We start from the raw sequence: 57,671 nt of genomic DNA, 5'->3' as shown, positions 1-57,671 counted from the left end.
CCATTGACTGCGAAAAAACGCGTGGAACTCTGTTGCACGTTGACCAAACGGCCCCATACCTGCGGCAATTCCATTGAACTCAATAACTTTTGCACCGTGCTGACGATCATCCATAAAATCGGTACGCATCAATAATAGTGGTTTTCGTGCTGGCGTGAATCGATGCTCTGTATCGCCATGAGCTTGTTGGTGCAACGATAATAAACGACCAAAAAACGGGTCCGCTTTTGCCACATCATCCAGAGCCGATTGGAGGAAGTCGTGATCCTCGGAAACATTGTTTATCAACTTGCTAATGAGTGGCGTCACTTTACGTAAATGTTGAAATACTGCGCGCTCCATTGACATTGGTGCAATACTAAATGGGCAGTGCCTTGCAGTGTTGTCGGCTTGGCGGAAGGCGACACCATGCATAATAGCCCACTCGGTCGCTTCTTCGATGATTTGCGGTGAAACGTAAGGGCGTGTTGTGTTGTTCATTGTTACTCCAAAAATATCTTTTCTTTACCGCGTAACAGGTTTACATACCCAGTTACGCGCGAGATAGCAGGTTACCTATATCGAAAATATTATGTTTGCTAATTGTGTGCGACTAACAATTTCTCTGTCTGGTTGGGTCTTTTGGTGAGTAGTCGGTTATACCATCTTGACCGACTTCAAAATCACAACAGGCCATCATCTGTTCTCGAAATTTCACACGACTTCGTTGTACTCGGCTCTTTGCGCCTGATAGTGACAAACCAAGCTGATCAGCAATACCTTGTTGTGAAACGCCTTCTAGCTCTGCCAATCGGAGTGGTGTGCCATATTTTTCTGGCAGTTCATCAATTAAGGGGCGTAAGCATTCTGCCAATTCCTCACGTGCTTGTTTGCCGGTATCCTCGTCCTCAGCAATCAGGTCTTCTGGCAACGCTTCATATGGCTGGCGATCTCGATAAAAGTCCATGATCGTATTGTGGGCGATACGAAATAGCCAACTTTTGAGGCTGCCTTTTGACTTCAATTGATGCAGGTTGCCACTGGCTTTGATGTAGACATCTTGCAGGATGTCATCCACGGCATCAGTGTCATCAATACGTTTGCTGACGTAATGACGAAGTTGTGCCTTGTGATTTTGCCATTCAGATATCATACAAACCGGATCTCAACTTAAATAACTATTTTCGATACTCTGACTAAGACGGAACTATCCGTGAAAAGACGCAAAATTTCGTCATTATTTTTTGAATATCGTTACTGGGTTAGTGTGTTTTGTGTTGCTGTCTCATTACGATATAACATTAGCATAAGAGATAGAATATCTGTTTTTTATGGCTATATGTACTACCAAGATTCCTGTGAAAACGAGAATTTTCTACATGTTATCTATTAACCAAGTTAAAACTGACTAGAATTAGATCCCCACCTATATGAACAGCGGTTCGGTAATTCGTCATTTTGATGATAATATCAGCAAGATTCCTGCTTTCACGCAATGCCGTTCGGTCAACGTTATCGAATTTCGTCGTCCTCACGAAAACCAGCGTCATCCCCATGAAAATGGGGATCTAATACCACCAAGATTCCCGTTTTCACGGGAATGACGAAGTATTTAGTACTAACCGAACCGCTTTACGTTTTTATGGGGGCAAGCCCCCAAGGCTCCTTATTTTATAACGCTATCGAGTAATGCATCATCGGCAACCGTTGGGATGGTTACCGTTAACCTAGGTTCGGCGGCCATTGCTCTTTTAATCGCAAAAATAGCGCCATCATTTCTCGCCCAGCTTCTTCGCGATATGCCGTTATTCACATCCCAATGGAGCATCGATTTTACTCTTCGGTCGCAATCTTCTGAGCCGTCAAGCATCATACCAAAGCCACCATTGGTTACTTCGCCCCAGCCAACACCGCCGCCGTTGTGAATACTTACCCAGGTAGCGCCACGGAATGAATCACCAATCACGTTGTGAATTGCCATGTCTGCGGTAAATTGTGAGCCGTCATAGATGTTCGACGTTTCTCTATAAGGTGAATCGGTACCGGATACATCGTGGTGGTCGCGCCCAAGAATGACGGGAGCCGAGATTATCCCTTGCTTAACGGCGTCATTAAACGCCTCTGCAATCCGCATTCGCCCTTCGGCATCCGCGTATAAAATGCGCGCCTGTGAGCCAACAACGAGTTTGTTCTGCTTCGCCTCTCTGATCCAAAGTAGGTTATCGGCTATCTGTTGTTTGATTTCAGAGGGTGCTTCGTTGTACATCGCTTCAAGCACATCACCGGCTATCCTGTCCGTCATATCGAGATCTTTTGGATCGGAAGAAGAACAGACCCATCTAAATGGCCCAAAGCCATAATCAAAACAGAGAGGGCCCATGATGTCCTGAACATAAGAAGGGTACCTAAAGGTTCCATCTTCTTTCATGATATCGGCACCCGCTCGGCCAGATTCAAGTAGAAATGCGTTGCCGTAATCAAAGAAGTACATCCCTTTGGCTGTTAGCTTATTGATCGCATCGACGTGCCTTTTAAGTGAGACCTGCACAGCCTTCTTAAACTCCTCGGGCTTGCTTGCCATCATTTCATTGGACTGTTCAAAGCTATACCCAACCGGGTAATAGCCACCCGCCCAAGGGTTATGCAGCGATGTCTGATCAGAGCCAAGGTCGATGGTAATATCTTCGATAACGAACCGCTCCCAGAGGTCGACGATATTGCCAAGATAGGCCAAAGAAACCGGCGTTTTTTCTTCCACCGCTCGCTTCACTCTGGCGATCATTTTGTCCATTTCTTCATACACTTCGTCAACCCAACCTTGCTCCAACCTTTTATACGCTGCTTTCGGGTTCACTTCCGCCACGATACCAATGGTTTTGGCGATAACCGCCGCTTTTGGTTGCGCGCCGCTCATTCCACCTAAGCCAGAGGTCACAAAAATAGGGAGCTTGGATTGGTCACGATCCTCTATCATTCGGGCCGCATTCAAAACGGTAATCGTCGTGCCATGCACAATGCCTTGCGGGCCAATATACATAAACGAACCGGCGGTCATCTGCCCATATTGGGTCACCCCTAAGGCGTTAAACTTTTCCCAGTCATCGGGTTTGGAATAGTTCGGCACCATCATACCGTTTGTGACCACGACCCTTGGTGCGTCTTTATGGGAAGGAAACAGCCCCATAGGATGACCAGAATATAAAACCAATGTTTGCTCGTCGGTCATCTCGGCGAGGTATTTCATGGTAAGCCGATACTGGATCCAGTTTGAGAATACGGACCCATTTCCACCATAGGTAATCAGCTCTTCAGGGTGTTGTGCAATCGCGTTATCAAGGTTGTTGCTTAGCATGAGCATAATCGCAGCCGCTTGCTTACATCGGTGTGGAAACTCGTCGATCGATCTAGCAGAGATCACGTAAGACGGCATAAACCGATACATATAGATTCGACCAAAGGTCTCTAGCTCTTGGTAAAACTCTTCCGCGAGTACAGCATGATGTTCAGCTTCAAAATATCTGAGCGCATTCTTGACGGCCAATTTTTTCTCACTTTTCGTCAGAATGTCTTTTCTTTTCGGAGGATGGCTTAGGCTTTCATCCCTCTCTCTTTTTGGGGGAAGAATCTTAGGGATACCCTCTAAAACCATCTCCTGAAAACTCATTTCACTCATCATAGGCCTCGTTTCTGTTCTTTTTCTCTAGGGAATACAATTGTGCCGCTGCCTCTAATAACGCGTTAATCATCTGCTTTAAGAGTGGGCTGATTTGTTGTTTCTTTGCGCTATCTAACCGATAGCCTTCGACACTATCTTGTAGGTAGGTCGCTTGAGATAGCTCCAGTTGTATAGCGTGAATATCTTGGTCTGGTCGACCAAAAAAGCGCGTGATATGTCCGCCCTTAAAGCGACCATTGCAGACATGGCTATAGCCGCTGGTCGCAATGACGTTATTGACGCTTGCTAACAAATGGTCTGAGCAAGCATCGCCAGCATTGGTACCAAAGTTAAAGTCGGGCAACCGGCCATCAAACAACATCGGTACTTCTGCCGCGATACTGTGGGCATCAAATAAGATGGCATAACCAAACTTGGCCTTAATACGGGCCAGTTCAGAAGTGATTTTTTGATGATAAGGCTGCCAAACCTCGGTTTTTATCTGGTCTTTTCTCGACTCACTATGCTGCCTATCACCTATAAATACGGGCTGATCAGAGAATGAAATTTCAGGGAAAAGCCCGGTTGTTTTACTGCTGTATAAGGGTTTGTCATCGACCGGACGATTCAAGTCGATCACGTAACGCGAATAGTTAGCGCTGATCACACCGACATTGAGATCGGACAAAAAATCGTACAGTTCGGTCACGTACCAATCGGTATCCGGCAGCGTTTTCGCTTCTTTACTCAGTACCTTGTTCATCTCTGGTAACAGGGACAGACCGGCATGAGGAATACTCACCAAAATAGGGCTGTCGCCTTGAACAAAGTGATAAGAATTTTCGATTCTAGACATGGCATACCTCTCCGGATTTGACACGAGTTTTAACCAGATTGCCACCAAGCCAATAACTGAGTTCGCCGGGGCTTTCAACGTCCCAACAGATAAAATCAGCCACTTTCCCTATCCCGAGTTCGCCATGGGTACTGGATAAACCAAGCGCTTTAGCCGCGTGAACGGTGGTTCCAGCCAAGGCTTCTTCAGGGGTTAGGTCAAAAAGGGTACAGGCCATATTCATCATCAGTCGCAGTGACAGGACAGGTGACGTGCCGGGGTTGGCATCCGTTGCAATGGCTATCGGAACTTGGTATCGACGCAGCAAGTCGATAGGGGGTTTTTGCGTCTCTTTTAGCGTGAAAAAAGCACCGGGTAATAACACGGCGACCGTGCCATGTTTTGCCATTGCGGCCACATCTTGCTCGGTGATGTATTCTAAATGGTCAGCGGAAAGCGCCTGATAGCGAGCCGCGAGCGACGCACCACCAAGAGAAGAGAGTTGTTCTGCGTGAAGCTTAACGGGCATGCCAAGCGACTGCGCGGCAGAAAAATAACGCTCGACCTGAGCCGGGCTAAATCCTATACCTTCACAAAATGCATCGATGGCGTCGGCAAGCCCCAGTCTGTGTATCTCTGGCAATAGTTCATCGCACAGGTAATCAATATAGTCATCTGGGCGGTTGATATATTCTGGTGGCAGAGCATGGGCGGCTAAGCAGGTGGTTCTGATATCAACGGCGTGTTCAGCGCCCAATGACCGAGCCACCTGTAGCATCTTGCTTTCATGCTCTAGGGATAAACCATAGCCGGATTTTATCTCCACCGTGGTCACGCCGTCTTTCATTAGCGCAAGCAGTCGACGTTTTGCAGAGTCGAACAATTGCTGATGGCTTTCTTCACGGGTTGATCTGACCGAAGAAGCAATACCCCCTCCGTTTTCAGACAGGGTTTTGTAGCTGACGCCATTTAATCTCTGTTCAAACTCATTGGCACGGTTGCCACCAAAAACCAAATGGGTGTGGCAATCGATTAGACCCGGCGTTACCCAACCGCCACCAAGATCATGCTCGGACTGGGCTTGATAGGCGGGCAGTTCCGCTTGTTTGCCGATCCAGCTAATACATTGGTTTGTTACCCCTATGGCGGCGTTTTCGATCACCTGATATTGGCCATCAACCATGGTGGCGACATGAAAACCATGCCAGATTGAATCAAATGTTAGCGTGTTGTTCATAGTCACCTCTGGCATTAGCTACTCGGTAATAAACCGGCAGGCATAAGGTCGTTGTGGACCGCCTGTATCAACAGGTCATTGGCTTTTTCAATATCAGCCGCAAAGTAACGGTCTTTGTCATAAAACGGCACACGAGCGCGAAGCTCTGCTCGCACTTGTTCAAGCCGTTCTGTCGATTTAAGCGGGGCACGAAAATCCAAACCTTGAACCGCAGAGAGTATCTCTACTGCCAAGATACCCCGCGTGTTCTCGGACATGTCTTTCAGTCGGCGGGCGGCGAAGGTCGCCATAGAAACATGGTCCTCTTGATTTGCCGAGGTGGGTAGGCTGTCCACAGAAGCTGGATGTGCGAAGGTTTTATTTTCACTCGCCAAGGCGGCGGCGGTGACCTGTGCGATCATAAAGCCAGAGTTAACCCCGCCATTGTTGACAAGGAACGGCGGTAACTTACTAAGGTTGCTATCGATGAGTAACGCCATACGACGCTCGGATAGGCTGCCAATTTCAGCAATCGCGAGCGCAAGGTTATCCGCTGCAAACGCAACAGGCTCGGCATGGAAGTTACCACCGGACAGGATGTCACCCTCTGCGGCAAAGACTAATGGATTGTCGGATACGGCGTTGGCCTCGACTAATAGGGTCTTTGCCGAGTTACGGATCTGGTCTAAGCAGGCACCCATTACCTGTGGTTGACAGCGCAGCGAGTAGGGGTCTTGAACCTTCTCGCAATCGACATGTGATTCGCTTAAGTCGCTGCTTTCCGTGAGTAAGTGACGATAGGCCTCGGCGACATCAATCTGGGTTTGGTGCCCACGGACTTGATGGATACGGTCATCAAAAGGACGGCGGCTACCGAGTGCCGCTTCAACCGACAATGAACCACAGACAACGGCGGAGGCAAAAAGGTCTTCAGCATGGAACAGACCTTCTAGAGCAAAAGCGGTAGAGGCTTGGGTACCATTCAGCAGTGCTAAGCCTTCTTTCGGTGCTAACGTAATCGGCTCTAAACCCGCAATAGCTAAGGCCGCTTGCCCTGAAATGATTTCACCTTTATAGCGCGCCTGACCTTCGCCCAACAATACGGCGCTCATGTGCGCTAAAGGAGCCAAGTCGCCAGAAGCACCGACCGATCCTTTTTGTGGGATGCAGGGGTACACTTCTTTGTTAATCAGCGTGATAAGTGCCTCGATAACCGATAAACGGATACCAGAAAAACCGCGCGCCAGGCTATTCACCTTAAGCACCATTACCATTTTGACCGTTGCGTCGTTCATTAACTTACCAATGCCGGCCGCATGAGATAAAACAATGCTGCGTTGCAAGGTGTCGAGGTCTTCTTCGGCTATCCGAGTATTCGCGAGTAAGCCAAAACCGGTATTGATGCCATAAACCGTGCGGTTCTCTTTAATCACGTCATTTACGATCTGCGTGCTGGCGTGAATCCCTTCAATCGCGTTTTGATCCAGCGACAATTTTACCGAATTACGGCTAATTTCGCGTAGCTCTGGCAAGGTGATTTTTCCAGGATTTATTGTCAATTCGAACATCAGGCACGTCTCCATTACATCTATTGTTTCGTTTTTTTGCTGCATTCATGAGTAACTCCAATTTAGGAATAACAAGATGATGCTACATGTATATACAAGTTGCTATAAACAATAAAAGTAAATCTTAAATAGTGCAAGTTTTTTAGGCAAAGGTAGCGAGTTTCGATCAAAAAAAGCAAGGTGGGTGAACGTTAGGCGTAAACAAACCATTGTTTATTGCCACTATCGCCCACCAATAATGCCTTTCCGTCACACCCGTGAAAACCTAATGTTGTTCGGTTAGTGCTAAATACTTCGTCATTCCCGTGAAAACGGGAATCTTGGTGATATTAGATCCCCATTTTCATGGGGATGACGTTGGTTGTCGTGAAAACAGGTCAGTCTTCGTCGGGATGACAAAATTCGATTCCGTTGGCCGAACATAATTGCGTGCAAACGGAAGTCTGGTGGGAAATAGATTCCTACTTTCGTGTAATGCTGTTCGGTTAGTGCTAAATACTTCGTCATTCCCGTGCAAACGGGAATCTTGGTGATATTAGATCCCCATTTTCATGGGGATGACGTTGGCTGGCATGAATGACGAAGGGGGCATGAATGACGAAGGGTGGCATGGATTACGAAGGGTGGCATGGATGACGAAGGGGGGCATGGATGACGTAGGGTGGTAGGAATGACGGGTACTGGCAGTGATGACGAAAACTAACAGAACTGACGAAAACTAACAGAACTGACGAAGCAGACTGTTTATTAAACGAGTTTACTGTCCAAAATGACCGAATAATTGAAAGCGAGAGCCGGGGGATAAAAGCCGCGCTGTGGTGACCAGTTGATCGTTAGACCAGGTACGGCGTTTGATCTGCAAACAGGGTTCACTTATGTCTATCTGCAATAGCTGGCACTCTTCGGGTGTGGCTATTACTGCTTCTACAAGGTGTTCGCCTTCGGTCATAGGGGCTACCTTCATTAGGTAGTCATACGTGGCGTTATGTTGAAATTCCTGCTTATCGTAGTCGGGTGCGAGGGTGGCGTTGACCACACGCTCTTCGATCTGAATCGGCGACTCGTTTTCTAGGTGCAAAATGCGAGCACGAAAAATGGGGTGATTGGTTCGAACCCCAAGGTTCATCGCCTCTTCCATGTTGGCCTTAGACTGCGTCAGCTCTATTAACTCGGCCTTGTGCTGGTGGCCTCTTGCCGCGATTTCTTCGGCAATGTTGTGGACTTCGAACAGACCAGAATGCGCTTTTTTCTTTGGGAGGCTCTTCGCAACGAAGGTTCCGACGCCTTGTTGACGTGCCAATATGCCTTCGCCAGTCAGCTCTCGTAGGGCTCGATTTACCGTCATGCGGCTAACACCCAAGGCCTTCACCATCTCAGATTCTGACGGTACTCTCTGATCGGTTTTCCATTCCCCGCTATCAATTTTCGCACAGATGGCCTGTTTTACTCTGGCATAGATAGGCGCTGGAGAATCCTCGATCGATTCCGATAGGCTGTACATCATGCTGCTGGTGGTTTCGACCATAGTTGTGCCTTGTTTGACCTGTGCGTATTGAAGAATAGCGGTGGTTATCGTTTGATTAAATGGAATTATAACCACTATTTCGGATGCATAACAGGTTTTGTATAGCAAATTACACAACTTGTATAGACAAGATGAGTTCTGATACACTAAATTCATCAAGACGTTAAGTAAAAGGGTCCTCATGACAAGCCAAGTGTATTTTGCAGAGCAAGCTTTCCTAGCGGAAGGGTGGGCGAACAACGTTCGTATTGAGGTGCTTGATGGCGTGATACAGGCAATCACCCAAGATACGAAAGCAGATAAGGCGATTCGATTAACCGGACCCACGTTACCCACCATGGCGAACCTTCATTCCCACGCCTTTCAACGTGCGATGGCCGGAATGGCCGAGGTGAGCCTAAATCCAAACGACAGCTTTTGGAGCTGGCGTGACCTCATGTATAGGATGGTGCAAAAACTGACACCGGACGACGTTGGTATTATTGCGACCCAGCTGTATATCGACCTAGTAAAGGCAGGCTATAGTCAGGTGGCGGAGTTTAATTATCTGCATCATCAGAACACTGGCCAACCTTATCGCCAAAAAGAAGAAATGGCGCAGCGGCTTATTCAATCGGCCAATACTGCTGGGCTAGGGTTAACCTTGTTGCCCGTACTCTACAGCCATTCAGGCTTTGGTGGGCAATCGGCCAGTGCAGGACAGGCTCGATTTATCAATACGACCGACCAATATCTGTCTATTCATCAAGGCTGCCAAAAGATAGTGGCGGACCATGACCTACACCAAATCGGTGTCTGCTTTCACTCTTTACGAGCCGTAACACAGGACCAAATCCATGATGTATTGGCAGAAGCACCTGATAACATGCCGATACATATCCACATTGCTGAGCAGCAAAAAGAAGTACAAGACTGTTTAAGCTGGAGCGGTCAGCGGCCCGTGCAGTGGTTAGCGAACGAAATTGGCCTAGATGAAAGATGGTGCTTGGTGCATGCCACGCATCTAAGCAACGACGAGATGATGTCGATTGTCCAGCATCGCGCGGTTGCAGGGTTATGCCCTACAACGGAAGCGAACTTAGGTGACGGGTTGTTTCCCGCCGTTGAATTTATGCGCGAGAAAGGGCGTTGGGGGATAGGCTCGGATAGCCATGTGAGCTTATCGGTCGCCGATGAATTACGCACATTAGAATATGGCCAGCGCCTACGAGATCAGCAACGCAACAGGCTGTATAACCCGCAACAAAATCATGTTGGCGATTTTCTATTTCAGCAGGCACAACAAGGTGGCAATCAGGCGTCGAATGTAAAACTGGGATTGACTGTCGGCCACCGAGCCGACTTTATGGTGCTTGATCATCAGCATCCTTTTATCGCCGCCAGTAAAAATGAAGACATCATTAATCGTTGGATTTTTGCGTGTAACGAGAATCTTATCCGCCATGTTTATGTGGCAGGAAAACCGGTGATTAGTGATTTCAAGCACGCCCAAGAAGACCAAGCCAACCAAGATTTTACGGCCTTGCTGAAACGTTTATTTTAGTCATCGTGTGGGTGATGATGTTTGAGGCTGACAATGAATCAACGGCGATAATGGCTAGGGTTCAATTTCCTCGCCATCCCATGCGAAGCATTTGCCACTATCGGTTGGGGTTAGGTTTGCGACGACGTTGAGCAATGACGCGGCCGAGAACGCAGGCGTGAATAGCTTGTCTTCTGGTACGTTATGCTTAAATGGCTCAGACAAATGGCTGTTCACCGTTCCGGGATGCAGGGTAACAACGATCGCTTGTTTGTTGCTTCTGCCAATCTCGATTGAGGCGCTTTTGATAAGCATATTCAATGCGGCTTTAGACGCCCGATAAGCATACCAACCACCAAGCCGATTATCAGAAATACTACCCACACGCGCCGAAAGAACCGCAAAAATCGTACGATGTTTACGTTTTAGTTTGGGTAAGAAATACTTGGCGATAAGCGCAGGCTGAATGGTATTCACTTGAAATAAGCGCTGGAAGTTGTGCTCTGATAGATCCATAAGGCACTTTTCTGGCTTGAGCTCTCCATCGTGCAAAATACCCGTGGCAACAATGACTATATCAAGAGGAGCGTCTTTCGATGCCAGAAGAGCGGCCTGTTGAATGGAACCTTCACTCTCATAATCTATGTCGTGACAGCGTAGATTATCTGTCTCTTCTGCCGAGTGATGTCTGGAGAAAGCGTGGATAACCGCATTCGGGTGCAAACTCGATAACTGCTGCACTAGCGCACTTCCAATGGCACCTGAACTGCCAATAATTGCAATGTTGTTGACCATCGTATTCCTTAAAGATGCGTTTCCCTAAGTATCACTACGAGTGCTTCCTAACAATCGATCACTTGCTTTGTGTTTTATCGCGGCGTGCGGCATTAGATAATGCCGACTTAATTATGGTGACGTACTTAGACGTCTGTTTTTACTGGTATCAACAACCTTTGCATAGATCAACTCTGCGTCATTTGGTTCTTCAAACATGTCGTTTGCTATCTCAAACATTTGTGGAGACACCGGGAAACTGAAGGTATCACCGGCTTCCGTATTTCGCGTTATCACTCGAGATTGCCGTGTGGCGAGATCGGTCGTTAAGAAATAAAAGTGTTTTTCAACATTCAGGGCTTCGCACAGTGTGTTGATTCTTTCTCGGTCGGCTATTTTTAGTAGCCCTAGGTCAAAAATCACATTGTATCCTAAGCTTATAGACTGCTTAGCGACCAACCATATCTGATTCTCACACCTCGTCACTCGCTCAAATGTCCAATTCAGCTCTGGCATGCCATTCAGGTCATCGAGATAAAGCGTTTTAAACCATTCATCGATGGAAAAAATCATGGCGTTATGTTGCTTCGCTAACTGTTGAGCGAAGGTACTTTTACCCGCTCCAATCGGACCAAATATAATGTGTATGTTACTTTTATTCATATTAGATTTACCTTACCAATACCATTTTAAAGCGAACGAGCTTTAGTTATATTCACTTTATTTTGTTGTTAAGTTCGCTGAGCAGTTGCAGCTCTTTCTTCGAAAACAGAGAGAATGCAGATTGAGCGGTGTGTTCAACCGCGACGGAGGCGTCTTGGAATAGCTGCTCGCCAGCCGCAGAAAGGCGGACCAAGCTTTGCCGTGCATCCCTTGGGTTACTCTCTTTTACCACTATGTGAATTTTTTCCATTGGCGCCAAAAGGCGAGTAATGCCGGACGCGGTTAAACCAATGTTGTTTGCCAAGTGAATTCTGCTCATGGCCATCCCTTCAGCACTGTGCAGGTGGTACATAATGGTATACTCGGTAAAGCTAATACCATGCGGGCTTAAGCAAGAATCCACCTTTTTGTTTAGCACCGAACTAATAAACGAATGCTCGATTAAAAGATTGGATTGTGGCAGTAAAGACATAATAATTACCTTGTGTAGTCGTTGACTTATAATTGAATAGTAGTTGATTAGTCAAGTATATATCAAGGTAATAAAACGTCAACAATTGATTGTGTAGGTATCATTTCGGCCAATTTCTTGCCCGGTGATGACTGGATTTGGTCATGTCGAGTCATACGCGATTATAAATAACCGGCATTTTCCCCTTCCACTGGTGCCATAAAACCTCATCACTGATCAGATTAAACATGAAATTAGCGACGTTAATACGGCTGGTTTTGCCGGCGTTAAAAATGACATTTCTAAGCGGTGAGTGATGCAGCTCGTATTGGCTGATAAAGGGTTCGTCTGTCAGGCTGTCTGGACGAACCACAACCCATTCAATCTGTTTATGCTGTTGGCCTATTTGAAGGCGAAGAAAGTCGGCTGCTTTTTCATTATCGAGGTGCGGAGGCAGTACCCAACGTAGTGCGGAAATAATCATCCTTTGTGAAACCGGGGGTTTCTCGGGGATATCGTCATTGCTGTTGCCCGTTGTATTCATAAGGATGAACTTTACTTCCTGTTCAAGGCTCATTGATTCTAGTGTGTGGGCTACTTTTTCGACGGCATCGGTGACGAGCTTTCTCGGCTGGCCAAACATCCCCTTGGCGGTGAGATTGTGGCCTAAACAAGAGATAACAGCGTCGCACGGCTTAAGGTAACGTGCTAGATCTTCGGTTGGCAGCTCAGAGATATTGGTTTTTATGACCTGTAAGTGCGCTTGTGAACGCACTTGTAAAGGGGGTTGCTCGCTAAACCACTCAGGCAGTGCGCTGTTGGCGCGAACAATGGCTATCACGTTGATACCTTTCTCAAGGCACTGTTGAACCACTAACTGACCCGTCGCGCCACTGGCCCCTAACACTAGTACTGTTTTCATTACATCTTCCTGATGGTTGTGGGTTCTTTACTATTTCAGATGGCGATCGTAACACTCGGCATGTAGGATAGGTATGTCGATATAAACACAACAGGTATGCATTTACGTATGGATTGGCAATCGGTTAATTTTGACTGGAATCGAGCTCGCGCCTTTTTAGTCACTGCGGAAGAGGGGTCTTTCTCTGCTGCTGCAAGGGCTTTAAAGATGACGCAGCCAACACTTGGCCGCCAAGTGGCCGCGCTAGAGCAGGAGCTGGGCATTGTGTTGTTTGAACGTGTCGGGCAGGGGCTCATTCTTACCCCAGGGGGCCTAGAGCTTCTCGATCATATTAGAGCAATGGGAAACGCCGCTAACCTCGCATCGCTTACTGCCTGTGGCATTTCACAAAATATTGAAGGGACCATCTGTATTAGCGCCAGCGAGGTTCACGCGGCATTTTGGCTGCCCAAGATCATTGCGAAGCTGCGCAAGCAACACCCGCAGATTCGCATAGAGATTGTCTCTACCAACAAAACCAGCGATCTAATGCGCCGAGAGGCAGACATTGCCATTCGAAACTTTCGACCTACGCAGCCTGAGTTGATTGCGAGAAAGATAAAGGAAGTGGCGGCTCGTTTTTACGCTACACCCGCTTACCTTAATGAGATGGGCAGCCCACGCTGTATTGATGATCTTAATAAGGCCAGTTACATCAGCTTCGACCGCAGCGGAATGTTGATCAAAGAGCTTAATAGCCGGGGCCTACATCTTACGCATGATAATTTCCCTATCATCAGTGAAAACTACATTACGCACTGGGAGCTGGTAAAACAGGGCTTAGGCATTGGCATCATGCCCGAGAATATCGGTGACTCGGAACCGTTGGTAGAACGAGTACCAACCGAACTTGACCCGTTTGTCTTTCCTATATGGTTGACGACACACCGTGAGCTTAATACCAGCCGCCGAGTGAGAGTGGTGTTTGATTTTATTGCCGCTGAGCTGTTGGATTTGTTGGAGTAGTATTTACGTTGATTTTGGACGTCTAATCTTGTTTTATCGAACATCAGAAAAATGCGAATTCACGAGCAAAATCAAACGTTCTGTAGTGGTATTCTACTTCATGTAATAACGATATCTTGTATTAACAGGTTGAGGAAGTAGCCGTATGTATAAACACATTCTAGTTGCCGTAGAGCTTTCAGACGAAAGTGACTCACTCATAGACAAGGCGGCGGTTTACGCCAAAAAGTTTAACGCCGATGTCTCACTGATTTATATTGATAGCACCCACGGGGAAATTTACACTGAATTTTTCGACATGAATTTGTCGGAGAGTAAGTCAAACGTTTCGGAAAAAACCAACCGTTACTTTGAACGTTTCATTAGCCGTTCGGAAGTGCCGATTAAGGTGGCGTTAGTTGGGACAGGCAATATAAGTAACAAACTCCCTGACGTGATAGAAAAACACGAAATTGACCTGCTGATCTGCGGTCATCACCACGATTTTTGGAGCCACTTTATTTCGACCTCTCGCCAATTAATTAACACCAGTTTAGTGGATATTTTGGTGCACCCAATTGTGGAGAAGAAAGGCGAGTAGGGGATTTCTCACTCTCACGCTATGAACTGACCCCCAATAGTTAAACAGCCAATTATTGGGGGGCATTTCACTCCAGCGTGGGAATGCATACAATACACGCTACCGCTTATGTTAAAACTGCAATGAGTCCCCTTGTTCTGGGAAGATAAAATTGACACCTAATTTGTTTTTGTCGGCTAATTGTTTTTGAATGATAACTTTAGGGTCTTCACCATTTTTTAAGCTGTATTTAATGTGGCTTATAACCACATTTAACCCTTCTAATGAACCTGTACCATTCATTTCTTCTAATACCGTTAATTCTTTTATCAACCAGTTTGGTGTTAAATGACCAAATAAAAATTTATCCGGTGTTTTATTAGTGAAAGAAACCTCAATGACAATGCCTTTTAATTTACCTTGTTCAATAAAAGGTGCTAATGCTGACCAAGCACTATGCAATGCCGAGCTTTTTTCAACTTCATCTGGACCCGTATCACCGAAATAAGCAAACACATCATCTTTATTATTTTTTAAAATAAATACAGTAGACTGACCACCAGAATGAGAAAGAGGCATTGCCATAACACGCATTGTTGTATTCGAAATCGTACTCCATTGAGTAGGATTTAGGTCAACATAATTGTATTTATTAAGCTTAAAACCACGTCCTTTGTTGGCAAAATTAGGCCATGCTGACCAGTTGAAGTAGTTATTCATCAGATCTTGATTGGTTGCTTCTAACGCGTAAATAGGTTTTTTACTGTCATCTGGTGAGGAGATAATCAAACCTGCTACATGATCTAAATGCGCATGACTAATTAAATAACCTTTGATTTTTTCATTTAAAATATAGCCGACTTTGGTATAAGCTGAATTATCTGGCAAAGTGATGTGATTAAATGCGCCTTGTTTCTCCGCAACAATCAATCCATTGACAACTGTTCCTGAATCGAGCATGACATAATTAGGATCTTGTTCACTTTTAATTAAAAAAGCGGTTAAGTTACCATCTTGTATTCCCCCTTTATTACCTAAAACAACAGTATCAAAACTGGCGGATTGAGCAATAAAAGAAAAAACACATAAGCAAGCGGTAAGTAACACCGTTAATTGATTTTTAAACATATAGAACTCCATTCATTGAGCATTCCTTGTGCGAAAATAATATGATACCGCGAGTGAGTGAATAATATATTACCTATTTGTGTCAAAAAATGCTCTTTTGATTCGATAGGCCGTTTATCTAGGGAAAACAAGTAGAGCATGATCTACAATAAGTTACCCTATAGGTAAGAAAATGTAGACCTAATCAGGTTAATAAGCTATTGCAAGAGAACGAGGTTCGTAAAGACATTAACATAGAGATGAGTCGCTTTGTTCCTAAGCACACTAAAGAAAGAACGCTCAATGACCCAGAATATCTCTTGTTCCCACGCTCCCGCCTTTCTCGTTCCCGCGTGGGAATGCACGTAACTTAAAGACGAGAAGCATTCCGCAGGTCGTGGCGGGCGTATAGGGAGTGTGGTGTTGTTTAGGTTAGGTGCATGTCCTTTTTGATGCAGATTATCTATCTTCAAAAAACAAGCCAAACGGATTGCCAAATTTTTGGCGACGTTGATACAAAACAGTAATGGTCAGTAACAATGCTAAAAACTCTGAACTCGGACCCGCTAGCCAAATACCTGGTTCTGCAAATAGCATTGGCATTATAAAAATTAAAGGTAAAGTAAATAAGTATACCTTTGCCAATCTTAATATAGCGGCTCTTTTCGCATCCCCCATGGATTGGAATACAACACCAATCATCATTAGCGGGCCGAGTAAAAGTAAAGCGGATGACATAATGGGTATAATGCGCGCTACTTCTGCATTCACATTTTCGTCATTCAAAAATACGCTACCTAATTGATCTTTAAACAGTAAAATAAACAACTGACAACAAAAACAATAGATAAAGGCAATGACGATGGAGATTTTAATTGCACTGTTTGACCTAAGCCATTCTTTCGCACCAATGTTATTCCCTAATATGGTTTGAAACGCCATGCTCAGTCCTAATAAAGGCAGGAAGATAAATGTCATGATCCGCGTAATAATGCCATAAGCTGCAACGGTCATGCTGTAGTCCGCGTTACTCCAAATTTGTAAGTTATATAAAATAAACGCAGAAGATAGCGCCACCCCGACATAAGACAAACTTGTCGGTGCGCCTAAAGCTAAAAAGTCAGACCAACAATGACGACTTGCAGTAAAGCGAAGAATAGAAACCTTTAATACCGTTTTGTGGTAACGGCGAAAAAAGTACACCGCTAATAGTGATAATGTTTGTGCCAGTAAAGTGCCATAAACAGACCCCACCACTCCCCAATTAAGTACCGCAATAAAAAGATAGTTAAATACTACGTTCAACAATACAGATAACAAAGGCACTAAGGCCATAAAAGCCATTTGCCCTTCACAACGTAAACTATCGCTATTAATGGTAAGAACAAATAATAAAGGCGAGAAAAATACCATAAGTGATAAGTAGTCATAGCTTATGGCCGATAAGCTCTCAGAACCATTGTTAACAAACCATACCAAGTCTTTGCCACCAACTAAAAATAATAAAATTAGCATCAAGCAAACAAACATAGATAACGTCATGGCTTGTGCGTAAGCTTCAATCGCTTGTGTTTTTTTATTTGCACCTAGTAATCTTGCCATGACACTAGAAAAGCCAGCAGACACCCAACTCGACAAGGCGACAAGTAACATAAATGCAGGGAATACAGAGGTAACAGCGGTAAGAGCTTGAGTGCCCACATACTCACCTAAAAAATAGGCGTCAACCAGTGAGAACGAACCATTTACTAACATCATTAAAATAATAGGTGCTGCGGTTTTCATAAATACTAAAGGTAACGACCCTGTAAGAAAAATATTGTTAGAAGAAGCCAGCATATTTAAAACATTCCTAATTTGTAAAACTTATAAATAAAAGAACCAAGAGAAAGAAGCTATTTAATGGGTAAATAGATATCGGTTATTAATTCATGTTCGTTTACATCATGTATGAAATTAACATAATGAAAGAATACGGGGAAATCGCGACACTGTGCATCGTGTTTTGGTAACCACTCTTTATATAAATAGTACACATTGGCCGCTAAGTCATCGCGGCTGCCTATGTCTCGAATAACGGCGCAACGTCCAGCGGGAATAATTTTAGTAGTAATATTATCGTCATTTTCAGGTACATCTTCTGTCACCGACCCACACAAATCGAACCGAAAATCCGCCGCCTTAACGACATTAGGATCAGCATAAGGAATACCGTAAGTGTTACTGCTTTTAATTGGTGACAAGCCAGTTTCTTTACGCCACGTCATAAATTTCAGAGCGGTTTCATAATGTAACTCGGGTGCACCGTGGTGTTCTAATGTTGCGACTTTTTGCGCTTTAAAATTAACTACTTTTACTTCCATTTTGCCACCAACCTTTTTATCTGCTTGTATTATTGGCGCGTGTTTTTTGTTATGCCACTGTTGCCATTTAGGCGATTTTCTAAACTCAGAAGGGCTTTGATCAAACTCTCGTTTAAATGCACGAGAAAATGCCTCTGCGCTTTCAAACCCAGCTTCAAAAGCAATGTCTATAATCTTCATATCAGCTTTGAACACCAACCTAAAAGATGCGCGTTTCAGCCGAGACATCTGAATGAATTTAATTAAATTAAGCCCCGCATAAGCCGAAAAAACACGATGAAAATGATATTTAGAAAAGCCCGACACCGCACTTAACCTATCCAAGGTTAACTCATCATCAAGGTGCTGATTAATGTAATCACAAACCCTAATAATATTTTGTTCGTAGTTATTCATTTAATATGACTTACCTTGCTGTTTTATTCGAGCGCTATTCGTTATCTAAAGCACTCTGTTTTATATGTGGTTCAGACGTTAATTTCAGATGAATTTTTACATGTTGCGGTAAGAAGTTCTTGATTAAAATTGCTACCTATTTAATTATTTTAGTTAATTAAATAGTATGTGTACGTTTATTGTTTAAGTTAATAATCATCTTGTCTCATATATACGTTCAATAATGCCACCAGATTTATAGCAAGAGATGAGGTGCGTATACGCCAGTAAATCAATAGCTTGAGAGTTCGTCTCTTCTTAAGCCAAGCACGCTCTTGCTTTCAACTGCTTCCGTTATCACAACGATAATTTCTGTTCTGTCTAATTGCCTCTCTTGCACTTGGTGCATAGAGAAGACAAAATTGCTCGCATTTCAATATGGTTATTACTGTGTGGGGTAGTGGTGATGAATTGGTCACATTTATGAAGATATGTTTCATTTGCTATGAAAATAATTTTCAATACAGATCACACATTTTCTCCATTTTATTTGAAGAAAATCTTCATACGTCTACTATCAAGGCGATCCAATGAATATTTTTACTCATCAAAAGAAATGAAATTTCTTTTAAAACAATTAATTAATGGAGAAGATATGAACAATATTTTTTCAGTGCTTCAACAAATCGGTAGGGCATTCATGCTGCCTATTGCCGTTCTCCCCATCGCGGGAATTTTGCTCGGTGTTGGTGGTGCTTTTACCAGTGGGCCACTCATCGAGACTTATAATCTAACCTTTTTAGCCCCAGGAACCGTGGCTAACCAGTTCCTAGTGTTGTGTTTTAAATCGGGTTTATTTGTATTTGCAAACTTACCGCTTTTGTTTGCGGTTGGTGTGGCTATTGGTATGGCGAACAAAAATAAGGAAACCGCTGCGTTATCGGCTGTATTAGGTTTTCTTCTATTCCATACCGTCATCGGTACGTTATTGGGCTTTCAGGGTCTTACACCTGAAACAACAACCGTTGACGCACTTATTGCTGCAGGCGCAACCCCAGACGGCGCGGTTGGTTTAACATCGCTGTACACGAAAGAACTAGGTATTTTTACACTTCAAACGGGTGTGTTTGGTGGTATCGTATGTGGTTTACTGTCGGCTTTTATTACCAATCGCTTCTCGAATGTCGCTCTGCCTGATTACTTAGCTTTCTTCAGTGGTAATCGTTTTGTGCCAGTGATGACCATGCTGCTCTTTATTCCTCTCGCCTTCTTTTTCCCCTTTATTTGGCCACCTATTTTTAAATCTATTATATTCGCAGGTGAAGCATTCTCTGCTATGGGATATATAGGTACTTTCTTCTATGGTTCATTAATGAGATTGCTGAATGTATTTGGACTGCACCACGCGATATACCCATTGTTCTGGTATACCGAGCTTGGCGGTGTTCAAGAAGTCGCGGGTGAATTCGTCTCTGGTGGGCAGAAAATTTTCTTCGCTCAACTCGCTGATCCAACCACTGTTCATTTTAGTTCAGAAGCGACGCGCACAATGACCGGCGGCTTCTTGCCAATGATGTTTGGTCTTCCTGCCGCCGCTTTAGCTATGTATCGCTGTGCGGATGATAAGAACAAAGCGAAAGTAAAAGGCATTTTGATTTCAGCCGCGCTTACTTCATTCTTAACGGGTATTACTGAGCCTTTAGAGTTTACTTTTCTGTTTGTTGCACCAGCACTTTACGCCATTCATGCGGTACTTGAAGGTGTGGCATATATGCTCATGCATATGCTCGATGTGGCGGTTGGTATAACGTTCTCTCGCGGTATTATCGACTTTACGTTCTTCGGCCTATTGCAAGGCACTGCGAAAACATCGTACCAATGGATTCTGATCTTGGGTCCGGTCTACGCTGTGGTTTATTATTATGTATTTAGCTTTATGATCCGTAAGTTTAACTATTCAACACCTGGTCGTAATGACTCGGACAACAAGCTTTACACTCGCAAAGATTATAATGGTAAAGACTCCGGTTTAATCGACGATATAGTAACAAACCTAGGCGGTGTAGAGAATATTGCTACGTTAGATGCTTGTATTACACGCTTGCGTGTAAGAGTAATAGACAGCGCATTAGTAACGGATGATGATGTTTGGAAATCATTGAATGCAAAAGGAGTGATTCGTTCTGGTGACGGCGTTCAAATAATATACGGGACCCAAGCTGAAACCTATAAGAATCAGATCATAGAAAAGTATAATCTATAGCAACTTATGAATAAATGAACCCAACGCCCGTTGGGTTCTTGTTTTTTTCGTAGCGACTTGAGTTATACTCGTAGCGAAAGAAAATAGAATGAAACTCATCATGAACACGCCTATTCAAACTAACATGCTCACTCGACTGCGTTATAACATTGACGACTACAGTCCCAAGCTCAAGAATGTTGCCAACTTTATTTTGTCAAACTCTGATAGTGTTCAGTATTTTACGATTACTGTACTTGCGAGAGAAACGGCAACGAGTGAAGCAACGGTTATTCGTCTTTGTAGAGATCTAGGGTTTAAAGGGTATTCTGATTTTCGCATGGCGTTGGCGATTGAGATTAATCAGCCACAAGCTCGTCAAAAAAAGACAAAACGCAGTGAGAATAGTGATTTGATTCATGTTGCCACTAAAAATGCGATGACTAGCTTGCAGGACACCAGTGATTTAATTGATAGAACGCAGGTTCAGCGCATCTGTAAATTAATCCATGAATCTAATAATATTTATTGTATGGGTGTCGGCGCGTCTAATGTAGTAGGTCACTACCTTTCTTACCGTTTAACACGTATTGGTAAATGCTCGATAATATTTGAAGACACACACATTGCTGCCATGCGCTCGGTTACATCTAAGCAAGGCGATATGTGGTTTGTAATATCAAGCTCAGGTTCTACTAAAGATGTTGTGTATACCGCCAAGAAAGCGCAAGGCCAACAGGTTCCCGTGGTTAGCTTAACGAACATTCGTCACAGCCCGCTTTCAGAAAATTCAGACGAGGTTTTAGTGGCGGCTTGTCCTGAAGGGCCGTTAACTGGCGGATCATTTGCCTCAAAAGTAAGCGCGTTGCTTCTGATAGATATTCTAATTAACCAGTTGGTGGATGAGTACGAGCAGTATTCAAAGGCGGTTACCGAAACTGCCGAAGTGACAATGCAATTTATGGTTTAACCAGCTATTGGGGGTCAGTTCACTCTGGCGTGAGAATGCATAAGTAACTTAAAGGCGAGAAGCACCTCGCAGCTCATCTTTTGTAATCATCTCATTCAAATAGTTAGTCATCGTTTTATTCTCTAACTCGTTTTTATCCGTGCAAGTAGCGTAAAGCGTCGACAGATAGTCGCGAGCGAGTAGGGGGGAGTTTGGTGTTGTTCAGGTTTGGCATTAGCAACTCAAACCTCTAAGCTCACCGTAATGTCTCTAGAGATACCTTAAAGTCTTCAAATTCTTGCTTTAATTTAGCGATATCACGTTTTGCCGTAGTGGCATAAGATAAACCAGCCACCCCAAAAATAAATCCTATAATACTCATAGCTTCCATAATGCTCTCCTAGTGAAGTAGTTATAACGCCGCATTATGCGGACAAAAATAGTGGGTTAAAATGTGTAGTAAATCGGAGCGTAATGTACTTTTTCTGTCATTGCTTTAAGCACTTTTTTCACATGGATATGATATCCATATCTTTGTTCATACAGGGATATACACTTTAAAGCCTCTTGTGCTGATGGTGCTATCAAAAATAATTTTTTACCCCCTCAACTACAAAAAACATTCACATTTTTACAAATAATATTCGATGGATCTGATCCATCGGAAGAGATTAAGAGTCGTCTAGTTTTCATCGTATTATATTTGCAATTAAGAAGACAACAGTAGTGGCATTTTCTGCACACTGCTTAGATCACATTTATATATCAACAGGACAAACATGATGAAAAAATTAATCGCTTTATCAATAACAACAGCTCTATCTGCAGGAGCTGTGTTTGCTAATGACATCGTAAATGACTCAGTAACGAATAAAGATGTTTACAATACTCATGAATTTTTCTTGCAAAAAAGCAACCGAGTTAAACTGCAATTTCCAATTGAGCAATCGAAATTTGCTTGGCAAAACCTAAGCCGTTTTTACCCTACTGCTCAAGTTGAGCGCGATGGCCCTGTTTATCAATTTCCATATAAGATCGATAATAAAATTGGTCAGATTGAAGCAACGGTACATGGGAAAACTAAAACATTAAACGACCATTTAGATTCTTATCCCGTTGATGCATTTCTCGTTGTGAAGAACGGAGAGATTGTCTTTGAACGTTACAACACGATGCGCAAAACTGACAAGCACAATTGGTTTTCAAACTCTAAAATCACAGCAGGTGTAGAGCTAGCTAAATTGGTAAACGAGGGCAAAGTTAACCCTAATGACCCAGTATCTCAATACATCCCAGAATTAAAAGGCTCTGATTGGGATACAGTATCAGTCATCGATACAGCAAACATGGCGACTGGTTTGAACGCAACTGAGCACGATGAACCAGAGGCGGACTCACGCACGAACCCCGACCAACCTTGGTTTAAATGGGCGGTATCCATTGGTGTATTTGACGGTGATGTTGACCAAACACCACTAGAAGTTTTAGCTGAAATGAAACGAAAGGCCCCGGCTGGTGAAACGTTCGAATATAACTCTATCAATACATTCGTAATATCTCGACTTGTTGAAAATGTACGTGGCCTACCGATGAATCAGATAATTAGTCGAGATATGTGGCAGAAAATGGGCGCAAACAATGACGCATACACGGTTGTTTCTCCACAGGGAGGATATCCATTGATGTTCTTCTCAATGAATACAACGATTGAAGATATGACAAAATTCGGCATGTTGTTCACTCCTTCAGCGGAAAAATTAGGCGATGGTGGCATAAGTACCGAAGTTATAAAGTTAATCCAAAATTCTGGTAACCCAGAAGCTTATGGTGGAGGTTATGTAGGTAAGATGATGGAAAACTCTTTTTACAACGACACTAACATCAAGAATGGGTATCAATTTGATGCAATCTTTGAAGATGGGGATCTATTCAAGGCCGGTGTTGGTGGACAAGGTGTTTACATTTCGCCAAATAAAGACTTAGTGATTTCTTTTTTCTCGACCAGCACTGGCAAAAACCAAGAAGAGACTTATGCCCGTGAGATTGCGAAATATTTTAATAATTAGCAATGTAAGATAACCGTTGTTACTCGACGGCCCGACCACTGAATGATTTAGTGGTTGAACATAACATGTTTTAAACTCTAAAAACGTCAGTCAATAGACTGGCGTTTTTTTTATGGTTAGTAAATTATGGGTAGGAAATAATGCCTACTCGTATCTACGACGTTCAATTTACTAATCGAAATGGTACGTTACGTCGTTACTCCCTGCCTCTAGCTATCTTGCCTCATTAACTGTTTATGCTAATTAACAGCACACTCGTCACGCCAAGCCCTGTCAAAAAACATGTACGCATAGACACTGAATAAATTACTTTGCGTCACCCCAACACAATAAATTGCCTAGGTCAGGAGTTATAAGCCACTGACTGTTTTCAAAACATATCTATCATTGTTTAAGCTTTAACAAAGACCAACTGAGAGGGAATTATTGCTGTAATTAGATCTACTGGTTGTGGTAATAGCGAATATAGAGGGGCGGAGCTACCATTCATTGTTAAGAAAGAAGGCAAACTCGAAACTAACGATACTACTAAGACTAGAACATGAATAGATTCGCTTTCACGCGGATGGTTTGTTTCTGAGCCATCAACAATGTGAAAACTACCGTATCGTAATGGTGATGACCTAGGCGCAGCTATAGCGAATGAAGAAGATTGAGATAAATACTAACATAAAGAATGTAGACAACATGGCATTCGGATTTATTTAAAAGCCTTAAAAACTAAATGGGTCAAACGTCTGTGCAATAGACGAGCGCATTCAGGCAAGGAAATCAAATCGTATAAATAATAAAAGGGGAGCCTGAAATAGCAAAAAGGTGAATGTCGCCATTCACCTTTTCAAACACATTATTAGCACAACCTAAATATTTTAGAAGAATACTTTGTATTGAAACCAAGCCACTGTATCGTCGATATCAATGCTTTGATTCGCTGACTTCATGCTTCCATAAGTGTTTTCCACCTTAAACTGGCCCCAACGCGTTTTGTCTGCGGAAAAAGGCGTTGCCGCAAGCAGCGTTGTTTTAACTGTGCTTGTTTCAATATCTCCGTTCATATAAGTAAATTCTGGATATGCAGCAAAATAGGTACCATCTGCACCCGGCTTCCATACTGCATAAGCTGCCGCCATACCACCAATAATACGGTTATCTTGCACACCAAAAGCGGATGTTGTGTCATCTGAGTACTCCCCCCCAAGTACAGCGGCACGCCCAAAAAAGGTCAGTGAATCAACCGGAGTTCTAAAAATAGCGACACCACCTGCCGCAGCCGTAGTAAAGCTAGTATTATCGATGATGTCCAATGATGCCGCTACCCGAGGTGTAACAGCATTATTCAAACTAAATACATGGAAATACTGAGCACGGCTATCCTTATACTTACCATCATTACCCATAGATCCTTCTAAAGTAACCATCGACATTTGACCGTTATCATAAGCGTATGATAATGCGCCAGATAACTTAATATCACCGTGGTTATTGGTTGCAACGTACATATTGGAACTAGCACGAGTCATGTCGGATGGATCGACTTCTTTTGCACCATCGCCAGCAAAAGCAGAAAGAGAAAGAGTAGCAAGTAAAGCGGTCGATAAAGCAGTCATTTTTGCGGTTGTCATGATGTTTATTCCTAATTGATTTAAGTTAAGTTGCCGTAGCAATGACGTAACTTTAACTAGGAAACTGATATCCACTAACTCTCTAACGAAGGGCTTAATCCATCATTAACACCAATACATAGTCGATTAGGGCTGAACTGGGAAGTATTTGTATAACAACGAAAATTTAAGTAAATAAAATTATCAAAAGACAGTCTTTAAATCTGGAGTGGCAATAAAAGTAGTAAGGGCTGTGTTGGCGAAAAAGCGCCGTGGTGCTAGTATTTTAACATCACTAAAAATGAACGTTACCGATAATATGAATTTTAGCCTAGAGCAGTTAACCACCTTCGTTGCCGTATATGAACAGCAGGCCTTCAGTAAAGCCGCTATAAAATTAAACAAGCATCGAACGACGGTTGGACAAGTGATCACTAATTTAGAAGATCAGTTAGCTATCACATTATTTGAGAGATTGAGCCGAACAGTAGAACCAACGGAAGATGCAGTTCTACTTTATCACTATGCGAAGCAGACATTAGAGCAAGCCAAAACCTTTGATAGATTTGCTTTGAGCCTATCATATGGAGGGTTAGAGTCGGTCACTATCGCCTATGCCAGTTTTTTACCTCATCACGTTGTCTCTAAGATACGTCGACAGTTATATGAAGACTTTCCATCCATGCGAGTTAATTTTCTGGTTAGAACGAAACCAGAAATCAAAGCGGGTATTGAAGACGGAAGCATACATTTTGGGATTGTAAATATATATGAAAGCAAAGTAATCAATAGCATCGATTTTACCTTTTTAGGGAATATGCCTTTCGTACCATTTGCTCATATAGGGAGTGACCTGTCTTCTTTGGCTCCCAACGAAACACTCTCGCTAATGAAGTCTTCACGCCAATTTGTGCTCAAGTCATTAGTTGATGACAAAATGACGGAAAAAGTCATTCTTTCCTCTCAACATGAGTATGTCGATCAATTGGCTGTGATTATTAAGCTTATTCAAGAAGACTTCGGCTGGGCGCTATTGCCAAAATCGATTACCGAGTCTGAATATGTGACTGACAATCTGGTGGCCATAAAATGTGACCAAATAAAACAAGAAATAATGGTTCCTATATCCCTTTGGTGCCCCCATTCAAAACAAATTTCCCAAGTAAAACAATCTATTCTTAAGGTTGCAGATTACTACATAAACAAATCTGTTTACTGAAAATCTAAACAAGAAATAAGGCACAACCGCAAGGTCATCTTGATCATCCCATGTTTGATGAATAGTTTTTTCAATCATGTGATATTCTGCGTCAGTTCCTGACTCAATACTATCACCTTGAAGAATAAGGAAATTAACTAAAGCATCGGCACTGGGAGCCATCACGTTTTCCTTAACGCCACCTTAAACGACAGTGACCGTGGTAGCCGTGTGGCTCAGTGCTCTAGTGATCGGATTTGAATATAAGTATTCCAACAGTGATTCGTCATATTTCAATACTTTTCGCTGTTCCTCCGTCATATGTGGCGCCATCGCCTCAAATGGCTCTCGTACCGAATTCGTTAGCGAAACTGGGAATGGGTTAGATTCTAGGGACATACACTTTAAAGCTCTAGTATTGAAGCAACTCTCTATTATCACTGAGTCTCTCGATGCGTTCGTCGTTCATTTTTAAGTGGGTATGATAAATTCTCGAATAAAAGCGATGAACATAGAAGAGGGTAGATAGAAACACGTATCAAAGCATTTAACGCTATTTACTGTATTGATATCTCTATACCTCGTTCAGATTGGTCTGTATGGGTGCTTAATCACATTGATCTTAGAAAGACGGCACGAATTAAAACGTACCGTGACTTTCTTATCGAAACCATCTCCAACAAACGGACCTTGTTTGAAGGTAATACCAATGCCTTCAGGTAATCAGTGCCTTTAAGAGTTCTCTTCCCTTCAACACGAACTAATTTCACGACACATTTTTACGTTGGGGAATTTGTTTATTCTGTTTTTTATGGTGTGTGTCCTCATTACATTACGTAAGCTTTCCCAATACCTATTTTTTCTTTTAAATGTTGCCAGAAAAGATTCAGTCTCTGCCAGTGAGTTGATACGGATAATAGTTATGACTTTAAAAGCCCACTACATAGACACTATCGCAATTCGCATTGACACATATACTCGTCTTGAAACTTACAAACTCTATTTTTTATTTTGATAGAAATAATCTGAAAGAAAATTGATAAAGGAGCGAATACTCTGAGGTTTGTGGTCGACATCTTTATAAATCATGTACATAGGTAATTTGGCATGTTGATATTGTTCCAATACTAATTTTAGCGTATTTAATTTCAGTTCTTCTTCTATCATCCATCTAGGCATTGCCGTTACACCCAGACCAAGCTTTGCCATCTTCACTAACATCTCAGGGTTATCACTCCTAATGCATTCATGTACTTTGATTTTTAATTCTTCTTTTCCATCATCGAATCGCCACACATTTGATGGTTTCGCCAAAGAATAGGTGAGGCATTTGTGCTGGTTCAAATCACTTGCTTTAACAATCAATGGGTTGTCGGCCAAATAGTCAGGGGACGCAAAGTAGACAAGCTCATTGTCCATTAACCACTTGGCTTTTAACCCTGAGTCTTTGAGGTAACTAGCTCGAATTGCTATATCAATATCGTCTTCAACTAAATTAATCAACTTGTCTGACACGGACACATCAACGGTTAAGTTCGGGTTCAAGTTCATAAATTCACTGAGTGGTGACGAAAGTAATTTCACACTAAATGCACTGGGAACAGAAAGCTTTAATGTACCAGAGACTAGTGTTTGTTCTTGCCTGAGTTGAGATTCGAATGTACTCAGCTCTTCCGTCAACTTTGTTGCTAACTTCAAATATTGCTTGCCACTGTTTGTAAGACTGATTGCGCGAGCATGACGATGAAACAAAGTAATACCAATATCACCCTCTAACCAAGCGATCTTCTTGCTAACAGCACTTTGGGTAGTATTGAGTTCATTTGCAGCCGCCGTAAATGTGCCGTGAAAAGCAACACGGGTGAAAATAGTTAGGCATTGAATTTTGTCCACGACCATTCCTAATGGGAATTATAACAAGTCAAATTTTAGTCTACTACTCACCTATTTGGAATGCTTAAATGGTTTTACTAAATTGATGCGGAGATAAAATTATGATGTTTATTCAAGGGTTGCTGATTGTATTCTTTCTATTTGCAAGTTCCATTAAAATACTGGGATGGGTAAAAGCCATATTCGAACCGCAGCTAGCATTCTTTCACAAGTATGGTCTCAATCGAGCTGCAATGTTTACTGTTGGGTTAGTTGAATTGACAGGTGCAATCGGAATGTTAGTGGGCATGGTCACAGAAGATTTGTTGGTAAGTGCTCTTGGTGCGAGTTTAATTACACTCACTTCAATCGGGGCAATTTTCTTTCATTTCAAATTTGATACCTGGAAAGACGCTATTCCTTCGATGGTAACATTGTTGCTTTCCCTATCGTTGATTTCACCGTTGCTCATATGATTATTCACTGTTAGCATGAGGAAAAGTAAGCTAAATGACTCGTTGCTGAAACGGTAAGTTAAACTATTATGAGATGATCTATGGAATCCACTCCTTCCTTTGCCAAGCTAGACTTAGGAGAATGAGATAAATACGTGGATTCCTATATGTTGAACAACAATATTATCGCTATCGACCTAGCTAAAAATGTTCTACAAGTCTGTCATATCAGTGTTCATGGTGAAATGCTTTCCAATAAACCTTTGAGCCGACAAAAAATGAAAGAGTTTCTTGCTAAGGCTAAACCTTCTATTGTCGCTATGGAAGGCTGCTGTGGTTGTCACTATTGGGAATAAGATTACGTTTCATTTTGTAGTGATTCGAGTGCCCACAATAAGATGTTTATAAGACAACCTATTGATTTATATAACGACTTCTTCTTTCAGCTCTGGCTCTTCTTTAAGTATGCTAAAAGGGACATACACTTTAAAGCTTTTGAGTATAACTCGATTTCTGTGACTTGAATCGCCACCGACTCATTTCTGGACATAAACGAGTTGGCCTATCGAGCAAAATCTACCCTTCAGAGAATTAAGCGACTCTCAAATAGTACAACGGCACCACTTTTCAGAGTGCCGAAGATGAAAGCTTTTGGATAATTCCGTGCATGACTCTAACAGTTCTATCTATCAAGCTATTGCATTTCTATCCAAGAGAATAAGCATGATTAGTCGATAAGTTTATATGGGTATTAATCAAGGTAATCTGGTGTGTGAAGGTAAGCACCACATTTGGTGCACTTGTAGTCACCACTTCCATAACCTGGATCGAGTGACGAAAACAAAAATTTAAGAAATCCGAATTTTCTAGGATTCTCAGACTTATCACCCTGACCAAACAAAATATACTTGTGGAGTGTTAACTCTTCACAATTAGAGCAATAAGCTTTAGTTTGTTTTTCTCCATACATAGTCAATAACTTCCCGTTTCACGACAAATTAGAATTTGAATTATTCCGTATTAAGAACTTAAATAAAAAGGAATATCAGTAAGCTAGTAGCCACTTTAAAGATCAATTAGTTACAAGAATTGATTAACCATCATACTTATTTATCGAGCAAATTCTAGTACGAATATCATATATGTAATTGATGGAGAATTAACATGTAATTTAGAGGGAGTTGAAAGTGGTCTACACAGTGAGTATCTTTGGGAGCTTTTACGCATCGTTTGTTTGCCTAATTCCATACGGGAAGTCTAAGAGTTTAGGATTGAAATTCATCGGCTGAAAATATCGCTAAAACACTTTGGGGAAAGCATGTGTTAGCGACCTTCCTAAATTAGTAATTCATAACCAACTACAAGTATGGAAAAAGATTCAATACGATACCAAAAAGTAGCGTAAACGAAGCTAACTGAGCGTAGGCATTAATTATCTAGATTGAAGCATGACCCTTTTAACCACATCATGAACTGCAAGGTTTAGTGGGCTTTGGCGATCGACAAGACGCATGCAAGATACAAGGTTTAGGTCAATGCTAAGCTCTTTGGGTGGCTCTATGGTGTTAAGTGAAGCGTCCTTCCAGCTATCGCTTAATACACAGGCGTGCTCACCCTGTTCTAGAATTTGCCTCGCAACTGAAAAATTGTCCACCGTGATACTGATGTGGGGTTCAATACCATTATTTTTTAACATTTCCAAATATCGGTAACGCTCTTTATTCCAACCTTGACTGCTGATCTTGATAAAAGGCAATTGTAACGCCTCTTCCCATGTCAATCGACCCAATGACTTTGAGACAGCGATCACGAGTTGATCGGCTGTTATGCGCTTCTGAAAGATATTCGTACTACGATCTTCGTTTAGAAAGTGTACACCTAGGGTGATATCACCCTCTTCTAATTTTTGCTCTGTATCTGATGTCCAAGTCTTCAACTCTATTTGCGCTTTTGGAAATTTTTCTGAGAGTTTCCTAAATAATTTAACACCTGAAAATTCCAATGTGTAGGCGAAAAAGGCGAGAGTAATTGGCCCTGCATAGGTGGCAGGATTGAATTCAACCGGTGAGATAGCGGAATGTACCATAGACAAGGCTTGTTCAATATTGGGTAAAATAGCTCTGCTGTAATGAGTTGGTCTCAAGCCTTCAGTAGTGCGTTCGAAAAGTGGGTGTCCCAATTGTTCTCTTAGCTTGGTCATTTGCTTGCTAACAGCGCTTTCCGAGATTCCTAGCTTTAGCCCGGCCCTTTTTAGGCTATTCAACTTACACAGCAATACAAAGGTACGGAGTAAATTTAGATCTACACTTTCCATTTTGGCAAGCCTTATTTTCCATACTTTCCATTTGGGAAGTATATAGTAATCACTATCGGCAGAGCAAATAACACTCTTCCAAATGACATTAACTTTGAAAACGAAATATAAAAGGTAGCTATGATGAAAAAACCATTATCCCTTATCACTGTCGCTCTATTATCGACCAACGTTTTTGCAGCGCCAACCATAGTCACGGAAGATAACTATGCTCAGGCGTACACCAACATGCGTCTAGGCGCTGTGATAGAGAAAGCAGGTGGTACAAATATATTCTTTGAGATGTCAGTACCGAGCAGCGTTCCAGAAGAGCAATTCGTGGTGAGAATGAATCGAGACACCTTTTATTCAGTTTCTGTCATCGATATGTCAAACGGTGATGTATACGTTACTGTTCCGGAAACTGACCAGTATGTATCACTGCAAGTCGTTGACGAAAATCATGAGACACAGCCGATGATTTACGGATCAGGTCGCCATAAAATCAGTGCAAAAACAGACCACGCATTTGTAATTGTCCGTGCTCTTGAAGATGATGCTCGCCGTAACCTGAAGATTGAAACTGGTAGTGATAAACCGTTTGAAGTAAAAGAGTGGGACATGGTGTCTTTCAAAGAGATCGATAAAGCTGGCAACATCGATTTCAGTAACGGCTATGACCAATCTAAGGCGTTTGGTAACAAAGAAAGCGGCCAAACCGATTATATGAATTATGTTGGCGCTGCTGGCGGTTGGGGTGGCGCGATGGTAGAAGACAATATCTATCAAACCAGCCAGTACTTCGATGCGAATGCATGTTATGAAACGACTTTTAATGATCCGAAGGCAGGCGCATTCTGGTCTGCGACCGTTTATAATGCTGATGGACGCATGTTTAACGATAAAGCCAACATTTCGAGTGAAATGGCACCAGTTGTTAACAACGATGGAACATACACTCTCCGTTTTGGGTGTGAAGGTCAGCCAAATAATATCCCAACTATGGAAGGTAATAAGACGGGTAAATTTAATGTTCTTATGCGCCATTACAATCCTAGCGAGCCAGTAAGCAAGGGTGAGAAAGGTTACAACCCAGTAACTATGATTAAGAAAGCGGGCTAACTTAGGTCACGAAACGAAACGCGGAACACTGACACACACTTTTGTAATCTGGATAACACTAAAATACAAAGCATCAAAAATCGCCTGTTTTCCTTTTCTAATGGTGTGTGTCTCTTCAATTTTTGCTTCAATTTTACAAAATGACGGAAAAAGTCATTCTTTCCTCTCAACATGAGTATGTCGATCAATTGGCTGTGATTATTAAGCTTATTCAAGAAGACTTCAGCTGGGCGCTATTGCCAAAATCGATTACCGAGTCTTATGCTAAAAGGGACATACACTTTAAAGCTTTTGAGTATAACTCGATTTCTGTGACTTGAATCGCCACCGACTCATTTCTGGACATAAACGCTTTAGGGCAATTTATCAATTAGAGTAGATATTTTTACATTCCTCGCGTATACATCCCTGCAGCCATCATGAGATGGCTTGTGTCAGCGCCATATCGAAGGCTACAGGTCGACCGAGCAATTTACTTAAAAGGACAACGGGCTTGTTCAACACCCGAATAAAGTGCTGGCTCCGCGACACTTATTCTTATTTGTTATGTGCAGCTTTAATTTCACCCTTTCTCATTAATCACTTCGATTAATGCCAGTGTGCCATTAATCGAAGAAGGGAATCCTGCATAAACACTCATTAAAATCATTATTTCTTGTATCTCTACTTGGCTTACGCCAATATTTAACCCAGCTTTTATATGAAATTTAAGCTGAGATGGGGCGGTACCCATTGCAGTTAAAGCCGCAATCGTCGCCATTTCTCTGTGCTTAAAATCTAAAGCAGGTCTTGATAATATATCTGCAAAACCATATTCAATAACAAATTTTGCCATGTCCGGTGAAATATCTTTAAAGGTTTGCTCTAAGTTTTCAACTTGATTGGAATTTAACATGCTTAAATTGTTAGCACCTAACTCATAACGAGTTGAATTTTTAGGGACAATTGAAGGTTGTACAACCCCTAGTTCATCTTTTTTTCCTTCTAGCTTACGATCCTCCACCACATCTTTTAATGCTAACATTCCATTAATTGCGCTTGGAAACCCCGAATAACCAGACATTTGTAATACCACTTCTTGAATTTCAGCAATGTTACAACCTACATTTAATGCACCATGAATATGTACTTTTAACTGCGGTGTCGCATTACCCATTGCAGTTAGAGCGGCAACAACAGTCAATTCTTTGGACTTTAGGGTTAACTCTGTTCGGTTATAAACATCACCAAAAGCATATTCAATCATGTATTTCACTAAATCAGGCGAAATATCAATTAAGCTGCTAGCTACTTTTTCACCGGCTTCTTGATCGATGATTTTTAAGTTTTTTAACCCTGTTTCATAACGTTCATTTAAAGTTGTCATATAAGCCTCTGTTTATTAATGTAAAAACAGCAGCTTAAGTCTTGGAGTTAACTCTAAGTCAAGTGCTTAATTTGTTATTAATAGCATCTTCATAATAAATTATTTTCTCTTTAATCTTTTTAAGGTGTAGTGATTCTAAGGCTATTTTTTCTTCTAGGATAAGAACATGCTCTTGTAGTAACTGTTTTCGTCGTTCTGACGTAGATTCTCCTTTTTCTCTTAAATCTGCATACAGCTTTATATTATCCAACGACATACCCATTTCTTTTAGCCGTATGACAAACCCAACCCAATCAATGTCTTTTGAAGTAAAAAAACGATGTCCACTGGCATTTCTTGCTACATGTTTTAACACACCAATTTTTTCATAAAATCGAATTGTATGTGCTGAAATACCTGTTAATTTTGAAAAGCTCTGAATATTAATAAAACCTCCTAAGCACATAATGAATCGACAACTGTAACGTTTCTGGACAAAATGTATGGTACGCCCCATAGAAGCATTCTGACTTTTCGAATTACTTCTTGTATTGCAACCATAGGACCAGCCTACATGTGGCTGGCCAAATTTTCTCATCCACTACACATAGACCTCTAAAGAGTAATAAGACGATAATCTAATCCCTTCATTCTCTACCCTAATCATAAATGACTAAGATGGTTAGTCATGTATGTTTAGGGTATGTCTCTTCAATTTCTTCAATTTATCACCCTCTATATTCAACTAGATTTGAACATCATTCAGCTTTAAACAGTTCAGGGGTTTTTCGTTGATCTATTAAAGAGTGTTTGGCTTGAGAGTATTCCGATTCATTAAGTGCTGATAGTTCAAAAGCAGATTGTAAATCCATCAATTCCTTTCCTAACGTGTTATCTGTACTAAATGAGTATTTCGGTGAAAAAGAACATCCAAGTAATAAAAGTGAACTTAATGCGGCTACTGCAATTTTCATATCTAGCTCCAGCTATACATATTTCATTAGGTGCGCCTCAATCGCGCACCTAATGATTTTATCTCGCAGAGAAACGAAAACTCAATGACCAACACCGCATGAGACTATGCACATTTGTATACCTAAAATTTGAATTTGTAAAAACGTACCAATTTATATTGGCCTAAAGTTCGAATCTTGATGATTCTATGGTTTTAGTATTTGGATTAATGATTCTGCAATGTAATCATAAACACGCTTTAATCGCAGATTGTTTGCTCGTTCTCGATGTGTGACTAACCAAGTTGGTACGCAAATAGGAGCCGATAACTTCTGATATTCAACGACATCACTACATTGTTTAGCTATTGACTCCGCCATAATACCAACCCCCATACCAGCTCTGACTAAATTCCAATGTTCAACATGATTGCCAGCATAGCATCTGAAATTTTCCTCCGTAATAAGAAAACCTAAACGATTCAGCTCTGCAATAATTTGGTCGTTAGCACCCAAAACCCCAACAAAGGGAATAAGTTCTCCTTCTAGTGTGTCGCTTAACGACTTCTCTATGTCCTTTGAGCAATATAATTTAAACAATTGGTCGGGTAGTTTTCGCGCAACTAAATCATCATCTTCAGGCTCACTATGGCGAATAGCGATATCGCATTCCCTGCGTAAAATATCGGTTATTTCATGAGACGATATGATTTCTATTACAATTTTCGGTTCTTCTTTATGAAAAAGACGAATAAGATTTGGCAATATATAGGCGGCCATTGTATCGGTGCATGAAATGCGGACCTTTCCCTTCATCTCACTTTTTTGGCCAGATGCTGACATCGAAAACCTAGAAGCAGCTTCCCCCATATCCTTAAGATGAAGTAGTAACTCAAGCCCAAGCGGTGTAACGTGAATACCTTGACTAACCCGTTCGATGAGAATCACACCAAGCTCTTCCTCTAAACTAGACACTTGTCTACCCAAAGTCGGTTGGCTCATTCCTAATGCTCTGGCAGCGGCTGAAAAGGACCCTTCTTCCGCGGTAACCAAAAACGCCCTAGCTTTGTTCCAATCAAACTTCAGTGAATCCCAATTCATGTGTTGCTCCATGCGATTTTTTATGGCTGCCATTCAAGTCTAGTCAATTGTGAAAAGAGTTCATATTCAGGATACTCATATTCTATTCACTATAGGACTAAAGGAGTCAATGATGAATCAACAAGCCGAATTTTGGAACCGCATGGCGGCAAAATATTATAAGACGCCAGTGAAAAATCAAGATGCCTATAAGTCTAAGTTAGATAAAATCAGTCAGTTATTACACTCAAACGCAGATGTACTTGAACTAGGATGTGGCACTGGGTCTACTGCACTTTTACTATCAAGTAAAGTTAGACAATACGATGCATGTGATTTCTCTGAAAGTATGATAAATATCGCAAAGACTCGAGCAATCGAAGATAATATCCACAACATCTCGTTCACTGTAGAAGATATTGAAACTTTTTCTATTCCAAGTGAAAAGTATGACCTTGTAATGGCCCATAGTGTATTGCATCTCATTGATGATGCCGATTCTGTCGTTGAGGCGCTGATGAGCGCATTGAAACCCAATGGGTATATTGTTTTTAGTCTTGTTTTGCTTAATGATATCCCTTTCCCACTGCGCTGGCTGCTGATGCTTGCCCAGAAAACAGGTTTTGTTCCACACCTAGTTTACCAACGCGAAGATGAGCTTCTATCTTCATTAATAAGAGGGCATTTTCAGGTTCAGACATCGTGGGAAATCGACAAAAATAATGTGTTCGTGATTGCCAGAAAACCGAACGAGTACCATGTATAAGTTACTCATAAAGTTATTGCTCGCTCTTTCGTATATTCCTTCAACAGAAATAGCATTTTATTAATAGTACTGGGGGTCGAAAGTGCTTATGTCGTTTATTTATCGACAATTTTCGGCCTTTTTCTTCCGTATTGTTTTGGCCGTTATTGGTCAGAAAAGCACGATACGCAAATTGAAGACGTCATTGCTGGGTCTCGATTTTTGAAACGTGTCAATACGATGAGCCCAGTTTTGTCTCTTATTCTACTTTTGAATATGCCTGGAAATACAATACTAGGAGGAGGTGGTGGAATCGCGGCCGTGTACGGTTCTTTCAGAATCATCTCACCATTAGAATATCTTTTGAGCATTTCTATTGCCGCTTTGCCGATTTTTTTGGTTAGCCATCTATCAACGACCTTAACTGCATTCTTTTAACGTATATACCCCACAGGACAACTAACAAATCTATAGACATAGTTAAATGAATCAGCAAGGTATATATTGATTCATTACTTAAATTGGGGTAATTAACTAGTTCGCTAGGTGTGATTAAGAATAGCTCTAAATGATATTGGGGCAGAACCTTCTCAGCCGAACTAGTGACTCAACTCACCTTTGGACAGATGCATAACAGAATACTTTCTCTATATCGGATTTGGATTGATGAGAAAGAAAAGGATGCTTCGGTCAGAGCCCGCAAAGGTGAACATTGTAGGAAAACAGAAATGTGGCTTAAAGAACCCACCGATGCGGGGAAAGTTTTAATCGGAAAGCATAAGGCTTTTTTGGGTTATGTGGTTATTCATTCAAAATTTTGAATAGGCACATTTACCCAAGAGTATTGTGAATTTAGGCCTTGTATCAAACAGTTTTTAGCTTGGTAGTACAACGCCATATTTAAACGTCTAATTTCAAAAATCCCCAGGAGCAACTTGTAGACACGTAAGACCCGCACTTCTCCAGTAGTCCACAACCTCAGTACGATCATCTAATACCAGCCAAGGTGAATAACCAGCTTTATGAATATCGTCTAGCAAGTCTTTTTTAACTGATGCATCGGAGTCGGCGTCTCTACCCCTTGGTCGCAGATAAATATCTTCATAAGGTATACAATGTTTGTCTAGCCAATCTAATGTATGCTGTTTGTGGCTATCTGGTCTTCCGCTACAGATAATAATGGCTTCTCCCTGCTTGGCCAAATGATTAACTAATTTATAAATATTTTGAACCGGCAGTGCATCTCGCATATAGTCAAAAAAGGCATCCCAATGTTTTTCATCTCCTAACACCCATGATTTAACCGCTTCTGGATCAAATTCCGCTAGGGTTCCATCTACATCCACAATCACACAGCTTTTCATCCTTTATTCCTCTCTTTATTTGTATGTTCATCTATGATTTTTTGCTTCCATCCGTACGACTCTGGCCAGAAACGAATAGGTGTAGCGTTAGGGACTCTGGGCCCAGAAGGAGTCCCGATTAGGTGAAACTGAATAGCTCTATAAACACCAGAATGCGCAACAATCATTGGGCTTTCGTAGGCAGATAGTATTCTGTTTAGTGCCTTAGTTACCCTAGTGATGAACAGTTCCCAAGGTTCGCCACCCGGAGGGGTTTCTAAATAGCAGACTTGCTTGGTAATGGGTTGTAGTTCCAAATCACCCCAATTGCGTTCAGACAGATCGGTATCGGTGGTAAAAGCGATATTTGGTAACGCAAGTTCCGTTGTTTCTACCGCTCTTAACATAGAGCTTGAAACAACAGTAACTCCATCCATTTTCAGAGCGGCTATTCGTTTTTGTGCGTCAATCGCTTGCTGTTTACCAATCCCATTGAGTGGTATGTCCGTCGCCCCACAGAAAACATTATTCTGATTAGCTTGAGTTTCACCGTGACGCATAAAAATAAATGGCTTGTTAACTAGTTGCATAAGATGGTTCCCAATATGAATGAGTGTGAACATCAGAATTAAACATCTCTGTTTCAAGAGACGCTAAGTTCGGATGAAATAAAGGAATAAGTGTTTGGCATTGAAGGTGCTGAGTTAACGCGATACTATCCGACAGCGTTGGGTGAACATTCCAACGAGTAAAACTTGCTCGTTTTTGCTGGCAAAGCTCCTTTGCATATTCCCCAATATGACCTGTAAAAATGGTCTTTTGTACTAAACTAATGTCCATATCGATTAGGGTTTTGGCCAAGCCGCCATCCAAGTCTGGAGAACCAGCTAAGATAATGTCCATTGGCCCGATATTAAATGTGTTGTCAATGACACAAGCTGATTGGCAGAGATTATTGAGTCGACTTATTACCCTTGGGGTCAGCCCAGCATCTTCCAGTTGCAGTGCTTGTTGGATATGTTGGAAGCCGTTTTCATCAAAACAAATTTGCCAAGAAAAATGTTCTTCCAACCATATAGCAAGCTCAATACTTCTACCTGACGCTGGAACGGGCAATAGAATGCTTCCAATGTGTCTAATTTCATTTAACTCATCTGATAATTGTTCTTGCTGCTTTATAAGTGGCGTATTGTAGCCACCATATGACATATCAAGGAGTGCTGTTTTAGCTACGGGAGGAAAATCAAACCGGTAAGTGTCTGATTCTAAGCAGTAATCGCCGCTGTAAAATAGGCCGCCTTCAACATTAAAATGAAACCAGAGCCCACCTAATGCGTGGCCGTTTGAACCTGATTGAACTTGAATTCCCATGATGTCCGAACAGCCATTTGCGGGGAGAACATGAACATTGTCATGTAACGACAGTTTGGTCGCGACAAAAGCTGAACAATATATAGGGATATGACGAGGTATTTTCTTTATACCACCTAGATGGTCGTGATGATCGTGGCTAATAAATACAGCGTCGATTTCGTCAGAAAGGCACCAAGGTATTTCGGTTGTGCCAATACATGCCCCTGCATCCAGTAGAAATCGTTTGTTATCGATAGTCAGCAAAATTGCTGCTGGGGCTTTCGGTAATAGGCCACTTAATACTTCAATAGAAATACTCATGCGACATCCACCCGCCAACCTTGTTCTAATTCGACATAAACGGTTGTATTTAAAGGTAACGCAGAATTGTGATAGCAAGTGACCGACTGCTGGTCATGAGTAAAACTCAATGTTAGAAGATAGCGCTCTCCGAGAAAAACACAGTCTTTTACAATTGCAGAAATGCCACTTTCGGCAATCACAACATGTTCAGGGCGCAATAGCACTGGTAATGGTGTTACCGAGGAGCTAAGTTCGAGATCTCGAGCATCTAACTTCCTGCGGTTATACTGCTTTATCGGGAGATTTAGCACACTACCTTTGCCTATAAAACCGGCCAACCAAGAAGATTCGGGCTGTTGATAGAGAGATTCAGGTGTTCCCGACTGTATCAATCTCCCCTGATTCATTACCGCAACATGGGTCGCCAATGCCATGGCTTCCGCTTGATCATGGGTAACAAAAACAAACGTTGCCCCTGTTTTTCGGTGGAACTCTCGAAAGCTCTGCTCCATTGCAGACCGTAAATGGCGGTCAAGGTTCGCGAGCGGCTCATCAAGCAATACAACCTTTGGTTCGGCAACAAGACAACGGGCAAGTGCTACGCGTTGCCGCTGACCACCACTAAGATCCTGAACTCTACGATTTGCGTATTTTTCCATATCTACCGTTTCCAATACTCGACGTAACACTGTCTGAATATGCACCGCCGATTGCCTTTGTACTTTCAGTGGGTAGGCGACATTTTCTTTTACGGTCATGTGGGGCCACAACGCATAGGATTGAAAAACCATACTCATTTGGCGTTTTTCAGGAGGAATAAAACTGCTTCCATTATCAAGTATCTGCTTATCCATCATTAACTTGCCAGATGTCAGATTGTCTAAACCAGCAATCATTCTTAGAGTTGTTGTTTTTCCACAACCACTCGGCCCCAATAAGGCACAAAATGCACCTTCTGGAATAGTGAGTGAAAACTTATCAACGACAGTTTGGTCGTCAAAATTCTTAGAAACATTATCAAGAATTAGTTCTGCCATGGAATAACCCCCTTAGGTAAATAGCGCGACAAACTGTTAAGCAACCACATGATTATTGCAATGAGAAAGACAACAAAGACAGAAACAGCAGATGCCAATACTTTATTGCCACTTTCGTCCAAGTTAAAAATGACAACACCGAGAGTTTCCGTCCCTGCACTCCATAAGAGAGCCGATACTGTTAACTCATTGACTGCGGTAAGAAACACGAGCAATCCCCCGGCAAACGCTGAAGGGGCTAAAAGTGGGAAAATGATATCTTTGAGACGTTCAAATAGGCTAGCGCCAGCAAGTTGAGCCGCTTCTTCCATCGCAGGATCCACTTGCTTCATCTGTGTAAAAATGGGTTTAAAACAGACGGCCATAAACCGCGCAAGATAGGCGATAAAAATGATGCCTAGAGTGCCATAGAGACTCCATTCGAGCCACGGAACGGGGCGAGCAAATAATAGGATACAAGCGATAGCTAATACGATACCCGGCAACGTAAATGGTATATCGATCATACTGATCAGAAGTTGAGTTCTTCTACCAGGTGAACGAGTGGTCAAATAGGCAAGTGGTATACAAAGTCCAATAAGGGTTATCGCTGCGGCAATAGAAAGAAACAAACTGTTAGTGAGTGCCGTATAGGTTGAACTCTGTTTTGCAAAAATAGTGCTGTAAGCGTCGAAAGTAAGAGTCTGCCAGTTCAGAGGTACTCCCATTGCAGGAATCAAAGAGCTAAAAATTAACGCAATAAGAGGCGCCACTAATATCAGACCAAGAAGCAGTGAGAGCATGACTTGTGCGATGAGTCGATACTTACCTAACTGAACGCATAGCGGTTGCCCACTACCGCCAATAAGGTAAACAGAGCTCGCTTGTTGAGCTTTATTTTGTAGGTAAACAATTAAATAGGCGAGAACAGCCATAAGGATAGATAAGCTGGCAACATTATTTAGCACGTTACTACCGAAATTAGCCATATACTGGTATATCAACGTCGGTAACACCATATAAGAAATGGGAATACCAATCATTGCGGCGATGCCAAAGTTTCCCAGAGCAGAGACAAAAGCAAGCGCTGCTGCGGCGAGTATGGCTGGATAGCAAAGTGGCAAAATAACACCAGAAAAAATCTGTCTTGTCGAGGCGCCACATAAACGAGCCGCTTCTATTTGATCTCTAGGTAGGGCAATTAGCTGTGTTCGTAATGCCAAAAAAACCAACGGAGAGTGCTGAATACCCAATAAAAATGCAATTCCTTCTGCTGAGTAGATAGGATTTGGGCTACCTAATGGTGGTGCCATGCCTATGCTCTTTAAGATGGTGCTACTAGGGCCAAACAGTTGTATCCAACTTAAAGCTGTAACCTGAGGTGGAATCATCATTGGTAACATAAACAAAAATGCCCAAAGAGATTTATAGTGAATATCTGTCGACGCCACTAGCAATGCAACTCCCCCTCCAATTAACAGAGAAAGCGTCATAGCAAGTGTGCTCGTATATAGGCTATGCCCAAGCGCTTTCCAAGTTGATGATTTAGAAAGCACCCGCCATAGGCTAGACTCTAGCCCCATACTAAGGTCAGATAATGATGTTATAAATAGTTGCAGTGAAGGTAGGATAGTTAATATCGTAACTAGCAACAGCAACAGCAACAGAAACACAAGCCCTTTATAAAGGCTTGTGTTATTTGTCATAAATACTGTATTCATTAATGGTTAACAAACTTATTTAGTTAAATATTTCTGCAAAACGATTCTTGTTTTCGTTCGCGTTCTTTAGTGCACTGTCAGCATTAAATGACAACAACTTGATTTTATCTCGCGGTGGAAAACCTTCTGGAGTGCCAACTTCATTAGAAGCAGGTAAGTAACCTTGCGCTTTAACCATTTCTTGGCCTTGGTTTGACAGTAAAAAATCTACAAACTTTTGAGCCGCTTCTTTTTGCTTACTGCTAGCAAGAATCGCAACAGGTTCAGTCACCATACTGACCCCTTCTTTAGGGAATACAAATTCAATAGGTGCACCCTTAGCTTTTTCACGGATAGCAAGAAAATCAACAATCGCACCGTAGGCTTTCGTTCCAGATGAAAGAGCGGTAAGTACTCCTCCATTCCCCCCTTGAGCTTTAACCTCGTTGTTTTTAAGTTCCTGATAGTAATTCCAACCTATGTTTTTATTTTCGGTTAAGGTTGCAAGGTGAATAAGCGCAGCACCGGAATAAAGTGGGCTAGGCATAGCGGTTAGGTTTTTCGCTTCTGGTTTCGTTAGATCCCACCAAGAATCGGGTTTAAAATTGGCTTGAGTGTTATAAGCAATCCCGGTCGTAATCATCTTAGTGCCATGATAAAAACCTTGTGGTTCATACACCGCAGGATCATAATTTTTCTGATATTTCGAGGCATAGGGATAAAGCAAGTCTTTCTGTTTTAGTGATTCCATTGTTACGCTATCCGCTATCAACAGCATATCTGGACTCTTTACTCCCGCTTCCTGTTCAGCCTGAAAACGCGCCATCAATTTTGTGGTTCCATCACGTATCCAGTTAACTCTAATTTCAGGGTTTTGCTTTTCAAACGCGGCAACAGTCTGTTGAGCATCTTGGTTAGGTTGGCTGGTATAGAGTAATAGATCTGTCTGAGCGCTGGCAGAGACAGATATCAGTGATAAAAATAATGCCGTTACTTTATTCATACGTTCCTCATTGTATAGAAATAGTATTGTGTTACGTGGATGGTATAAGTAAGCAATGGAAAGAACTCAGTAATTGTCCGTTACCCAGTGCCGAACCATATTTAACCACTGGTGTGTTACATAAATAATTCATTTTGATTTCGTTATGATGTAATTTTCCTTTCGAATAGAAAGCATCGCCAAATAAAAATAATGTGTTATATTTTTGTCATCATGGCTATGCCTGTTCATAATTCAGTATATTTTTATTGGTATCTATTTGAGTGAGTTTTTATGGTAAATCAGAGTGAGCGACGAGAATTAATAATGAAACAAGTCGTACATAAAGGAGAACAAAGTGTCGAAGAGTTATCCCAACTTTGTCGGGTATCGCTTCAAACCATTCGTGCTGACATTCGCTTTCTAACCGAAAGAGGTCAAGTTTTTAGAACACATGGTGGCGTTGCTGCATTTCAAAGAGAAAATGTTGCTTATAACTCCCGAGAATTACATAACCGAGCAGGAAAAGAACGAATTGGAAAAGAAGTTGCACAGCGTTTACTTGAATTTAGCAGCTGCTTTTTAGGAACAGGAACCACTGTAGAGATGGTATCCAGATCGCTTTCGAGAGACGTAAACTTAGAAATTTACACCAATAACCTATATGCAGCGTCGTATTTATGTGAGCACCCAAATGTCAGTATCACTATTGCGGGTGGTAAACTACGAAAGCGAGATAAAGATATTATTGGAGGTGATGCTTTACGTTTTTTCCAACGTTATCGCGTACAAGCTGGCGTCGTCTCCGTAGGAGGTGTTGATTCTCAAGGATATCTTTACGACTATAACGACACGGAAGTAATGGCAAGAGAAGCGCTGTGTACGTACTCCCAATTTAACATTCTCGTTGTAGATAGCAGTAAGCTAGGCGTGAAAGCTTCTTGCCAAATTGGTCATGTTAGTGATTTTGATCTCGTTGTGTCCGATTTTGAGCCAACTCAAGAAGCGTTGGCTCAGATGGAAGGAGACTTAATCAACTGGAAAACCGTCTAACAAGATGGGATGACAACGGCGTTTTAACAGAAGATTGGGAGCAATCCTTTAGACTGCTCCTCCGAGTCTTGAGGCGACCTCGAACACACAGATTATTTCTACTATGCTAAGCAGGTGTATTGTATATAAACCCGTGCTCAATTCAGTTAATTCGCCACATAAGGCAGATACTAATGTGTAATACGTTTAAAGATGATCAATGAGTAATATTCCGCTAGTGAAGAGAGAAACCTTTAACTATTTTAGTAATTTGTTAGACCAATTACTTACGTCAGAACCAGAACTGTTGGAGTCGTTGGCATTTACGTATCCAGTTCGGCCGTCAGAATCTGAGTATCGTCCACAAATTGAACTTGGCGAGTTACTGATAAAATTTCATAGAGCCTTACAGCACGATCAATTTGTTGAAACGATAAAGAAAGAAGCCAAGACAATCGTCGCTAATCAAATTGACAAATTAAACGGGCAATATTCTCTCCAATTTCTTAAAAGCCATTCTGCTTATAATCAAATGTCTTTAACTTCTACCGATTATGGAATATGGGTAAGTATTGATTCACTTAACTTCTCCGCTGCTGCCTCCAAAATCACGCTAGAAGAAGAACTTCTAACACTGTTTTTCATTGAAGCAAGCTTTACTCAACTATTAGGTAAAGAACTTGTTATTAAAGGTTTTAAAATCACCAAAGGTGATGCTTCACTGCTTCGTCAATTCAAACTGCCCAATAATGTACCACTCTACATAGAGCGAAAATCTGCTGGTATCTTAATGGAGGGAGATAGAGGTGCTATCGACACATTAGCAAAAACGTTTCCTAGTAACCCACCCATTACATATGCAAAAAATATTGAATACGCTTTAGAAAGCTACATTGGTGAACAAAATTTTTCTCTCCAAGATTTTTCTGACCTAGTTGGAATTAGTTGCAGAACTATACAGCGGCGTTTACAAAATGAAGGAACGAGTTTTAGAAAAATCAAAGACACGTTAAACGTTAAGTTTGCTAAAACACTTCTCTATAAGAATAAAATCTCAATCGAAAATATCGCTGCTCAACTAGGCTATGCAGCACCTTCTCAATTTATTAGAGCGTTTAAAAGATCGGAGGGGCTTTCTCCATTACGCTGGCTAGAAAGCCAACGGCATTGACCTAACTTCGTCTTCGATGTGCATTTTGCGCCACCACTGGTAATTAACACGGCTAAATTGTTAATTTGTTGTTTAATTAAAGGGATACATCAAATATCCGTAAGCTGGAAATGCCAATGCAAGGAGTGCAAGAATGAAGTTAGCTAAGTTATTTGGAGCAACAACGTTAGGTCTAATGGTGGCCTTTTCCTCACATGCTAGTTTAGAAAGTAAAAAGTGGCCAGCGTCTCCAAAGGCAGAACAATTTGTGAAAGACTCGGTAGTTCTTGGGTTTTTAGCTAGCCCATATGGGGCAGGATGGACAGAGGATAAGCAATTACTCGACTATTTTGAAGAGTCTCGTCAGGCAGGAATCACTGGGCATGACATGACTCTAACTGCCGCTTCTATGAATTTCGATGACTTACTATTTCAACATCAGAAGTACCGAGAAGCGATGGCGCAACAACCTGACAAATATACATTTGTTAGAAGCATTCGTGATATCGAATCTGCACATATTCAAGGTAAAACAGCGGTTATTTGGAATAGCCAAACTGCCACTATTCTTGAACAGGATTTAGGTAGGATGGCCATCTTAAAAGAGATGGGCATGGCAAGTATGATTCTAGCCTACAACGACCGATTCCGTACTGGCTCAGGAGCTTTGGTTGGATGGAAAGGAAAAGATGACGGCTTAACCGCTTGGGGGAAACAAGTCATAGATGAACTGGTAAAATATGGCATTCTTCTAGACCTAAGTCACACAGGAAGTAAAACGGCTAATGATGCAATGACATACATGGAAGAAAACTATCCAAATGTTCCTTTTGTTTATACTCATTCCCTTCCTGCTGGTTTATATGAAAATGGAAAAGAAGCAACACCGAAAGGGTGTTACCGAAATATCAGTGATGCAGATGCACTCCGTGCAGCCAAGAGTGGTGGGTTTATTTCTCCTACGTTTACTGAATGGATGATGGATGGAGTTTGGCCAGAAGATATTTCGCCTCAACAAGCCGCAGACATGGTTGATTATTATGTGAAACTGGTAGGGGTTGATCACGTTGGTATTGCATCTGATGATTTGTTTACAACAGAAAACATAGTTGGTTTTGCAAAAGCGAACGCATCCACCTATGCCGATGATGGCTATATGGTGAATGCGTTTAATAAGGGTTCAACAGACTCTGGCATGTTGGCTAGAATCTTACCCGCAATTACCGATGAACTTTGGAAGCGTGGTTATACCAATCAAGATCTGGCTAAGATCTATGGTGGCAATAAGATGAGAGTTTATCAACTAATGTGGGAAGGTGTTTCCACAGAGCAGCATTTTGAAGATTTAGAAGCCCGCGTTAAATTACGTAACGATCTACGCCAGCGTTACATGTCTAAATAAGTTTGAATTCTGAACCTGAATTAGGAGCCGATGTAAAAGCATCGGCTCTTTCTATCGTGAGCTGGTTTAGAAAGCAACTGAAAAACTATGACCCTATTTATAGAAAGCAAAACACATAGAAATAGCATCAAGGAGCATGATGTGAAGACAAGATATCCCTCTTTTTCATTAGGTTTAGGTACCATCGCTGCGTTTTGCTCTTTTTCAATAATGGCGAATGCAAATTTCACAAGCCCAGACTCTGTAGACAATACCATATCGGAAAATACTCGAATCAAAAGGAGTTGGCGTGAAAACCTTTTGCAAGAGCACAGCTTATCATTTGGTCTTGATTATCAGCTACTCGCACTCAACGCAACCGACCCTGTTATTGGTGGAGTAAACACCGCTTCATCTGGTGTCGCTCGATTTTATGGCGCTTGGAACTTGACAGGTTTAGAGCCCAGTGATGTTGGCGGTATTGTTTGGAAGGTGGAACATAGGCACGCCTACTCAGATATGTCCCCAAAAGAGCTCTCCTTTCAGGGTAATTTTACTGGTAAAGGGAACGGCATTGGTTATGGAGGCATGATAGGCCCAACTTATAGTGATCAAGGCGCTCGCTTAACCAACTTGTATTGGAAGCAAAAATTAAATAATGGTAATACTTCCTTCATGATTGGGTATTTAGATACAACGGATTATGTTGATGTATACGCCTTAGCCAGCCCTTGGAACGGATTTACCAATTTAGCGTTCAGTACTGGTGCGGGTGCGATAGGTTTACCCGACGATGGTATTTTAGGCTTAGCTGCTGGTCATATGATAACCGATAATATCTACACCATAGCTGGTCTTGCAGATGGACAAGGTCAATCCGATGATCCAGCTGATGGTTTCGATACTCTATTTAATGATCATAAATTATTTACATCATTTGAGCTTGGTTGGACAACGTCAAAAGATCAAATTTATACGGACAATATCCATATCACGTTTTGGCATTTAGACGAAGGGACTCAACATAGCTTAGTCAACGGTGAGAGTGGCCAAGGCGTTAACTTCTCCGCTAGCTTTATGGCGACACCACAAATCATGCCATTTATTCGAGGCGGGTTTTCTGAAGGTGACGTGGCGCTTTACGAAAGATCAATTACAACAGGTATCGGGTATTTTGGCCTTGGTGGAGAAAAGGATAATCTTGGTTTTGCTATAAATTGGAGCGAAGTAAACAACGATTTTTCAAACGTAATGAAAGAAATGAATAACGTTGTCGATACCAGCAATTCACAATTTTCATCAGAAATTTATTACAAGATTACGTTAAACGAATTTACTGAGTTTACCCCTCATCTTCAATATATTAACGACCCTGCTTTTTCGAATGAAGATAATACATGGGTTGCTGGAGTAAGATTACGTCTCATTTTGTAGTTATTAAGTGTCTACAAAAAGCCAAACGATTCTCTTTTAATCATTCAATATCCATTTGAGGTGTGACAACCTAATCTTCATTCGTATGAGTTACTTCTACTCTACCTAGTGTGTTATTGGTCTTTATTCATAAAAAAATGAGATGACGGATTGAGCACTAAGGCTACCGGGGGTTACCTTGGCTTCCGTTTGTACATATCGAGCGATAAACGGGATAGAATATTTGGTTTCAGGGTGGCTGTTCGACCCGGTGATATACCATTGGTCTACGCCGCCATATTGAACTGGTGTGTCACCGTTGTTGGCAAGAATCTGAATACCAACCCCTGCCGCCGTGGAACTAGCGTCGAGTGAGAGAAAGCTTTTGGTATCATAAGGTGTATTTGAGTCTATCATCGAGGCATAAATGCTGATTTTTTCGGGACAATCTAAGTCCATCGTAAACCAGGTATCGCCGGCGGTGGTTCCTGCGCCTTTAAAGCTATTTGACGCCACCGTCGGTAACTGAACGGTTTGCATTCTACTACTTGCTTCTATATCACAAGTAGAACCAGTAACATTGAACGTAAAAGCGTCATAGCCGATGTCCACTCGACCTCGGCGCGTATCGGTGATTTCGGTGCCATCCACTATTATTAGCGACCCTACGGTTTGTGGTCGTAGTGTATAGGTTCCCACTCGGAGTGGGCCTGTGATCACGAATTCTATTGCGAATTGAAATTGTTCACTACTGGTCACATGGCCTCTAGTAACAGTTTGTTGTTTGCGAATTCGTTCATCTTCGAAAGGCCTCCAACCCCATAGTTCGCCACCCACCACTCTTGATCTGATCATATAACCAATGTTGGCATACTCAGTTGGGTAAATATCATTCAAATTAATACGTCCCACAGCAACTGGTAGACTATCTCTAAGCGTGAAGGAAGTCATGTTCGTCGTTTCAAACCAGCACTCATTCATTGACACAGCTTTATTCCCTTCTGGGGTCCAGTTCCACGCAGGTTGCCTAATTGGGAAGGTAGCAATGCTGGTAACACCTGCGCCATCAATGCTTTCAAGTATTGGGTTAATCGAATGGGAACCGATGGTTCCGCCTACGCCATAACAAGAATAAGCGTTAAAATGAAAGCTCATTAAAGCAAAAAAAACAAACAGTTTTAGGTGAGGGAATAACATCGGAACTCCGTAAATGCACTCAATTTATAAAAGAAAATAACGAGAATGGCTGGTTTAAAATATTGAAAGGCACTTATTTTATCGCGACGATTATCATTGTTATTGAAAATACGAAATATCTGACGAAGCCAGTACCCAATTTCGTTAGCGTTTTCATTTATATCACGAGATAGGCGCTTGTTCGTGTGCCTTAACGGAACGGTTTTTGTTCCGGTGAGATAAGCCAATTTTATTGTTTTTCTTTTTATTCATAGTTGAAAGACAGAATAATCCGTTCGACGTGGTGATTTTTTACTCTACCACTGGTATTTGTATTGGTGGTTTATGGGGTGCGATTGTATAGGACAGGCGTCTTATGAAAAATAACATAGGTTTTCAATAGCTTATTTTGTTTTGCTAATAAAGAATGATAAATTCTCGACTAAAAGCGATGAACATAGAAGAAGGTAGATAGAAACTCGTATCAAAGCATTTAGCGCTATTCACTGTATTGATATCTCTATACCTCGTTCAGATTGGTCTGTATGGCTGCTTAATCACATTTTGACGTTGGGGAATTTGTTTATTCTGTTTTTAATGGTGTGTGTCCCCATTACATTTGGGAATTTGTTTATTCTGTTTTTTATGGTGTGTGTCCCCATTACATTTTTTTAGGTGTGTGTCCCCATTACATTTTCATTATATTTTTAGGTTAGCAATGCTAATGTGAATATCATGTTTTCAGGCATAATAAGGGTTTCCAGATAACGGTCAGGAGATATGAATTGAGAATCCCAATTTGGTTTGGACTCATGACAACCTGTTTTGTCGTTTCTTGTCCAGTGTTGGCCGACAATACTCAGGTCAGCTTTGAACAACTATTGGTTATGTTGAGTAGTGATGGTGGGCATGTATTGGATACAAGAAGTTGCCAAGTAAACACAACTCAAGCTCAAGATTTAACCACGTTTAAGGTAAATAAAGAGTGCAATATTCTGCATTTCTCAATGTTGGCTTTTTACAACGAGTGTAAGCGGAGCCCTGGGCAAGAAGTACGAATAGTAGGGGAGGGGGTTGAGGTTGATTTTCAAGCGAATAAAACTAATTGCGACAAAGTGAATAGCGAATTTTTTGAAGACTCGACTCGGCAAAACGAGAAAACCGTTCAAGCTGCAAGTGATGTGCCTGAAAATAACTACGTCATACAGTTTTACGCTGGAAAAACATCGCCAAACCTAGAGGATATTCCATGCACAACGGACGAGGTTTCCGTCGTTAAGGTAGGGAGTGTTTATTATGCATTATCCTCAACTCTGGCTAAGGAAAAAGCTCAGGCGGCACTCAAAAGGCTAAAAGCTAAATGTGCCTGTACCGGTTGGGTACGACGCCATCCAATGCGCTAGTATGTACCATAAACAGGTGATACCACCTGTAACTGCGGTTGGTTTGTACCTCCATGAGAGTGTACAAGCATTATGGATACGAAAACGTTATAACAGATTGCGCGTTGATACTAAATAACACAACAATGCCTAGTGATGCCTAGTGATGCCTAGTGATGCCTAGTGATGCCTAGTGATGCCTAGTATATCAACGAGCGTGTCGTATCCGTTAGCAATCGTAGGCATCCTATGTTAGTTAGCGTTGCACTGGCTACGGACTTTTATTCATAATAAAATGAGATGACGGATTGAGCACTGAGGCTACCGGGGGTTACCTTGGCTTTCGTTTGTACATATCGAGCGATAAACGGGATAGAATATTTGGTTTCAGGGCTGCTGCTCGTCCCAGTGATATACCATTTTTGGTCTGCGCCATATTGAACTGGTTTGTCGCTGTTGTTGGCAAGAATCTGAATACCAACCCCTGCCGCCGTGGAACTGGTGTCGAGTGAGAGAAAGTCGTTAGTATTATTGAGTGAATTTGAGTCTATCATCGAGGCAGAAATGCTGATGTTTTGTGGGCAATCTAAGTCCATGGTAAACCTAGTCTCGCCAGTGGTGGTTCCGGGGCCTTTAAAGTTATTTGACGTCACCATGGGTAACTTAACGGTTTGCACTTTGCTATTGGCTTCTATATCGCAAGTGGAGCTAATGACATTGAATGTAAATCCGGGGGAGAGAATTCTCATTTGTCCCCTGTGTGGATCACCGACTTTGTAGCCATCGACAGTGAATATCTTGCCCACCGTTTGCTGTGTTATAGTGTAGGTTCCAGGGCTCAAAGACTTTAGGGCGACGAATTCAATCATTACCGTAAAATCTGCAACCGGACCAGTGTGGAATTTATTGTTGGGGTCGTAATTCATATATCGCTCGTAGAGTTTCGGGTTGTTTTCAAATATCTCCCAACGTCCTTCACTTAATGGTCCTTGTGATCTTATCATGTAGCCAATATTCTCATTGTTAGTAGGATAAACGTTATTGAGATTAATCCTACTCACTCTTTTTGGGGTTCCTTTTACGCGATTGGAAAAGACCGTCATCTTTTTGTTTTGATATATACAAAGTTTCACGCCCATCGAAAATGTCCTCTTACCCATCCACCCCCATGCCCTGCCGTCAATTGCTGAATTAATATCTTTGACTGAAATATCAGCGAGAGAAATAGGTGCCATAGTCATAGACGATGGAACGGGTACACACGAAGTAGTAGTAGCATAAGTATTACAGTGAACGGCCATAGCCCCAAGGCTTAGTATCCATTTTAGATGTGACAATCTAATCTTCATTTGCATGAGTTACCCTTGTTTTTTCTAGTATGTTATTGGTTTTTATTCATAAAAAAATGAGATAACGGATTGAGCACTGAGGCTACCGGGGGTTACCTTGGCTTCTGTTTGTACATATCGAGCGATAAACGGGATAGAATGTTTGGTTTTAGGGCGGCCGTTCGACCCGGTGATAGGCCATTGGTCTACGCCGCCATATTGAACTAGTGTGTCTCCGTTGTTGGCAAGAACCTGAATACCAACCCCTGCCGCCGTGGAACTGGCGTCGAGTGAGAGAAAGTTTTTAGCCTCATAAGGTGCATTTGAGTCTATCATCGAGGCATAAATGCTGATGTTTTCGGGGCAATCTAAGTCCATCGTAAACCAGGTCTCACCAGCGGTGGTTCCTAGGCCTTTAAAGCTATTTGATGCCACCGACGGTAACTGAACGGTTTGCATTTTACTACTTGCTTCTATATCACACGTAGAACCAGTAACATTGAACGTAAAAGCGTCATAGCCGATGTCCACTCGACCTCGGCGCGTATCGGTGATTTCGGTGCCATCCACTATTATTAGCGACCCCACGGTTTGTGGTCGTAGTGTATAGGTTCCTACTCGGAGTGGGCCTGTGACCACGAATTCTATTGCGAATTCAAATATTTCGTTCTTGAATTGGTAATCGTCGGGCACATAGCCAATAGGAACATTTACTCGTTGACTGCTAAACTCAACCTCTTCTAAAGGCTTCCAACTCTTGCTATCAATCAACACTCTTGATCTGATCATATAACCAATGTTGTCATACTCAGTCGGGAAAACATCATTCAAATTAATACGTCCCACAGCAACTGGTAGACTATCTCTAAGCGTGAAGGTAGACATGAACGTAGACTTAAAATCACAACCTTTTACTGACACAGTTTTAGTCCTTTGGGGGGTCCAGTTCCACGCAGGCGGCCTAATTGGGAACTCTTCACTGCTGGCAACAGATGCGCCATCAATGTCTTTAAGTATTGGGTTAAGCGAATAGAAGTCGATGGCTCCACCCACGGAATAACAAGAATAAGCGTTAAAATGAAAGCTCATTAAAGCAAAAAAAATAATCAGTTTTAGGTGAGGAAATAACATCGGAACTCCGTAAATACACTCAATTTATAAAGAAAAATAACGAGAAAGGCGCTTATTCGTGTGCCTTAACGGAACGGTTTTTGTTCCGATGAGATAAGCCAATTTTATTGTTTTTCTTTTTCATAGCTGAAAGACAGAATAATCAGTTCAACGCGGCGATTTTTTACTCGACCACTGGCATTTGAATTGGTGGCTATGGGGTGCGATTCTCCTCTTGCATCGATACGCAACCTATCTACGTCGGCCCCTTTTTGTACCACTGCACGCAGTACAGACCGCGCCCGTCTTTCAGACAATAGCTTATTGTATTGTTCGGTACCTATGGAGTCTGTGTGGCCAACAATCACCCCTTGCGCGTGAGTGTGTTGGTTCAATAGATCAACAAATTGGTCTATTTTGGAGGTTATTGATGGGTGCTCGGTAAATTCATCGCTATTAAAGGTAAACGCGACATTGGCCAAAACGGTGGTTTCAAAGAGGGTGGTGACGATTTGAGGTTCCAGTGCGGGTGTGATGTCTGGTGCAATCTCTGTCTTTGGCGTTACGGTTATTCTGGCTGGAGTAATCGGTGTCGCAGGTTGTGCAACTGGCTTTGGCTGGCCTTTAAAGTGGTAAGAAACTCCCGCCATCAATGTTCTACTGTCATAGCGGCCAGACCAGTCGCCGCCAACCTCATCTATGTATTGATAACCGGCATTTAAATACACATTGGGTGTTAAACGATAATTAAGGCCAATTTCAGCCAAGGGAGAAACGCCATTTTCATCGACGGATCCTTTATATCCTTCATTGACGTTGATACGCCAATAGGCAGCACCAAGTTTACCGTAAACACTTACATCTTGAGTGACATACCAATCGTAACGAATGGCGGTATCAAAGAGGCTGATTTCGTTCGATCTTATGGGCGTTTCTGAATTACCATGATATTGATACCCAATATCCCAGCTCCAGTGCTCGGTATACTGCATGCCTGCTAAGGCACCGAAAGCTATTTCTTCGCTGGTGTCTTCCAATGTGGAGAGCTGAACCCCTGTTTTTGCCCCAACGAAAAGGTGCGGATACACGAGTGAGCCGGAACCCGCCTCATTCGTGCCCCAATGTGAAACACCGCTGAGTTGGGTAAGCTCTTGTTGTTCTACGTCTTCTTGAGCGTAAGTGGTGGCCGAAAACAAAAAACACAGCGGGATAGTACGTGTTGATTTTGCCGTGATTAAGTTAGTCATCATCTTTTTAGTTGACGAAACATTTATCCATTCGTTCATCTTTATTGCCCTTTGCAATCGGTGTCTATTTTTTGTATACGTGTGGCTTTCGTCTGTTCTGGTGTCAGTGAATAAACGATTTCACACTGTTTGGTGGTGTCTTCACCCCATGAAACAACCAGCGCGCCATGGGCTTCAGAAACACGAGCGTATATTTGACCACCTTGGCCTACATGACCAACGGTATTGCCTTGTGCATTAGAAACTGACGCGCCAAATGGCACTGTTTTGTTGCTATTCGTGCTATTGAATAACAGTGGAATACCCATTTTTGTTTTGTATTTCATTAATACAACAGCGTTAGAGTAGGGGGCGGTTCTTTGCGAAGTGTTGATGAACTCAACATTTTGCGAGGCCCCTTTGGGGTTGATATCAATTTCATTCATGGAATAAGGATTCAAGTGGGCCGTTAACGCGTAGCCGTCACTGTTAATTTTGATACCGTTGTAGCCAGATACTGATGCGCCTTCGGCCCCTTTTGCTTCGATTAACGCATAGGTACTGCCAATATGTGGCGACGCGGTAATACCTCCGGCATGCGCCACCAGCGAACCAGACATACCGATGCTTTGGCTGTTAAAATGCTTGCCAAAACTGGCATTCGCATTCAGTGAGCTAACCGAACTTGTGTAACCTAGGTTCACATCTGTCTGTGTTCCGCCACCATGATTGGCGCGCGTAGACGAAAGGTTGTAATTTAATTGGTTGTCTTCACCCACGCTATCACTAATGCTTACTTGCTGGCTTTCATCACCATCGTTATTGCTGGTCAAACGCAGGTTCACGCGTGGGCGGTGAATATCAGTGGCGCCAAACGAGAACGACGCATTTAAAGAAAAGTTGGTCTGGGTTTTACCTAGCGCGTCATCGTTCCGACTGGCGCTTAAACCCCATGAAATATCATCATAAATGTTGCTATAACCGGCTTGATACTGGTTTAAGTAGTCGTCTTGACCCCAGTAGTTTTCCAACGACCCGCTGATGTAGAATTGACCCCAATCGTTAGGCAGTTCCTGACGACCCGTAAGGCTGAATCGATTTTTAGAGCGATAGACATTGTTCGTACTTGACCCTCTTTGAATGGCATCTCGCGTTCTCATTGCCGTTTGATAGTCCATATACCCTTCGGTCGAAAATCGATAGGCGGCGATGGTGATGTCACTGTCCGTTTCGGTGAAGTTCTTGCTGTACCTCGCTTGATAGCTTTGACCTTTCTGATCGCTATAGCCGTTTAACAAACGAGTATAAGATTGCGAAAAATCAGCCGAAAAAGCACCTAACGAGGTACCAACAGCCGCCCCAACTTGCAAAGCAAGGTAATCTTGGTTGGCTTGAACTCCCGTATAACCGGTAAATGAGTTGGTTAGGCCACGCTGATAGGTACCTTCAAATAGCGCAGGTTGGGTGAGTAAACTGTCATTTCGGTATTGGCCAATCACGGCGGAGTAATGTTGAGCGCCAGGGCGAATTAGTTGTACCATTGCAGCATACGGTACAAGGAAGTTTTGTTGAGATCCATCGGCCTCAGTGACGGTGACGGAAAGATTGCCGCCATACCCCGTTGGGTATAAGTCGTTGATTAGAAACTCACCGGGGCTCACCGTCGTTTCATATATAATGTTATCGTCTTGCTTTACGGTGACTCGGGCTGTAGATTGTGCTACCCCACGAATTTCTGGTGCATACCCACGCTGAGAAGCCGGTAACATCCGCGTGTCTGTATTAAACTGGATACCGGTAAAAGGAACAGAATCGAAAAACTGCCCTTGTGTATTGGTTTGACCTAATAATATGCGACTGTTCCAACTTGGAATAGCGCGCTCTAAGTAGCTATTCTGTATTGAAAAATCAGTGCCGGTATCTTCTGTCCATCCCAGAGCGCTGTTTTGGCGGAAATACCAAGCCCCTAAATTAAAGCCCGTATGGAACTGTGCAGAAACGGATGGGTCACTGTTGTCGTTGTTATAAGCGTTTATATTGTAGGTTAATAATGCCGCAGGAATACCTTCATCCCATAATTCTGGATTAACCGAACCGCGGGCGATTCGTTTTATGTATGCTTGAGGGATCTGAAGCTTGAGGTGATATTCGCTACTATCGAAAACAACGTTTGAGTTTGGAATGAATGCTTCAAGGTCAATACACGAACCAGTGCCCGCGTTGTTGAGGGCGGAAACAAACTCGCTGGGAAGACGAGTATGCTCAAAATCAATCAAATCAAGGATAGAAAGCGTTAAACACGGCTGGGTTGACGTCCCTTCGTCGGTCTTTATTATGGAAAGGTTTTCGCTTGCAACGTAGGTTTCATTGATGTAAATCGATGTGTAGTAATTACCGGGCAGCGCAGTGGAGCCTTTCGAAAAATACTCAAGATTGATTGCACTTGTATCGCTCACTTTTAGAAAAGAGGAGTCAAACTCGACGGCTTCCGAGGCCAGCGTGTACGAACAAAAAAACAAAGAGTGTAGGAATAAACCTAGCATTGACGCGCAAGTTAAACAACAAGGTTTATTAACTGATTTTAATTGGGTTTTCAAAATTCAACCTCATCAAAGTTAGCACATCTAGTGCAAAAATAGACAATCGTAAATGGGGGTATTACTGAACCGTGTTTTCAACGTTTATCGTTGCGCCGAAGTCGTTGATATAATCTATATTCACTTTCGAGTTCAATGGGATGGATGCCAATTCAACAAAGCTAAATTCCTGGAAGCTGTTTGGGCTAATCATCTTAGATTCTGAATAATAGGATTTGTCTTTTATGGTGATACTCACCTTTGACAGAGAAACGTGATAAGGCGTAAGATTCGTGGCTTTTAGCCCTGTTGGTGTTACGCTCCAGACGAGTTCTTTACCCGCATCGTTAGCATGATCTTTTAAGTTGTTCGGTCGGAAAAAGAGTTTTATTCTCGACCTAAATGCCAACTGAAGCGTGTTCTCGTCTTCTAATTCGCTATTTTTTGCTGGTACTTCCAACACGTTCAACCAAAACACCGTTTCTTCGGTTGTGGATAGTGGCTCGCCGGTATAAAAAATTCTCAGTGTTTGACTTTTATCGGCATTTAACCGATTGATTGGTGGTGTTAATATAAATGGGACTTTTATTGTGGAAGGATTTTGTTCTGGATTACCATCATCTATCCAGCTTTGAACCAAAACAGGGTTATTGCCGTTATTACTGAGTTTGACGGATACTTCCTTTTCAGTATCAAGATAAACGACGCGGGTGTTATTAATGATGACGCTAGCCTGAACGGAGTATGCCCCCAAGCCAGA

At 42.2% G+C, this 57,671-nt stretch carries 50 protein-coding genes and 2 pseudogenes (2 of these 52 running past the window's edge); 16 read left to right on the top strand and 36 right to left on the bottom strand.

Going from position 1 to position 57,671, the window contains the following annotated elements:
- From IUZ65_RS09970 to hutC, 7 genes are all read right to left on the bottom strand, one after another.
- Nucleotides 1-480, bottom strand: partial view of a glutathione synthase gene (locus tag IUZ65_RS09970; protein ID WP_195703582.1) — the 5' portion only. The gene continues 990 nt to the left of window position 1, outside the view; the window shows 480 of its 1,470 coding nt (coding positions 1-480); the start codon lies at nt 478-480; its stop codon lies off the left edge, out of view.
- A 112-nt stretch (nt 481-592) separates the two neighbouring features.
- Nucleotides 593-1,132, bottom strand: coding sequence for an RNA polymerase sigma factor SigZ (gene sigZ, locus IUZ65_RS09965; protein WP_195703581.1), 540 nt, complete (start codon nt 1,130-1,132; stop codon nt 593-595).
- A gap of 513 nt (nt 1,133-1,645) precedes the next feature.
- A complete protein-coding gene (locus IUZ65_RS09960) occupies nt 1,646-3,655 on the bottom strand; it encodes a urocanate hydratase (RefSeq protein ID WP_229638034.1) in 2,010 nt (669 codons plus the stop codon).
- Nucleotides 3,645-4,490, bottom strand: coding sequence for an N-formylglutamate deformylase (gene hutG, locus IUZ65_RS09955; protein WP_195703580.1), 846 nt, complete (start codon nt 4,488-4,490; stop codon nt 3,645-3,647). Before hutG ends, IUZ65_RS09960 begins: the two co-directional genes overlap by 11 nt.
- Nucleotides 4,483-5,706 (bottom strand): imidazolonepropionase, encoded by a 1,224-nt coding sequence (hutI, locus tag IUZ65_RS09950; RefSeq protein ID WP_195703579.1) that lies wholly within the window; start codon nt 5,704-5,706, stop codon nt 4,483-4,485. Before hutI ends, hutG begins: the two co-directional genes overlap by 8 nt.
- A gap of 14 nt (nt 5,707-5,720) precedes the next feature.
- Nucleotides 5,721-7,253 (bottom strand): histidine ammonia-lyase, encoded by a 1,533-nt coding sequence (hutH, locus tag IUZ65_RS09945; RefSeq protein WP_195705075.1) that lies wholly within the window; start codon nt 7,251-7,253, stop codon nt 5,721-5,723.
- 757 nt (nt 7,254-8,010) lie between these two features.
- Nucleotides 8,011-8,886, bottom strand: coding sequence for a histidine utilization repressor (hutC, locus tag IUZ65_RS09940; protein ID WP_229638033.1), 876 nt, complete (start codon nt 8,884-8,886; stop codon nt 8,011-8,013).
- A gap of 73 nt (nt 8,887-8,959) precedes the next feature.
- Between hutC and IUZ65_RS09935 the strand changes: the two genes are divergently transcribed.
- Nucleotides 8,960-10,321, top strand: coding sequence for a formimidoylglutamate deiminase (locus IUZ65_RS09935; RefSeq protein WP_195703578.1), 1,362 nt, complete (start codon nt 8,960-8,962; stop codon nt 10,319-10,321).
- Nucleotides 10,322-10,375: 54 nt separating this feature from the next.
- Here IUZ65_RS09935 and IUZ65_RS09930 read toward each other — a convergent pair whose 3' ends face one another.
- The 4 genes from IUZ65_RS09930 to IUZ65_RS09915 form a co-directional block, all read right to left on the bottom strand.
- A complete protein-coding gene (locus IUZ65_RS09930; RefSeq protein ID WP_195703577.1) occupies nt 10,376-11,095 on the bottom strand; it encodes an SDR family NAD(P)-dependent oxidoreductase in 720 nt (239 codons plus the stop codon).
- Nucleotides 11,096-11,206: 111 nt separating this feature from the next.
- Entirely contained in the window at nt 11,207-11,737 is a 531-nt protein-coding gene (locus IUZ65_RS09925) for an AAA family ATPase (RefSeq protein ID WP_195703576.1), read from the bottom strand.
- 52 nt (nt 11,738-11,789) lie between these two features.
- The gene (locus tag IUZ65_RS09920) at nt 11,790-12,209 is read right to left on the bottom strand and encodes a MarR family winged helix-turn-helix transcriptional regulator (protein ID WP_195703575.1); all 420 of its coding nucleotides are present in this window, start codon (nt 12,207-12,209) and stop codon (nt 11,790-11,792) included.
- Nucleotides 12,210-12,360: 151 nt separating this feature from the next.
- Complete coding sequence (locus IUZ65_RS09915) at nt 12,361-13,110, bottom strand: NAD(P)-dependent oxidoreductase (protein ID WP_195703574.1); 750 nt, start codon at nt 13,108-13,110, stop codon at nt 12,361-12,363.
- A 108-nt stretch (nt 13,111-13,218) separates the two neighbouring features.
- On the opposite strand from IUZ65_RS09915, the gene IUZ65_RS09910 reads away from it, so the two are divergent.
- Nucleotides 13,219-14,115 (top strand): LysR family transcriptional regulator, encoded by an 897-nt coding sequence (locus tag IUZ65_RS09910; protein WP_195703573.1) that lies wholly within the window; start codon nt 13,219-13,221, stop codon nt 14,113-14,115.
- Between the two features lie 145 nt (nt 14,116-14,260).
- Nucleotides 14,261-14,695, top strand: coding sequence for a universal stress protein (locus IUZ65_RS09905; RefSeq protein WP_195703572.1), 435 nt, complete (start codon nt 14,261-14,263; stop codon nt 14,693-14,695).
- Between the two features lie 111 nt (nt 14,696-14,806).
- Here the strand turns inward: IUZ65_RS09905 and IUZ65_RS09900 are convergent, their stop codons facing one another.
- The 3 genes from IUZ65_RS09900 to IUZ65_RS09890 all read right to left on the bottom strand — a co-directional run bounded on the left by IUZ65_RS09900 (nt 14,807) and on the right by IUZ65_RS09890 (nt 18,540).
- Nucleotides 14,807-15,802 (bottom strand): MBL fold metallo-hydrolase, encoded by a 996-nt coding sequence (locus IUZ65_RS09900; RefSeq protein WP_195703571.1) that lies wholly within the window; start codon nt 15,800-15,802, stop codon nt 14,807-14,809.
- A 438-nt stretch (nt 15,803-16,240) separates the two neighbouring features.
- Nucleotides 16,241-17,620 (bottom strand): MATE family efflux transporter, encoded by a 1,380-nt coding sequence (locus IUZ65_RS09895; protein WP_195703570.1) that lies wholly within the window; start codon nt 17,618-17,620, stop codon nt 16,241-16,243.
- A gap of 56 nt (nt 17,621-17,676) precedes the next feature.
- A complete protein-coding gene (locus tag IUZ65_RS09890; protein WP_195703569.1) occupies nt 17,677-18,540 on the bottom strand; it encodes an AraC family transcriptional regulator in 864 nt (287 codons plus the stop codon).
- 634 nt (nt 18,541-19,174) lie between these two features.
- Between IUZ65_RS09890 and IUZ65_RS09885 the strand changes: the two genes are divergently transcribed.
- Both IUZ65_RS09885 and IUZ65_RS09880 read left to right on the top strand, forming a co-directional pair.
- Entirely contained in the window at nt 19,175-20,782 is a 1,608-nt protein-coding gene (locus IUZ65_RS09885) for a PTS transporter subunit EIIC (protein WP_195703568.1), read from the top strand.
- A 100-nt stretch (nt 20,783-20,882) separates the two neighbouring features.
- Nucleotides 20,883-21,731 (top strand): MurR/RpiR family transcriptional regulator, encoded by an 849-nt coding sequence (locus IUZ65_RS09880; RefSeq protein ID WP_195705073.1) that lies wholly within the window; start codon nt 20,883-20,885, stop codon nt 21,729-21,731.
- A 235-nt stretch (nt 21,732-21,966) separates the two neighbouring features.
- On the opposite strand, the gene IUZ65_RS23410 is transcribed toward IUZ65_RS09880, so the two are convergent.
- Nucleotides 21,967-22,101, bottom strand: coding sequence for a hypothetical protein (locus IUZ65_RS23410; protein ID WP_269213760.1), 135 nt, complete (start codon nt 22,099-22,101; stop codon nt 21,967-21,969).
- Nucleotides 22,102-22,492: 391 nt separating this feature from the next.
- Here IUZ65_RS23410 and IUZ65_RS09875 point away from each other — a divergent pair, with 391 nt between their 5' ends.
- Nucleotides 22,493-23,776, top strand: a complete 1,284-nt coding sequence (locus IUZ65_RS09875; RefSeq protein ID WP_195705072.1) for a serine hydrolase domain-containing protein — start codon at nt 22,493-22,495, stop codon at nt 23,774-23,776.
- A gap of 869 nt (nt 23,777-24,645) precedes the next feature.
- Here IUZ65_RS09875 and IUZ65_RS09870 read toward each other — a convergent pair.
- Nucleotides 24,646-25,398, bottom strand: coding sequence for a hypothetical protein (locus IUZ65_RS09870; RefSeq protein WP_195703567.1), 753 nt, complete (start codon nt 25,396-25,398; stop codon nt 24,646-24,648).
- Nucleotides 25,399-25,696: 298 nt separating this feature from the next.
- On the opposite strand from IUZ65_RS09870, the gene IUZ65_RS09865 reads away from it, so the two are divergent.
- Nucleotides 25,697-26,596, top strand: coding sequence for a LysR family transcriptional regulator (locus IUZ65_RS09865; RefSeq protein ID WP_195705071.1), 900 nt, complete (start codon nt 25,697-25,699; stop codon nt 26,594-26,596).
- Between the two features lie 183 nt (nt 26,597-26,779).
- Here IUZ65_RS09865 and IUZ65_RS09860 read toward each other — a convergent pair whose 3' ends face one another.
- Together IUZ65_RS09860 and IUZ65_RS09855 are read right to left on the bottom strand one after the other, a co-directional pair.
- Nucleotides 26,780-26,974: a hypothetical protein gene (locus IUZ65_RS09860; RefSeq protein WP_195703566.1), complete on the bottom strand. Its 195-nt coding sequence runs from the start codon at nt 26,972-26,974 to the stop codon at nt 26,780-26,782.
- 600 nt (nt 26,975-27,574) lie between these two features.
- Nucleotides 27,575-28,468, bottom strand: a complete 894-nt coding sequence (locus tag IUZ65_RS09855; RefSeq protein WP_195703565.1) for a LysR family transcriptional regulator — start codon at nt 28,466-28,468, stop codon at nt 27,575-27,577.
- A gap of 101 nt (nt 28,469-28,569) precedes the next feature.
- Between IUZ65_RS09855 and IUZ65_RS09850 the strand changes: the two genes are divergently transcribed.
- Both IUZ65_RS09850 and IUZ65_RS09845 read left to right on the top strand, forming a co-directional pair.
- Nucleotides 28,570-28,923 carry a DoxX family protein gene (locus IUZ65_RS09850; RefSeq protein ID WP_195703564.1) on the top strand — a complete coding sequence of 118 codons (354 nt, stop codon included), beginning with the start codon at nt 28,570-28,572 and terminating at the stop codon, nt 28,921-28,923.
- A 146-nt stretch (nt 28,924-29,069) separates the two neighbouring features.
- Nucleotides 29,070-29,252 (top strand): annotated as a pseudogene (locus IUZ65_RS09845) (IS110 family transposase); the annotation flags it as partial.
- 1,082 nt (nt 29,253-30,334) lie between these two features.
- On the opposite strand, the gene IUZ65_RS09840 reads toward IUZ65_RS09845, so the two are convergent.
- Entirely contained in the window at nt 30,335-31,216 is an 882-nt protein-coding gene (locus tag IUZ65_RS09840; protein ID WP_195703563.1) for a LysR family transcriptional regulator, read from the bottom strand.
- A gap of 120 nt (nt 31,217-31,336) precedes the next feature.
- On the opposite strand from IUZ65_RS09840, the gene IUZ65_RS09835 reads away from it, so the two are divergent.
- The gene (locus tag IUZ65_RS09835; RefSeq protein WP_231363582.1) at nt 31,337-32,317 is read left to right on the top strand and encodes a DUF1254 domain-containing protein; all 981 of its coding nucleotides are present in this window, start codon (nt 31,337-31,339) and stop codon (nt 32,315-32,317) included.
- 562 nt (nt 32,318-32,879) lie between these two features.
- Here the strand turns inward: IUZ65_RS09835 and IUZ65_RS09830 are convergent.
- The 5 genes and pseudogenes from IUZ65_RS09830 to IUZ65_RS09810 all read right to left on the bottom strand — a co-directional run bounded on the left by IUZ65_RS09830 (nt 32,880) and on the right by IUZ65_RS09810 (nt 35,716).
- Complete coding sequence (locus tag IUZ65_RS09830) at nt 32,880-33,152, bottom strand: carboxymuconolactone decarboxylase family protein (RefSeq protein ID WP_229638145.1); 273 nt, start codon at nt 33,150-33,152, stop codon at nt 32,880-32,882.
- Nucleotides 33,153-33,308: 156 nt separating this feature from the next.
- Nucleotides 33,309-33,683, bottom strand: a pseudogene (locus IUZ65_RS09825) (carboxymuconolactone decarboxylase family protein); the annotation flags it as partial.
- A gap of 58 nt (nt 33,684-33,741) precedes the next feature.
- Entirely contained in the window at nt 33,742-34,110 is a 369-nt protein-coding gene (locus IUZ65_RS09820; RefSeq protein WP_195705070.1) for a MerR family transcriptional regulator, read from the bottom strand.
- Between the two features lie 310 nt (nt 34,111-34,420).
- The gene (locus IUZ65_RS09815) at nt 34,421-34,636 is read right to left on the bottom strand and encodes a hypothetical protein (RefSeq protein ID WP_195703560.1); all 216 of its coding nucleotides are present in this window, start codon (nt 34,634-34,636) and stop codon (nt 34,421-34,423) included.
- A 186-nt stretch (nt 34,637-34,822) separates the two neighbouring features.
- The gene (locus tag IUZ65_RS09810) at nt 34,823-35,716 is read right to left on the bottom strand and encodes a LysR family transcriptional regulator (protein WP_195703559.1); all 894 of its coding nucleotides are present in this window, start codon (nt 35,714-35,716) and stop codon (nt 34,823-34,825) included.
- A 109-nt stretch (nt 35,717-35,825) separates the two neighbouring features.
- Here IUZ65_RS09810 and IUZ65_RS09805 point away from each other — a divergent pair, with 109 nt between their 5' ends.
- The gene (locus tag IUZ65_RS09805; RefSeq protein ID WP_195703558.1) at nt 35,826-36,461 is read left to right on the top strand and encodes a class I SAM-dependent DNA methyltransferase; all 636 of its coding nucleotides are present in this window, start codon (nt 35,826-35,828) and stop codon (nt 36,459-36,461) included.
- A gap of 893 nt (nt 36,462-37,354) precedes the next feature.
- Here IUZ65_RS09805 and IUZ65_RS09800 read toward each other — a convergent pair.
- The 6 genes from IUZ65_RS09800 to IUZ65_RS09775 are packed head-to-tail and all read right to left on the bottom strand — an operon-like array spanning nt 37,355 to nt 43,158.
- Nucleotides 37,355-37,804 carry a phosphatase domain-containing protein gene (locus IUZ65_RS09800; RefSeq protein ID WP_195703557.1) on the bottom strand — a complete coding sequence of 150 codons (450 nt, stop codon included), beginning with the start codon at nt 37,802-37,804 and terminating at the stop codon, nt 37,355-37,357.
- A complete protein-coding gene (locus IUZ65_RS09795) occupies nt 37,801-38,373 on the bottom strand; it encodes a histidine phosphatase family protein (RefSeq protein WP_195703556.1) in 573 nt (190 codons plus the stop codon). Before IUZ65_RS09795 ends, IUZ65_RS09800 begins: the two co-directional genes overlap by 4 nt.
- Nucleotides 38,360-39,457: an MBL fold metallo-hydrolase gene (locus IUZ65_RS09790; protein WP_195703555.1), complete on the bottom strand. Its 1,098-nt coding sequence runs from the start codon at nt 39,455-39,457 to the stop codon at nt 38,360-38,362. The genes IUZ65_RS09795 and IUZ65_RS09790 overlap by 14 nt, the downstream gene beginning before the upstream one ends.
- Complete coding sequence (locus IUZ65_RS09785) at nt 39,454-40,476, bottom strand: ABC transporter ATP-binding protein (protein ID WP_195703554.1); 1,023 nt, start codon at nt 40,474-40,476, stop codon at nt 39,454-39,456. The genes IUZ65_RS09790 and IUZ65_RS09785 overlap by 4 nt, the downstream gene beginning before the upstream one ends.
- Nucleotides 40,464-42,161, bottom strand: coding sequence for an ABC transporter permease (locus IUZ65_RS09780; RefSeq protein WP_195703553.1), 1,698 nt, complete (start codon nt 42,159-42,161; stop codon nt 40,464-40,466). Before IUZ65_RS09780 ends, IUZ65_RS09785 begins: the two co-directional genes overlap by 13 nt.
- Nucleotides 42,162-42,195: 34 nt before the next feature.
- A complete protein-coding gene (locus IUZ65_RS09775; protein WP_195703552.1) occupies nt 42,196-43,158 on the bottom strand; it encodes an ABC transporter substrate-binding protein in 963 nt (320 codons plus the stop codon).
- A gap of 306 nt (nt 43,159-43,464) precedes the next feature.
- On the opposite strand from IUZ65_RS09775, the gene IUZ65_RS09770 reads away from it, so the two are divergent.
- The 4 genes from IUZ65_RS09770 (at nt 43,465) to IUZ65_RS09755 (ending at nt 48,134) form a co-directional block, all read left to right on the top strand.
- Nucleotides 43,465-44,190 (top strand): DeoR/GlpR family DNA-binding transcription regulator, encoded by a 726-nt coding sequence (locus IUZ65_RS09770; RefSeq protein ID WP_195703551.1) that lies wholly within the window; start codon nt 43,465-43,467, stop codon nt 44,188-44,190.
- 199 nt (nt 44,191-44,389) lie between these two features.
- Nucleotides 44,390-45,340, top strand: a complete 951-nt coding sequence (locus IUZ65_RS09765) for a helix-turn-helix domain-containing protein (RefSeq protein WP_195703550.1) — start codon at nt 44,390-44,392, stop codon at nt 45,338-45,340.
- 133 nt (nt 45,341-45,473) lie between these two features.
- Nucleotides 45,474-46,721 (top strand): membrane dipeptidase, encoded by a 1,248-nt coding sequence (locus IUZ65_RS09760; protein WP_195703549.1) that lies wholly within the window; start codon nt 45,474-45,476, stop codon nt 46,719-46,721.
- Between the two features lie 141 nt (nt 46,722-46,862).
- Nucleotides 46,863-48,134: a carbohydrate porin gene (locus IUZ65_RS09755; protein WP_443083709.1), complete on the top strand. Its 1,272-nt coding sequence runs from the start codon at nt 46,863-46,865 to the stop codon at nt 48,132-48,134.
- 123 nt (nt 48,135-48,257) lie between these two features.
- On the opposite strand, the gene IUZ65_RS09750 is transcribed toward IUZ65_RS09755, so the two are convergent.
- A complete protein-coding gene (locus tag IUZ65_RS09750; RefSeq protein WP_195703548.1) occupies nt 48,258-49,310 on the bottom strand; it encodes a fimbrial protein in 1,053 nt (350 codons plus the stop codon).
- Nucleotides 49,311-50,074: 764 nt separating this feature from the next.
- Here IUZ65_RS09750 and IUZ65_RS09745 point away from each other — a divergent pair.
- On the top strand, nt 50,075-50,692 hold the full coding sequence (locus IUZ65_RS09745; protein WP_195703547.1) for a hypothetical protein: 618 nt from the start codon (nt 50,075-50,077) through the stop codon (nt 50,690-50,692).
- A 260-nt stretch (nt 50,693-50,952) separates the two neighbouring features.
- Here the strand turns inward: IUZ65_RS09745 and IUZ65_RS09740 are convergent, their stop codons facing one another.
- The 5 genes from IUZ65_RS09740 to IUZ65_RS09720 all read right to left on the bottom strand — a co-directional run.
- A complete protein-coding gene (locus IUZ65_RS09740; protein WP_195703546.1) occupies nt 50,953-52,026 on the bottom strand; it encodes a fimbrial protein in 1,074 nt (357 codons plus the stop codon).
- Nucleotides 52,027-52,062: 36 nt separating this feature from the next.
- A complete protein-coding gene (locus tag IUZ65_RS09735; RefSeq protein WP_195703545.1) occupies nt 52,063-53,130 on the bottom strand; it encodes a fimbrial protein in 1,068 nt (355 codons plus the stop codon).
- 104 nt (nt 53,131-53,234) lie between these two features.
- On the bottom strand, nt 53,235-54,395 hold the full coding sequence (locus IUZ65_RS09730) for an OmpA family protein (protein WP_195703544.1): 1,161 nt from the start codon (nt 54,393-54,395) through the stop codon (nt 53,235-53,237).
- Nucleotides 54,396-54,397: 2 nt separating this feature from the next.
- The gene (locus IUZ65_RS09725; RefSeq protein ID WP_231363581.1) at nt 54,398-56,878 is read right to left on the bottom strand and encodes a fimbria/pilus outer membrane usher protein; all 2,481 of its coding nucleotides are present in this window, start codon (nt 56,876-56,878) and stop codon (nt 54,398-54,400) included.
- A 115-nt stretch (nt 56,879-56,993) separates the two neighbouring features.
- On the bottom strand, nt 56,994-57,671 hold the 3' portion of the coding sequence (locus tag IUZ65_RS09720) for a fimbrial biogenesis chaperone (RefSeq protein WP_195703542.1). Its footprint extends 42 nt past the window's final position; only the last 678 of its 720 coding nucleotides appear in the window; the start codon falls outside the window, past its right edge; its stop codon occupies nt 56,994-56,996.

The organism is Vibrio sp. VB16 (assembly GCF_015594925.2).
GTDB lineage: Bacteria > Pseudomonadota > Gammaproteobacteria > Enterobacterales > Vibrionaceae > Vibrio.
Note: the sequence above shows the minus strand (reverse complement) of the source record. Positions and strands in the feature narration are given on the sequence as shown.

Coding starts and splice junctions, on each gene's coding strand:
- hutI (WP_195703579.1), bottom strand. CDS start 5,706: ATGAACAACACGCTAACATTTGATTCAATCTGGCATGGTTTTCATGTC.
- IUZ65_RS09870 (WP_195703567.1), bottom strand. CDS start 25,398: ATGACAACCGCAAAAATGACTGCTTTATCGACCGCTTTACTTGCTACT.
- IUZ65_RS09915 (WP_195703574.1), bottom strand. CDS start 13,110: ATGAAAACAGTACTAGTGTTAGGGGCCAGTGGCGCGACGGGTCAGTTA.
- IUZ65_RS09860 (WP_195703566.1), bottom strand. CDS start 26,974: ATGTCCCTAGAATCTAACCCATTCCCAGTTTCGCTAACGAATTCGGTA.
- IUZ65_RS09725 (WP_231363581.1), bottom strand. CDS start 56,878: ATGCTAGGTTTATTCCTACACTCTTTGTTTTTTTGTTCGTACACGCTG.
- IUZ65_RS09960 (WP_229638034.1), bottom strand. CDS start 3,655: ATGATGAGTGAAATGAGTTTTCAGGAGATGGTTTTAGAGGGTATCCCT.
- IUZ65_RS09850 (WP_195703564.1), top strand. CDS start 28,570: ATGATGTTTATTCAAGGGTTGCTGATTGTATTCTTTCTATTTGCAAGT.
- IUZ65_RS09935 (WP_195703578.1), top strand. CDS start 8,960: ATGACAAGCCAAGTGTATTTTGCAGAGCAAGCTTTCCTAGCGGAAGGG.
- IUZ65_RS09775 (WP_195703552.1), bottom strand. CDS start 43,158: ATGAATAAAGTAACGGCATTATTTTTATCACTGATATCTGTCTCTGCC.
- IUZ65_RS09890 (WP_195703569.1), bottom strand. CDS start 18,540: ATGAATAACTACGAACAAAATATTATTAGGGTTTGTGATTACATTAAT.
- IUZ65_RS09730 (WP_195703544.1), bottom strand. CDS start 54,395: ATGAACGAATGGATAAATGTTTCGTCAACTAAAAAGATGATGACTAAC.
- IUZ65_RS09900 (WP_195703571.1), bottom strand. CDS start 15,802: ATGTTTAAAAATCAATTAACGGTGTTACTTACCGCTTGCTTATGTGTT.
- IUZ65_RS09865 (WP_195705071.1), top strand. CDS start 25,697: ATGAATTTTAGCCTAGAGCAGTTAACCACCTTCGTTGCCGTATATGAA.
- IUZ65_RS09925 (WP_195703576.1), bottom strand. CDS start 11,737: ATGAATAAAAGTAACATACACATTATATTTGGTCCGATTGGAGCGGGT.
- IUZ65_RS09770 (WP_195703551.1), top strand. CDS start 43,465: ATGAAACAAGTCGTACATAAAGGAGAACAAAGTGTCGAAGAGTTATCC.
- IUZ65_RS09735 (WP_195703545.1), bottom strand. CDS start 53,130: ATGTTATTTCCTCACCTAAAACTGATTATTTTTTTTGCTTTAATGAGC.
- IUZ65_RS09840 (WP_195703563.1), bottom strand. CDS start 31,216: ATGGAAAGTGTAGATCTAAATTTACTCCGTACCTTTGTATTGCTGTGT.
- IUZ65_RS09760 (WP_195703549.1), top strand. CDS start 45,474: ATGAAGTTAGCTAAGTTATTTGGAGCAACAACGTTAGGTCTAATGGTG.
- IUZ65_RS09790 (WP_195703555.1), bottom strand. CDS start 39,457: ATGAGTATTTCTATTGAAGTATTAAGTGGCCTATTACCGAAAGCCCCA.
- IUZ65_RS09800 (WP_195703557.1), bottom strand. CDS start 37,804: ATGAAAAGCTGTGTGATTGTGGATGTAGATGGAACCCTAGCGGAATTT.
- IUZ65_RS09765 (WP_195703550.1), top strand. CDS start 44,390: ATGAGTAATATTCCGCTAGTGAAGAGAGAAACCTTTAACTATTTTAGT.
- IUZ65_RS09910 (WP_195703573.1), top strand. CDS start 13,219: ATGGATTGGCAATCGGTTAATTTTGACTGGAATCGAGCTCGCGCCTTT.
- IUZ65_RS09805 (WP_195703558.1), top strand. CDS start 35,826: ATGATGAATCAACAAGCCGAATTTTGGAACCGCATGGCGGCAAAATAT.
- IUZ65_RS09815 (WP_195703560.1), bottom strand. CDS start 34,636: ATGAAAATTGCAGTAGCCGCATTAAGTTCACTTTTATTACTTGGATGT.
- IUZ65_RS09905 (WP_195703572.1), top strand. CDS start 14,261: ATGTATAAACACATTCTAGTTGCCGTAGAGCTTTCAGACGAAAGTGAC.
- IUZ65_RS09830 (WP_229638145.1), bottom strand. CDS start 33,152: ATGGCAAAATTTGTTATTGAATATGGTTTTGCAGATATATTATCAAGA.
- IUZ65_RS09810 (WP_195703559.1), bottom strand. CDS start 35,716: ATGAATTGGGATTCACTGAAGTTTGATTGGAACAAAGCTAGGGCGTTT.
- IUZ65_RS09930 (WP_195703577.1), bottom strand. CDS start 11,095: ATGGTCAACAACATTGCAATTATTGGCAGTTCAGGTGCCATTGGAAGT.
- IUZ65_RS09895 (WP_195703570.1), bottom strand. CDS start 17,620: ATGCTGGCTTCTTCTAACAATATTTTTCTTACAGGGTCGTTACCTTTA.
- IUZ65_RS09740 (WP_195703546.1), bottom strand. CDS start 52,026: ATGCAAATGAAGATTAGATTGTCACATCTAAAATGGATACTAAGCCTT.
- IUZ65_RS09750 (WP_195703548.1), bottom strand. CDS start 49,310: ATGTTATTCCCTCACCTAAAACTGTTTGTTTTTTTTGCTTTAATGAGC.
- hutH (WP_195705075.1), bottom strand. CDS start 7,253: ATGTTCGAATTGACAATAAATCCTGGAAAAATCACCTTGCCAGAGCTA.
- sigZ (WP_195703581.1), bottom strand. CDS start 1,132: ATGATATCTGAATGGCAAAATCACAAGGCACAACTTCGTCATTACGTC.
- IUZ65_RS09885 (WP_195703568.1), top strand. CDS start 19,175: ATGAACAATATTTTTTCAGTGCTTCAACAAATCGGTAGGGCATTCATG.
- IUZ65_RS09920 (WP_195703575.1), bottom strand. CDS start 12,209: ATGTCTTTACTGCCACAATCCAATCTTTTAATCGAGCATTCGTTTATT.
- IUZ65_RS09780 (WP_195703553.1), bottom strand. CDS start 42,161: ATGACAAATAACACAAGCCTTTATAAAGGGCTTGTGTTTCTGTTGCTG.
- IUZ65_RS09795 (WP_195703556.1), bottom strand. CDS start 38,373: ATGCAACTAGTTAACAAGCCATTTATTTTTATGCGTCACGGTGAAACT.
- hutG (WP_195703580.1), bottom strand. CDS start 4,490: ATGTCTAGAATCGAAAATTCTTATCACTTTGTTCAAGGCGACAGCCCT.
- IUZ65_RS09835 (WP_231363582.1), top strand. CDS start 31,337: ATGATGAAAAAACCATTATCCCTTATCACTGTCGCTCTATTATCGACC.
- IUZ65_RS09875 (WP_195705072.1), top strand. CDS start 22,493: ATGAAAAAATTAATCGCTTTATCAATAACAACAGCTCTATCTGCAGGA.
- IUZ65_RS23410 (WP_269213760.1), bottom strand. CDS start 22,101: ATGGAAGCTATGAGTATTATAGGATTTATTTTTGGGGTGGCTGGTTTA.
- IUZ65_RS09785 (WP_195703554.1), bottom strand. CDS start 40,476: ATGGCAGAACTAATTCTTGATAATGTTTCTAAGAATTTTGACGACCAA.
- IUZ65_RS09880 (WP_195705073.1), top strand. CDS start 20,883: ATGAACACGCCTATTCAAACTAACATGCTCACTCGACTGCGTTATAAC.